51 protein-coding genes and 3 pseudogenes (2 of these 54 cut by a window edge) are annotated in these 57,671 nt (G+C 27.8%); 3 read left to right on the top strand and 51 right to left on the bottom strand.

Features of this window, described 5'->3' with window-relative positions; genetic code table 11:
• The 17 genes and pseudogenes from ANHYDRO_RS03140 to gmk form a co-directional block, all read right to left on the bottom strand.
• Window positions 1–723, bottom strand: the 5' portion of a protein-coding gene (locus ANHYDRO_RS03140; protein ID WP_004813354.1) for a tyrosine recombinase XerC. Its footprint begins 270 nt before the window's first position; 723 of the gene's 993 nt are visible here — the first part of the coding sequence; the start codon lies at window positions 721–723; its stop codon lies beyond the left edge, outside the window.
• Between the two features lie 390 nt (window positions 724–1,113).
• Window positions 1,114–1,542 (bottom strand): peptidoglycan amidohydrolase family protein, encoded by a 429-nt coding sequence (locus ANHYDRO_RS03135; RefSeq protein WP_004813352.1) that lies wholly within the window; start codon window positions 1,540–1,542, stop codon window positions 1,114–1,116.
• A 392-nt stretch (window positions 1,543–1,934) separates the two neighbouring features.
• Window positions 1,935–3,368, bottom strand: coding sequence for a glycoside hydrolase family 73 protein (locus tag ANHYDRO_RS03130; protein WP_004813350.1), 1,434 nt, complete (start codon window positions 3,366–3,368; stop codon window positions 1,935–1,937).
• Window positions 3,369–3,429: 61 nt separating this feature from the next.
• Entirely contained in the window at window positions 3,430–4,536 is a 1,107-nt protein-coding gene (locus tag ANHYDRO_RS03125) for a hypothetical protein (protein ID WP_004813348.1), read from the bottom strand.
• A gap of 156 nt (window positions 4,537–4,692) precedes the next feature.
• A complete protein-coding gene (rny, locus tag ANHYDRO_RS03120; RefSeq protein ID WP_004813346.1) occupies window positions 4,693–6,231 on the bottom strand; it encodes a ribonuclease Y in 1,539 nt (512 codons plus the stop codon).
• 84 nt (window positions 6,232–6,315) lie between these two features.
• Window positions 6,316–8,055: an ABC transporter ATP-binding protein gene (locus ANHYDRO_RS03115; protein WP_004813345.1), complete on the bottom strand. Its 1,740-nt coding sequence runs from the start codon at window positions 8,053–8,055 to the stop codon at window positions 6,316–6,318.
• Window positions 8,042–9,781 carry an ABC transporter ATP-binding protein gene (locus tag ANHYDRO_RS03110; RefSeq protein ID WP_004813344.1) on the bottom strand — a complete coding sequence of 580 codons (1,740 nt, stop codon included), beginning with the start codon at window positions 9,779–9,781 and terminating at the stop codon, window positions 8,042–8,044. Before ANHYDRO_RS03110 ends, ANHYDRO_RS03115 begins: the two co-directional genes overlap by 14 nt.
• 74 nt (window positions 9,782–9,855) lie before the next feature.
• Entirely contained in the window at window positions 9,856–10,383 is a 528-nt protein-coding gene (epsC, locus tag ANHYDRO_RS03105) for a serine O-acetyltransferase EpsC (protein WP_004813343.1), read from the bottom strand.
• A 1-nt stretch (window position 10,384) separates the two neighbouring features.
• Window positions 10,385–11,296, bottom strand: a complete 912-nt coding sequence (gene cysK / locus ANHYDRO_RS03100; protein WP_004813342.1) for a cysteine synthase A — start codon at window positions 11,294–11,296, stop codon at window positions 10,385–10,387.
• Window positions 11,297–11,441: 145 nt separating this feature from the next.
• Window positions 11,442–12,113 (bottom strand): translation elongation factor Ts, encoded by a 672-nt coding sequence (tsf, locus tag ANHYDRO_RS03095; RefSeq protein ID WP_176603249.1) that lies wholly within the window; start codon window positions 12,111–12,113, stop codon window positions 11,442–11,444.
• Between the two features lie 10 nt (window positions 12,114–12,123).
• A complete protein-coding gene (gene rpsB, locus ANHYDRO_RS03090; RefSeq protein WP_004813336.1) occupies window positions 12,124–12,897 on the bottom strand; it encodes a 30S ribosomal protein S2 in 774 nt (257 codons plus the stop codon).
• Between the two features lie 137 nt (window positions 12,898–13,034).
• Window positions 13,035–14,138: a signal recognition particle-docking protein FtsY gene (ftsY, locus tag ANHYDRO_RS03085; RefSeq protein WP_004813335.1), complete on the bottom strand. Its 1,104-nt coding sequence runs from the start codon at window positions 14,136–14,138 to the stop codon at window positions 13,035–13,037.
• A gap of 42 nt (window positions 14,139–14,180) precedes the next feature.
• Window positions 14,181–15,722 (bottom strand): annotated as a pseudogene (priA, locus tag ANHYDRO_RS11325) (replication restart helicase PriA).
• Between the two features lie 80 nt (window positions 15,723–15,802).
• The gene (locus ANHYDRO_RS11320; RefSeq protein WP_004813324.1) at window positions 15,803–16,528 is read right to left on the bottom strand and encodes a primosomal protein N' family DNA-binding protein; all 726 of its coding nucleotides are present in this window, start codon (window positions 16,526–16,528) and stop codon (window positions 15,803–15,805) included.
• Window positions 16,529–16,537: 9 nt separating this feature from the next.
• Window positions 16,538–17,709: pseudogene (coaBC, locus tag ANHYDRO_RS03075) on the bottom strand (bifunctional phosphopantothenoylcysteine decarboxylase/phosphopantothenate--cysteine ligase CoaBC).
• Entirely contained in the window at window positions 17,702–17,890 is a 189-nt protein-coding gene (gene rpoZ, locus ANHYDRO_RS03070) for a DNA-directed RNA polymerase subunit omega (protein WP_004813320.1), read from the bottom strand. The pseudogene coaBC and the gene rpoZ overlap by 8 nt, the downstream one beginning before the upstream one ends.
• A 2-nt stretch (window positions 17,891–17,892) precedes the next feature.
• Entirely contained in the window at window positions 17,893–18,489 is a 597-nt protein-coding gene (gmk, locus tag ANHYDRO_RS03065; protein ID WP_004813319.1) for a guanylate kinase, read from the bottom strand.
• A 100-nt stretch (window positions 18,490–18,589) separates the two neighbouring features.
• On the opposite strand from gmk, the gene ANHYDRO_RS10405 reads away from it, so the two are divergent.
• The gene (locus ANHYDRO_RS10405; protein WP_004813318.1) at window positions 18,590–19,570 is read left to right on the top strand and encodes an Rqc2 family fibronectin-binding protein; all 981 of its coding nucleotides are present in this window, start codon (window positions 18,590–18,592) and stop codon (window positions 19,568–19,570) included.
• Window positions 19,524–20,339, top strand: a complete 816-nt coding sequence (locus tag ANHYDRO_RS10400) for an NFACT RNA binding domain-containing protein (RefSeq protein ID WP_004813316.1) — start codon at window positions 19,524–19,526, stop codon at window positions 20,337–20,339. The genes ANHYDRO_RS10405 and ANHYDRO_RS10400 overlap by 47 nt, the downstream gene beginning before the upstream one ends.
• Before the next feature lie 52 nt (window positions 20,340–20,391).
• Here ANHYDRO_RS10400 and ANHYDRO_RS03055 read toward each other — a convergent pair whose 3' ends face one another.
• The 10 genes and pseudogenes from ANHYDRO_RS03055 to rpiB all read right to left on the bottom strand — a co-directional run bounded on the left by ANHYDRO_RS03055 (window position 20,392) and on the right by rpiB (window position 32,367).
• A complete protein-coding gene (locus ANHYDRO_RS03055) occupies window positions 20,392–20,673 on the bottom strand; it encodes an HU family DNA-binding protein (RefSeq protein ID WP_004813313.1) in 282 nt (93 codons plus the stop codon).
• Between the two features lie 88 nt (window positions 20,674–20,761).
• Window positions 20,762–21,682: a SurA N-terminal domain-containing protein gene (locus ANHYDRO_RS03050; protein WP_004813311.1), complete on the bottom strand. Its 921-nt coding sequence runs from the start codon at window positions 21,680–21,682 to the stop codon at window positions 20,762–20,764.
• Window positions 21,627–22,664 (bottom strand): peptidylprolyl isomerase, encoded by a 1,038-nt coding sequence (locus ANHYDRO_RS03045; RefSeq protein WP_004813310.1) that lies wholly within the window; start codon window positions 22,662–22,664, stop codon window positions 21,627–21,629. The genes ANHYDRO_RS03050 and ANHYDRO_RS03045 overlap by 56 nt, the downstream gene beginning before the upstream one ends.
• Entirely contained in the window at window positions 22,664–26,155 is a 3,492-nt protein-coding gene (gene mfd / locus ANHYDRO_RS03040; protein ID WP_004813309.1) for a transcription-repair coupling factor, read from the bottom strand. Before mfd ends, ANHYDRO_RS03045 begins: the two co-directional genes overlap by 1 nt.
• Window positions 26,148–26,732 (bottom strand): aminoacyl-tRNA hydrolase, encoded by a 585-nt coding sequence (pth, locus tag ANHYDRO_RS03035; protein WP_004813308.1) that lies wholly within the window; start codon window positions 26,730–26,732, stop codon window positions 26,148–26,150. The genes mfd and pth overlap by 8 nt, the downstream gene beginning before the upstream one ends.
• A 3-nt stretch (window positions 26,733–26,735) precedes the next feature.
• Window positions 26,736–27,719, bottom strand: coding sequence for a ribose-phosphate diphosphokinase (locus ANHYDRO_RS10395; RefSeq protein WP_244261629.1), 984 nt, complete (start codon window positions 27,717–27,719; stop codon window positions 26,736–26,738).
• A gap of 93 nt (window positions 27,720–27,812) precedes the next feature.
• Window positions 27,813–29,045, bottom strand: a pseudogene (gene glmU / locus ANHYDRO_RS10390) (bifunctional UDP-N-acetylglucosamine diphosphorylase/glucosamine-1-phosphate N-acetyltransferase GlmU); the annotation flags it as partial.
• Window positions 29,046–29,120: 75 nt separating this feature from the next.
• Window positions 29,121–29,840 (bottom strand): purine-nucleoside phosphorylase, encoded by a 720-nt coding sequence (gene deoD, locus ANHYDRO_RS03025; RefSeq protein WP_004813305.1) that lies wholly within the window; start codon window positions 29,838–29,840, stop codon window positions 29,121–29,123.
• An 89-nt stretch (window positions 29,841–29,929) separates the two neighbouring features.
• On the bottom strand, window positions 29,930–31,924 hold the full coding sequence (gene tkt, locus ANHYDRO_RS03020) for a transketolase (protein WP_004813303.1): 1,995 nt from the start codon (window positions 31,922–31,924) through the stop codon (window positions 29,930–29,932).
• Window positions 31,924–32,367 carry a ribose 5-phosphate isomerase B gene (gene rpiB / locus ANHYDRO_RS03015; RefSeq protein ID WP_004813301.1) on the bottom strand — a complete coding sequence of 148 codons (444 nt, stop codon included), beginning with the start codon at window positions 32,365–32,367 and terminating at the stop codon, window positions 31,924–31,926. Before rpiB ends, tkt begins: the two co-directional genes overlap by 1 nt.
• Before the next feature lie 166 nt (window positions 32,368–32,533).
• Between rpiB and murC the strand changes: the two genes are divergently transcribed.
• Window positions 32,534–33,925 carry a UDP-N-acetylmuramate--L-alanine ligase gene (murC, locus tag ANHYDRO_RS03010; RefSeq protein WP_004813300.1) on the top strand — a complete coding sequence of 464 codons (1,392 nt, stop codon included), beginning with the start codon at window positions 32,534–32,536 and terminating at the stop codon, window positions 33,923–33,925.
• Between the two features lie 29 nt (window positions 33,926–33,954).
• Here murC and ANHYDRO_RS03005 read toward each other — a convergent pair whose 3' ends face one another.
• The 24 genes from ANHYDRO_RS03005 to ANHYDRO_RS02895 all read right to left on the bottom strand — a co-directional run.
• On the bottom strand, window positions 33,955–34,821 hold the full coding sequence (locus ANHYDRO_RS03005; RefSeq protein WP_004813292.1) for a ComEC/Rec2 family competence protein: 867 nt from the start codon (window positions 34,819–34,821) through the stop codon (window positions 33,955–33,957).
• A complete protein-coding gene (locus ANHYDRO_RS03000) occupies window positions 34,821–35,165 on the bottom strand; it encodes a type II toxin-antitoxin system PemK/MazF family toxin (RefSeq protein ID WP_004813290.1) in 345 nt (114 codons plus the stop codon). Before ANHYDRO_RS03000 ends, ANHYDRO_RS03005 begins: the two co-directional genes overlap by 1 nt.
• Entirely contained in the window at window positions 35,155–36,258 is a 1,104-nt protein-coding gene (alr, locus tag ANHYDRO_RS02995) for an alanine racemase (RefSeq protein ID WP_004813288.1), read from the bottom strand. The genes ANHYDRO_RS03000 and alr overlap by 11 nt, the downstream gene beginning before the upstream one ends.
• A 1-nt stretch (window position 36,259) precedes the next feature.
• Entirely contained in the window at window positions 36,260–37,447 is a 1,188-nt protein-coding gene (locus ANHYDRO_RS02990) for an NAD(P)H-hydrate dehydratase (protein ID WP_004813286.1), read from the bottom strand.
• Window positions 37,444–38,724 carry an amidohydrolase gene (locus tag ANHYDRO_RS02985; RefSeq protein WP_004813283.1) on the bottom strand — a complete coding sequence of 427 codons (1,281 nt, stop codon included), beginning with the start codon at window positions 38,722–38,724 and terminating at the stop codon, window positions 37,444–37,446. Before ANHYDRO_RS02985 ends, ANHYDRO_RS02990 begins: the two co-directional genes overlap by 4 nt.
• Window positions 38,725–38,753: 29 nt before the next feature.
• Window positions 38,754–40,175: an Asp-tRNA(Asn)/Glu-tRNA(Gln) amidotransferase subunit GatB gene (gene gatB, locus ANHYDRO_RS02980; RefSeq protein ID WP_004813281.1), complete on the bottom strand. Its 1,422-nt coding sequence runs from the start codon at window positions 40,173–40,175 to the stop codon at window positions 38,754–38,756.
• Window positions 40,165–41,574, bottom strand: coding sequence for an Asp-tRNA(Asn)/Glu-tRNA(Gln) amidotransferase subunit GatA (gene gatA, locus ANHYDRO_RS02975; protein ID WP_004813279.1), 1,410 nt, complete (start codon window positions 41,572–41,574; stop codon window positions 40,165–40,167). Before gatA ends, gatB begins: the two co-directional genes overlap by 11 nt.
• Window positions 41,575–41,583: 9 nt before the next feature.
• Complete coding sequence (gene gatC, locus ANHYDRO_RS02970; RefSeq protein WP_004813276.1) at window positions 41,584–41,862, bottom strand: Asp-tRNA(Asn)/Glu-tRNA(Gln) amidotransferase subunit GatC; 279 nt, start codon at window positions 41,860–41,862, stop codon at window positions 41,584–41,586.
• Entirely contained in the window at window positions 41,863–43,869 is a 2,007-nt protein-coding gene (ligA, locus tag ANHYDRO_RS02965) for an NAD-dependent DNA ligase LigA (protein ID WP_004813273.1), read from the bottom strand.
• 1 nt (window position 43,870) lies between these two features.
• Window positions 43,871–46,060, bottom strand: coding sequence for an ATP-dependent helicase (locus ANHYDRO_RS02960; RefSeq protein WP_039913884.1), 2,190 nt, complete (start codon window positions 46,058–46,060; stop codon window positions 43,871–43,873).
• 152 nt (window positions 46,061–46,212) lie between these two features.
• Entirely contained in the window at window positions 46,213–46,530 is a 318-nt protein-coding gene (locus ANHYDRO_RS02955; protein ID WP_004813271.1) for a YerC/YecD family TrpR-related protein, read from the bottom strand.
• Window positions 46,531–46,539: 9 nt separating this feature from the next.
• Window positions 46,540–48,189, bottom strand: a complete 1,650-nt coding sequence (locus tag ANHYDRO_RS02950) for a formate--tetrahydrofolate ligase (RefSeq protein ID WP_004813270.1) — start codon at window positions 48,187–48,189, stop codon at window positions 46,540–46,542.
• A gap of 102 nt (window positions 48,190–48,291) precedes the next feature.
• Complete coding sequence (locus ANHYDRO_RS02945; RefSeq protein WP_004813269.1) at window positions 48,292–48,942, bottom strand: type 1 glutamine amidotransferase; 651 nt, start codon at window positions 48,940–48,942, stop codon at window positions 48,292–48,294.
• Window positions 48,939–50,270, bottom strand: a complete 1,332-nt coding sequence (locus tag ANHYDRO_RS02940; RefSeq protein WP_004813268.1) for a Mur ligase family protein — start codon at window positions 50,268–50,270, stop codon at window positions 48,939–48,941. The genes ANHYDRO_RS02945 and ANHYDRO_RS02940 overlap by 4 nt, the downstream gene beginning before the upstream one ends.
• 269 nt (window positions 50,271–50,539) lie before the next feature.
• On the bottom strand, window positions 50,540–51,073 hold the full coding sequence (locus ANHYDRO_RS02935; protein ID WP_004813266.1) for a glucosaminidase domain-containing protein: 534 nt from the start codon (window positions 51,071–51,073) through the stop codon (window positions 50,540–50,542).
• 80 nt (window positions 51,074–51,153) lie between these two features.
• A complete protein-coding gene (gene pyrE / locus ANHYDRO_RS02930; RefSeq protein ID WP_004813264.1) occupies window positions 51,154–51,723 on the bottom strand; it encodes an orotate phosphoribosyltransferase in 570 nt (189 codons plus the stop codon).
• A 10-nt stretch (window positions 51,724–51,733) separates the two neighbouring features.
• On the bottom strand, window positions 51,734–52,633 hold the full coding sequence (locus tag ANHYDRO_RS02925) for a dihydroorotate dehydrogenase (RefSeq protein ID WP_004813263.1): 900 nt from the start codon (window positions 52,631–52,633) through the stop codon (window positions 51,734–51,736).
• A complete protein-coding gene (locus ANHYDRO_RS10385) occupies window positions 52,633–52,806 on the bottom strand; it encodes an iron-sulfur cluster-binding protein (protein ID WP_004813262.1) in 174 nt (57 codons plus the stop codon). The genes ANHYDRO_RS02925 and ANHYDRO_RS10385 overlap by 1 nt, the downstream gene beginning before the upstream one ends.
• 44 nt (window positions 52,807–52,850) lie before the next feature.
• On the bottom strand, window positions 52,851–53,240 hold the full coding sequence (locus tag ANHYDRO_RS10380) for a ferredoxin reductase domain-containing protein (protein WP_004813258.1): 390 nt from the start codon (window positions 53,238–53,240) through the stop codon (window positions 52,851–52,853).
• A gap of 93 nt (window positions 53,241–53,333) precedes the next feature.
• Window positions 53,334–54,200 carry an orotidine-5'-phosphate decarboxylase gene (gene pyrF / locus ANHYDRO_RS02915; protein ID WP_004813256.1) on the bottom strand — a complete coding sequence of 289 codons (867 nt, stop codon included), beginning with the start codon at window positions 54,198–54,200 and terminating at the stop codon, window positions 53,334–53,336.
• A 277-nt stretch (window positions 54,201–54,477) separates the two neighbouring features.
• The gene (locus ANHYDRO_RS02910; RefSeq protein WP_004813254.1) at window positions 54,478–55,011 is read right to left on the bottom strand and encodes a CYTH domain-containing protein; all 534 of its coding nucleotides are present in this window, start codon (window positions 55,009–55,011) and stop codon (window positions 54,478–54,480) included.
• Entirely contained in the window at window positions 55,011–55,691 is a 681-nt protein-coding gene (locus ANHYDRO_RS02905; RefSeq protein ID WP_004813252.1) for a metallophosphoesterase, read from the bottom strand. The genes ANHYDRO_RS02910 and ANHYDRO_RS02905 overlap by 1 nt, the downstream gene beginning before the upstream one ends.
• Entirely contained in the window at window positions 55,688–57,595 is a 1,908-nt protein-coding gene (locus tag ANHYDRO_RS02900; RefSeq protein WP_004813249.1) for an ATP-binding protein, read from the bottom strand. Before ANHYDRO_RS02900 ends, ANHYDRO_RS02905 begins: the two co-directional genes overlap by 4 nt.
• Window positions 57,588–57,671 carry the 3' end of a metallophosphoesterase family protein gene (locus ANHYDRO_RS02895; RefSeq protein WP_004813247.1) on the bottom strand. 948 nt of this gene lie beyond the right edge of the window, so only the last 84 of its 1,032 coding nucleotides appear in the window; its start codon lies beyond the right edge, outside the window; it ends in the stop codon at window positions 57,588–57,590. Before ANHYDRO_RS02895 ends, ANHYDRO_RS02900 begins: the two co-directional genes overlap by 8 nt.

The following is a 57,671-nucleotide window of genomic DNA, read 5'->3' as shown; positions in this document are numbered from 1 at the left end:
TGTTGAAATAAATAGGGCATTAATTTTAATATCTTTTAAATAATTTTTTCTAATCATAATGTAATTATCGATTAAATCTATGCAATTTTTGGTTAGATATATGGTTCTTTCTTTATTTCCTTTACCAATTATTGTAAAATGATCATCTTTAATATCATTTAAATCAACACTAACAAGCTCTGATAAACGCATGCCAGTTGTAAGAAAGGTAAAAACAATTGCCATATCTCTATTTCTTAAAAACTCATTTTTTTCCTCATTTATTGTTTCTAGTAAGAGTTCAGTTTCGCTCAAAGTGAGATAAACTGGTTGTCTTTTTTGAATTTTTGGATTTCTCAATTTTTCTGTTATATTATTATCAATCATTTCAATCTCTTGGTGCAAATACTTATAAAATGACCTTAAAGCAGAAATTTTTCTAGATCTTGTAGAAGCATTATCATTTAATTCGTTATCTAAATATGATATGTAAGAATACATATCTTGAATATTAATATCACTTATAAAAGATTTATTAAATATTTTATTGATGTTGATATTTTCATCTTCAATATCCTTATTTAAATTTTGCTTATCATTATAATATACTTTTCTTAAAATCTGATAATAAATAAAGTTGATAAGATCGTATCGATACTCGCTGATAGTTTTTTCCGATAAGGCTCTGATTGATTTTAAATAAGATAAGTAATCATCTAAAATTAATGGTGTTGAAATATTCATAAAATCTCCTAACTAACTTAACTACGATTAATTTTAACATAAAAAGAAAAAATATCAATTATTGCACAAAATTATTATTTTGTGCAATAATTCTTCCGTTAATATATCACTCCCCAAGACTATATTCTTATCCTAGCTTTAATTTTATAAAATAAGTAACATTAAGTCTTTTTGTAAATTTAAATAAGAAAACTGATAAAATTTGTAAAACTCTACTCCATTATTAATCGAATCTCAAAAATCAATAATTTTATAAGGCTCTAATTTGCGATTTAAGCGATTTTATATTTTCACTAATGCAATTGTATTAATCAAAATTATTTAATTTTTTATATTAATTTATAATAAAAAAATCGCATGCTATATTTCACGCATACGATTTATAAAGTCTTATCTTGCTCCAACTAACCTATAATATCTAACAGGATATTTAGTATCTCCCATTCTACCTTTTCTTTGAGTTATTGAAACTCCATAATCTGCATAGTTACAGTGAATGATTCTATTTCTATCTAGGATGAATCCTGTATGGCCGCCTGCACCAAGTGATTTTCCAGGTACTCCAGCTACAAATATATCACCATATCTAATTTCATTTTCAGATATTTGTTTTAAAATTTGTCCTCTTCTACCTAATTCAAATAATGTTTCAGTATTTCCATTAGGAGTATTTTTAGAAATAAAACCACCATGTTTCATAGCTCTATAAACAGCAGAAGAACAGTCAGCATAGCCTATTTGATTTCTCTTTTGCCAATCCATACTATATTTATAGTGGAAGTTCATAGCTTGTTTCATCCATCCAATAGCTACATCCAAATCTCTTACTGGAGTATAATTACTAGATACTAAGTATCCTTTACCAGTATTATCGAAAGAATATAGTTGTTTGTTTACATAAACTTTGTAGCCTTTTGAAATTCCATTATAGGTAAGGTGGTAATAATGGTTACCAATTTTGTGAATACCATATAATACACTACCGTTTGAATTTGTTCTAAAATCTTTACCGGCAACATTTACCCATGCATTTCTAGCTAATTGAACTGTATTATTACTAAATTTATTATAAGCTTTACCATTACTTAAATATGAAGTTAAAATTTTAACTTCAGGTTTTCTCGTTAAATCTAAAGATTTAACTATTTTACCATTTGAATCAGTTGAATATTCATAATTTCCTATAACTGTTCTAGTATTAGATCTTTTATTTATTGCTCCGCTACTGTCAGAGGCATAAATATAATTATTTTCCTTAAAAATTTTGTTTTTTCTAATTTTCCTAGTACAGAATCAAATGAATAACATTTATTTTCAATTACAAATATTCCTTTATTAAGCTTACCTTGGCTATCGGTATGATAGTCATCACTATTAGCTCTTATCCATCTATTTATAATAGGTGACATAATTCCATTTGATTTAATAATATAAGCGCCAATATTTGTGATGATTTTTGTATTTGTTTTTAATTTTCCACCATTTGTAAAATAATATTTATTGGATCCAATTTTATATATTCCATCACCAATAAAGTTTCCATTTGGATCGGTATAATATCTGTCATTACCTTTGTTTACCCAGGAATTTTTAGGATATGATTTTTTTGCTAGTCTAGAATAAGTGGAAGCAGAGGTTTGGCTTTGCTTATATTTAGGTAAAACATTTTTATCTATAACATTTAGTACAGAGCTAACATAATTATGTGCTGTAGCATATCCTGCATTTTTTATTCTTTGTACTTGTTCTTTATAGTCTTTTGCACTACTTACTCCGTATCTTGAATAATAAGGACCACTTAATAATTGTAAGTATTGTCTAATACTTTCTTCATAGGTGTTAAATCTTCTAAACTCGGCCTTAACTTTTACATATTTACCATTTATATATTCATAAGTATCGTAAAGATCACCTTTTCCTTGACCTTTTTCATTATTAGGTACTTTTACTCCAAAAATATTCTTACTTTGTTTAGAAAGTTTTGATTGTCCCCAGCCTGACTCAAGTATAGCTTGTCCCATCATTACTTCTGGGTAAATGTTATATTGTTTTGCTAATTCAGCATGGCTTTGTAGCATTGTCAAAAATTCATCTTTTGTATTATAAGTATTTATATAATTGTTTGCTGAGCGATAAGATCTAGATTGATAACTAGAGACACTTCTAAAACTTGCAGGATTTACTTCAGGAGAAAGATCAAGTTCATTCTCATCGTTATTTTCTTTTTGATTAGAATTATCGTCTTCAACTTTATCAATATTTGTTGATTCAACCTCATTGGAGATATTATTACTATTTATTTCTGAGGTTTTATTATCTAGATTAGAATCCTTTTTATAACTATCATCTTCTTCAGTTTTATTAATAGAATTTTCACTAAGATTAGAATTAACACTTTCTTGAGTATTTTCGTTATTCAAATCCTCATTTGTTTTAGAATTACTTTCTTCAGCTTCTTCTAATTTTTGATCCTTACTATTATTACCCTTATTAACTTGTTCTTTATTTTCTGAATACTTTTCATATACTTCATAAACCTTATCTTGGTATTCTGAATCATCAGCCAAAGAAATACTACTAGTGGCAATAGTAGTTGTTAAGGCTATGAAAGATGAAAGTATAAATTTAGATTTTTTTATTGTCATATATATCCTTTCAAAATAAAAATATTAGCTAATAAATTAAATTATTAGCTAAATGATTTTATTATTTTCTTTTTTTACCTGCAAATAAAGCTAAACTTGAAGAACCTAATGTAAGAAGTACAGATGATAATGAACCTACTCCTGTTTGAACGTTATCTGTGTTTGATTTGATAACTGTTTTTTGAGATAGCTTATTAGATTTTTCATTAGAAACTACTTTTTTATCATCATTTTTTACTACATTTGTTTCTTTTACTATTTTTTTCTTTAATACATTTATTTGTATATCATTTAAAGCAGATTTAACTTCAGCTAGGTCTTTATCTTTTAAATCACCTTTAAGTAAAAATGCTTCTAAGTTTGTTATTTTTGCCTTTGCAGCCTTTACAGATTCATCACTCCAAGTTCCATCATTAACTAAAGCTTTGATATTATTTATTTCACCAGCTATTTCACTTTTTAATTTTTTAGAATTTTGATCGTCACCTTGTCCTGGAACAGTTTGAACTTCTGTTTTATTTTGAATGCTTTTAGAAGTATTGTTTGTTTGTGAGTTAGTATTTTTATTCTCATCTTTAGTTTTAGGATTATTTTCTGGTTTTTTATTTTCGTTTTGTTTATCTTCTTCCTTATCAGATTGTGAAGGTTTAATCACAGTATTACCTTGATTATTATCTTCAGATTTAGAATTATCTTCTGTTTTCTCAGCCTCTTTTTGTTTTTCTTCTTTTTGATCCGTTTTAGAAGCTTGAGACTCAGAGTTTTCAGCTTGGTTTTCTTTATTATTACCTTTATTTATATTATTTTGTTTTTCTTCATCTTTATTATTAGAATCCTCATGAGGATCTATAGGTTCTACGTTAGTTGTTTCTTCTGCTTGTTTTTCAGCTATATTTTTATTAGAAGTATTTAACTCAGAATTACTTTTATTTGTTTCTTGAGTATTTTCTATACCTTTATTATTTGCACCTAAATTTTCTAATGCCTTAGTAATTGAATTATGTTCTTCTGATTTTGTTTCTGATGGATCGACAATAGCATTTTTTACTTCATTTATATTTTTTTCGGAATCAGCATTTGAATTACCAATATAGCATCCACTCGCTAAAAGTAAAACCAAGGCCCCGCTTGTAATTTTTGTAATGTTCTTGTTTTTATTTTGTTTCATATTTTCACTCCTCAGTATCGTTATTATTGCTTATATATGTTAATTATATAAATTAAATCTGATAATGTCAAGGCTTTGATTAGTATTTTCATTTATAATAAACAGAAATAAATTTGACACTTTTTTGTAACAAAAAAGAGAGGTCAACCCCCTCTTCTATTTTGCATATTCAATTGCTTTTGACTCTCTTATTACATTAACTTTTATTTGACCAGGATATTCTAATTCATTTTCAATTTTTTGTGCAATTTCTCTAGCAATTACAACCATTTGATCATCTGATATCTTTTCAGGTTTTATCATCACCCTTAATTCCCTTCCTGCTTGTACAGCAAAAGTTTTTTCGATTCCATCAAATGAATTAGCTATCTCTTCTAGGTTTTCCAACCTTTTAATGTAATTTTCTAAGCTTTCTCTTCTTGCCCCAGGTCTTGCTGCTGATATAGCATCTGATGCTTGTACTAAAATTGCAGCTATGCAATTTGCTTCCACATCTCCGTGATGAGATTGTATACAGTTTATTACGTTTTTATTCTCACCATATTTTTTTGCAGCCTCAACTCCAATTGATATATGAGTACCTTCAACCTCATGGTCAATGGCTTTTCCTATATCATGGAGTAATCCACCTCTTTTAGCATCTTTTTCATCAAGACCTAATTCTTGAGCAAGCATTCCTGCAATTTTTGCAACTTCTATAGAATGTTTTAAAACATTTTGTCCATAAGAAGTTCTAAATTTAAGTTTTCCTACAAGTCTTACAAGTTGAGGATGAAGGTTGTGTATTCCTAACTCCTCAATAGCGCTTTGTCCATCTTCAATTATTCTTTGTTCAACTTCATCTTCTGCCTTCATTAACATTTCTTCGATTCTTGAAGGATTAATTCTTCCATCAAGTATCAATCTTTCCAATGCAACTTTAGCAATTTCTCTTCTGATTGGTTCGAATGCAGATATTACTACAGCCTCTGGTGTATCATCAATGATTAAATCTGTTCCTGATAACTGTTCAAAGGCTCTTATATTTCTACCTTCTCTTCCAATAATACGACCTTTCATTTCATCACTTGGTAATGATACTACAGTAACAGTACTTTCTGCTACCTCATCGGCCGCGTATCTTTGAATTGTTGTTGCTATGATTTCTGAAGCTAATTTTTTGCTTTCATTTTTTGTTTTTTCTTCAAATTCTTTGATAATCTTAGCTTGTTCATGAACAACATCATTCTTTAAGCTTTGAAGTAAAATATCTTTGGCCTCATTTGTTGTAAGACCTGCAATATCTTGTAACTTCAATTCTTGTTCTTCGATAAGTTTCTCAATTCTGTCTTCTTTTTGTTTTAACTTTTTTTGGTCACTAGAGATTTCGTCAGATTTCTTATCTAATAATAAGGATCTTTTATCTAGACTTTCTTCTTTCTTTAAAAGATGACCTTCCTTAGTAGCAAGTTCATTATTTTTTTTATTTATTTCTTGCTCACTTTCTAGTTTTCGTTTAGAAATTTCATCTTTTGCACTTATGAGTGCATCTTTTTTTAGGGATTCAGCATCCCTATTCGCTTCATCAATAATTCTTGCAGATAAGTCTTCTGCAGAAGAGATTTTTGATTCACCTATTTTCTTTCTACAAAGATAGCCTATAAAAAAAGCTAATATTATGAAGGCGACAGATAGAATAATTTGATTTAAATTCATAGTATCACCTCCTATTTTTTGGATTTACATCCTGTAATTAATTATATCATAAATCTATAATTATACGAAAAAGTTTTTCTAAATTTATTTCTCCTTAATTTGCTTTAGATACATTTTTTTATAAAGACCATTTTTATCCATCAATTCTTGATGATTTCCGCTTTCTAAAATTTCTCCATGGGACAATACCAATATTTTATCAACATTTTTAATAGTAGAAAGTCTATGAGCTACAATAAATGTTGTCCTATCTTTTTTTAGTTCATTAATTCCTCTTTGGATTATATTTTCTGTTTCTGTATCTATATTAGAAGTAGCTTCATCTAATATTAAAATCTTTGGATTTCTAATATAAGCTCTTGCAAAAGATATAAGTTGTTTTTCACCTTGACTTAAATTTGATCCATTTTCTAATATTTGACTATCAATCCCTCTTTGTAAAAGTTTTTCTCCTCCCACTTTTTTCAATGAATCTATAACTTCTTTATCAGTAAAATTCTCACCCATACTTATATTTTCTTTGATTGTATCTTTAAATAAGAAAGCATCTTGCAAAACTACTGCCATATCTTTCCTCAAGTCGTTTCTGTCTATTTTATTAATATCTATATCACCAATGCTTATTTTTCCTTTTCTAGGAGAATAGAAATTTAATAAAAGATTTATTAAGGTTGATTTACCAGAACCTGTTTGCCCAACAAAGGCTATAGACGATCCACTTTTTACATTAAAAGATAATCCCTTTATTACATCATCATTTGCATACGAGAAATATATATCTTCAAATTTAATATCTTGACTTAAATCTACTTCTCTCTTTTCTAATTTTTCTAAAGAATCCATATCCATAAGTTCGAATATATGGTTAGCTGATGATAGAGCATCTTCAACATCACCAAATCTCATTATTATTGTGTTAATATTGTTAAATATTTTTGTAGTATAATCTATAGCCATATACAAAGATCCGATTGTTACAAAATATATGTTTGTAATTGATCCTACGCCAAAATATATCAAGACAATAATTATGGCTAAAAATTGAATGATATCCATAGCCCTATAGCCCGAGTAGGACCTTAACTTGGATAGATTTAAATTTATATTATAAATTTTCTTATTTATCCTATCAAACTTTTTAAATATAAAACTTTCCCTATTAAAAACTTGGATTATTTCCATGTTTTGTATATATTCATTAATTTTAGCATTTATATCTGCTGTATAGATTTTTATATCTTTAGTGTAAGTATAAGTCTTATTCAAATAGGTTTTAAATATTATAAAAACTATTGGCATAAGGATTAAAAGCATTATAGCTGCAATAAAATCCGTAATTAACAAGGTAATATATAGACCAACTATTAATATTATTGCGTTTACTATATCAGAAAAAAGTAGTTGAAACATAGTCTTTAATTTATTGGTATCATTAGTAATTCTAGATGCAATTTTTCCAGAGGGAAGATTGTCAAAGTATGAAATTGGAAATGTAGATACTTTATCGTAAACATCCTTTTGTACTTTTGAAGCAATATTATTTGCAGAAATTTGAAAGTATACCCTGGATCTATTTAAAAGAATACCTGAACATACAAATACAATAAAATATAAAAATAATAATAAGGTAATAATTTTAAAATCTTTGTTAGTCATCTTATTTTTTAAAACTTTATTAATAAGATAGGCTATAATCATAGGTCCGATTATTTCTAAAATTGTACGCAAAAAAGAAAATATAAAACCTATAAATAAATATTTTTTTTCATTTAAAGCATAATTTCTTAATCTAGTATAACTTTCTTTTTTCTTATAACTGTTCATTATTATCACCTAAAATCTGATCTTCATATTGTTTCTTATACCATTTTCCATTTTTCATAAGTTCATCATGATTCCCCATTTCTGAAATTTCACCTTCATCAAGAACAATTATATTATCGCAGTTTTGAACTTGGCTAATTCTGTGAGCTATGATAATTGTAGTTTTATCTTTTCTATATTTAGTTAAATTATTTAATATATTTTTTTCAGTGTTAGCATCAACTGCACTCATAGCATCATCTAAAATAAGAATTTCTGGATTGTCTAGAACAGCTCTCGCAATAGATAATCGTTGTTTTTGACCACCAGAAAGGGAAACACCTTTTTCCCCAGTTACTGTTTCTAATCCAAGTTCAAACCCATCAATATCTTTTTTAAAGTCAGCTATTTCTATAGCTCTTAAAAGTTCTTGTTCACTTGCATTTTCGTTAGAAAATAAAATATTATTCCTTAAAGTATCTGAAAAAATCATATGCTGTTGTGGCACATATCCAATTTTTTCTTTAAAAGATTTAAAGGAAATATCAGATGAAACATCATCATTAAAATAAATACTGGACTTATCAACCTTATATATATCTAATAATTGCTTTATTAGAGTGGTTTTACCTGAAGAAGTTTTCCCCAAAACACCAAGCGAAGTTGGAGCTTTTATTTTTAAAGAAATTTCATTTAAAATATTATTTTTTGAACTTGGGTATTTAAAGCTATGCTTATCAAATTCTATACTTACTGGAGAATCTAAACTTTTTTTATTACTTGAATTTATAATATCTTCTTTATATTCTAATGTTTCATTAATTCTATCCATGGATGCACTTGCCTGTTGTTTTAAATTTATAAAATCGCCCAAGGCATACATTGGCCAAACTAGCATATTTAGGTAATAAGTGAAGGAAACTATTTGGCCTATACTAATTTGTCCTAAATTCATAAGGAATGCTCCGAATCCTATTGCAATAATAAAAGTTAATGAAGTAATAATTCTTTCAACAGGTGCAAGCAAAGCCTGATATTTGGCTAAAATTATGTTATTTTCAGCTAGCTTGTCTGCATTTTCATAAAATAATTTTCTTCTATTTTCTACAATATTAAAAACCCTAATTATTCTAATTCCTTCTGCATCTTCTAAAACAGTATCATTTAATTTGTCAAAAGCTTGGTTTACTTTCTTTGATTTATCATATATCTTATCACCTATTTTAAAATAAATTAAAGCAATAAAAGGTAAGGGCAAAATTGATAATAGGGTGAGTCTTAAATCAATGGTAAAAATCATAACCAAAATTATACTTAAAGGAAGAACTGTAGCATCAATCAAAGATAACGTACCATATCCTGCCATTATTGATATTTGTGTTATATCATTGGTAGACTTTCCCATTAAAGATCCAGTAGAATTATTTTCAAAAAATTCTTGTGATTGACCAAGAAATTTTTTCATCAACTTATTTCTAGTAAGATATTCTATACTACCGCTAGCCTTAAATACATTATAAGACCAGCCCATGGCTAGAAAATATTTTAAAATGATAATTATAATCGTAAATATTATTATTTTTGTAAAATAATATATATCAATTGAGCCTTGATAAATCAAATCAATCAATTTTCCGATTATATATGGTAAAAATAGAGAAACTACATCGCTAAGCAATAGAAATATAATCCCAATTATATAATTTTTTTTATAATAGTCTATAAACCATTTAAATTTTTTATACATATTAACCCCTTAAAATAAAAGGGCTGTTAATTAAACTTATTTTTAAAATTCGTCTAAAACAGTCCCTTTATAATTTAATTATGTTTATGTTTAATAATTTTTGCTGGCGCACCTACAGCTGTGCAATCATCTGGAACATCAGCAAGTACAACAGAATTAGCGCCTATCTTACAATCATTACCAATTGTAATATTTCCCAACAAAATAGCTCCAGCACCGATTAAAACATTATTACCTACTGTTGGGTGCCTTTTTACCCTTTCATTTTTAACTCCACCCAAAGTAACTCCATGATACATTAAAACATCATCGCCTACTTCAGCAGTCTCTCCTATTACAACACCCATTCCATGATCTATGTAACATCTTCTACCAATTTTTGCACCAGGATGAATTTCTATACCGGTTTCTTTCCTAGCGTTTAAACTAATTTCGTTAGCTTTTGAAAATTCACCTTCTAAATATAATTTATGGGCCTTGTAATGGGCTAACAAAGCCTTAATACCTGGAGAAAATTTAATTGCTTCTTCAGCCTTAGTTAAGGCAGGGTCTTTTAAAAGAGCCGCCTCAACTAATTCTTTTTTATATTCTTCATATGTCATATTAATCTAAGTCATACAATTGTGTAGACAAATATCTCTCACCTGTATCTGGTAAGACTGTCACAACTGCTTTTCCTTCTCCTAATTTATCTGCTATTTCTATAGCACCAAATACATTTGCGCCTGATGAAATTCCAACAGCTAAAGCTTCATTTTTAGCAAGTTCTCTGGACATTTTAATAGCATCATCACTTTTTACATCAACTATTCCTTCCACTACATCAAAATCTAAATTTTTAGGAATGAAGTTTCCACCAATTCCTTGAATTTTATGACCTGAAGCTTTACCTCCAGATAAAAGTGGACTTTCTGCAGGTTCGATAGCATAAATTTTAACATTTTCATTATTTTCTTTTAATCTTTTACCAACACCTGTTACAGTTCCACCTGTTCCAACTCCAGCAATAAATGCATCAGGAGAAATTTCATTCAAAATCTCTACACCTGTTGTTTCGTAGTGAGCTTTGATATTTGCTGGGTTTGAAAATTGATCAGGCATAAAGTATCCATCTTTTTTTGATAATTCTACCGCCTTATCTACAGCACCTTGCAAGGCATTTTCTGTAGTTCTTATTACTTCAGCACCATATGCTTCTGCAAGTTTAGATCTTTCTATACTCATAGAACTTGGCATAGTTAAAATGCATTTATATCCTTTTGCTGCAGCAAGTGCTGCCAAAGCTACACCTGTATTTCCGCTTGTTGGTTCAACAATTGTATCGCCTTTTTTTAATTTTCCGGATTTTTCAGCTTCTTCAATCATGTAAAGTGCAATTCTATCTTTTATAGAACCTGCAAGATTGTTTTTTTCAACTTTTACATAGATATCAGCTCTACCTTCTTTTTTTAAGGAATTTAATTTTAATAAGGGTGTGTTTCCAATTAACTCTTTTGAATTTGTATTTATTGTCATTTTAACTCCTTTAAAATGCTAATTTAAAATTTCATTTTTATCTTATTCATTATATTAGAAAAAATAAATCTTTCAATTAATTCATAGTAAAACGCTAAGAATTTCACATAAAAAAAGAAAGCCCCTGGGGCTTTCTTAAAAATTACTAAGCGTTCATTTGGCTTTGAACTTCTTTAGCGAAATCTTCTTCTTTTTTCTCTAATCCTTCACCAACTTCGAATCTAGCGAATCTTCTGATTTTGATATTTTCTCCTACACTATTTGCAGTATCTCTTAGATATTGTTCAATTGTAAGATCAGGATTTTTAATATATTGTTGATCTAATAAGCATACATCTTTGAAATATTTTTTAAGTCTACCTTCAACTTTTTTATGAGCTATCATTTCTTTTTTGTCTTCAGGCATATTATCATTAGCTTCGTTCATAGCTTGTTTTATTAATATTTCTCTTTGTTCTGCTACATCTTTTTCATCAGCATCTTCTTCAGAGATGTATAGTGGATTTAAAGCAGCTATATGCATAGCTATATTCCTAGCAAATTCTCTTACTGCATCTGTATTTGCTGAGAAATCTGTTTCAGTGTTGATTTCAACAATAACACCAATTTTATCATTATGAATGTATGAACCAATAACTCCTTCAGCTGCAATTCTATCAGCTTTTTTATCAAGAGTAGCTTGTCCTTTTTCCTTTAGTAATTTGACTGCTTGATCAATATCACCATCAGTTTCTGTCAAAGCTTTTTTACAATCCATCATTCCAGCGCCAGTTTTTTCTCTTAATTCTTTTACTAATTTTGCAGTTACTGCCATAATATCCTCCTAATTATTCTTCAATAGATTCTTCTTGTTCTTCTACTGAGTCTACAGATTCTTCTTCAACTTCTTCAAAGTCATCTTCATTTACAGCAAACTCACTACCTTGGTTACCTTCTATAACAGCATCAGCCATTACTGATGTAATAAGTTTTACAGCCCTAATAGCATCGTCATTTCCTGGAATAGCAATATCTACAACATCTGGATCACAGTTAGTATCTACAATTGAAATAACTGGGATTCCTAAAATTTTAGCTTCATGAACAGCAATTTGTTCATTAGATGGATCTACTACAAATAAAGCATCTGGTAGTTCTTCCATTTCTTTGATACCACCAAGATTTTTTTCTAGTTTATCCATTTCTTTGTTGTATTGAAGAACTTCCTTTTTAGGTAAAAGATCAAATGTTCCATCTTCTTCCATTGTTTCATATTTTTTAAGTTTATTTACAGAATTTCTTATTGTGTTGAAGTTTGTCAACATTCCACCTAACCATCTGTTAGATACATAATATTGACCACATCTTTTAGCTTCTTGTTCAATTGAATCTTGAGCTTGTTTTTTAGTTCCAACAAATAAAATGCTTCCGCCTTCACTTGCAATATCTTTTATTACTTCATAGGCTTTGTCAATTTGATTTGATGTTTTTGCTAAATCTATAATATAGATTCCATTTCTCTCTGTGAAGATGAACTTACTCATCTTAGGGTTCCATCTTCTTGTTTGGTGTCCAAAGTGTACACCAGCTTCTAATAATTTTTTCATTGATACTACTGACATTATTATCTACCTCCGTTTAATTTCTTCCATCTTTTTCTACTAAATTTTAAACTAATTAATATTAGCAACGTAAAAATCTATCCAAAGATGTGCATAGTACTAAAATAATATACCATAAATGATATTTAATTACAAGTTTATTCTATCATGGCTTTGACAAATGATTTTGAATCGAATTTTTCCAAATTATCTATGCCTTCACCAACTCCAATATACTTAACAGGCACTTCAAGTTCTACTTGTAGTGGGAAAATCACTCCACCTTTTGCAGTTCCATCTAATTTTGTCAAAATTAAGCCGGTTATTTCGCAAACATTTTTAAACTCTCTTAATTGACTTATTGCATTTTGTCCTGTAGTTGCATCTAAAACTAATAGATTTTCTCTATTTGCATTATTAGCATGAGTTGAAATTGTCCTATTAATTTTTTCTAACTCGTTCATTAGATTTTTTTTGTTATGAAGTCTTCCTGCTGTATCGCAAATCAAAACATCTGAACCATTGGCTTTTGCTGCTTGTATAGCATCAAAAATTACTGCGGATGGGTCAGATCCCTCTTTGTGAGCTATCATTTGTGTGTTTGATTCTTTAGCCCATGAATCTAATTGTTCAATCGCTGCAGCCCTAAATGTATCAGCAGCTGCTAAGGTTACTTTATGTCCTTCTTTTTTTAAATTATGTGCAAGTTTTCCTATAGTTGTAGTTTTTCCTACCCCATTTACTCCTATAACAAGTATAACTGATAACTTATCATTTGAAATTAAAAGCTCGTTATCAAGATTTTTTTCATCTAGTTTATCTTCCATTATTTCTTTTAATAGGGGAAAAATTTGATCAGCATTCTTTATGGATCTTTCTTTTATTTTATCTTTAAGCTCATCTACAATTTCTATAGTTGATTGCATTCCTATATCTGCTGATATAAGAATTTCTTCTAATTCATCATACAAATCATCATCTATTTTTACATTTGCTGTAAATAAATTCTTTAATTTTGATGAGAATTGTTCACGAGTTTTTGTAAGACCCTTAGATAGTTTTTCAAAAAAGCCTAATTCTTCTTCGTTCTCTTCACTTATTATTTCTTTTTCTTCATCTTCTTTATTTTGTGTATTGTTTATATCTTCACTTATATTTTCATCTTCATTTTCTTCTAATGGATTTTCTTTCTCAACTTCTTCTATTATTTCACTCTCTACTTGCTTTTCATTTTCATTCTTTTTTCTTTTAAAAAAAATCAAACATTTTTTCTCCTTAATTTATATCACTCGGATTTAAAGCTATTATAATACTTGTATCTTTGTTCTTATTAATAAAATATTTTCTAAGTCTTGTTAAAAAACTAGAAACATCTTCTAATTGTGAGTCTTTTAATTTTATAATAATATTATATCTGTATTTATTGTTTATACGAGATATTTTACATGGGTTTGGGCCTATAATTTTCAGCCTAAAATTTTTTTTATATTCTAAATCTAGATAATATTTTATTTTTTTTGAAATATCTATACATTTAATCCTAGATTTATCTAAAATTTTTATAGTAATTAAATTTACAAAAGGTGGGTATTCAAAGGCTTTTCTAGCCTGTATCTCATAATTATAAAATGACTGGTAATCATTTTTGCTTGCTGCATTTATTACAAAGTTATCAGGTTTATAAGTTTGAATAATAACTTGACCTTGTTTTTTGGACCTTCCTGCCCTACCAGAAACTTGTGTTATAAGCTCAAAACTTGTTTCATAGGCAGTATAATCATCAATATTTAAAGATAAATCTGCACTTATAATTCCAACTAAGGTGACATTTTCAAAATCAAGCCCTTTAGCAATCATTTGGGTTCCTATTAATATATCCACCTTTTTTTCTTTCATCAACTTATACATATTGTCATAAGATGATTTGTCTTTTGCAGTCATAGAATCCATTCTTATAATGTTTGCTTCAGGAAATAAATTTTTAACTTCTTCTTCTAGCTTTTCAGTACCTGCTCCAAATTCTTTAATTTTACTTGATCCACATACAGGACAAACTCTTGGCTGATTTTTAGTTCTTCCACAATAATGACAAACTAATTTCGAAACATTTTTGTGGAAGGTCATAGCTACGTCACAAGCTTCACATTTTACAACATAGCCACAATTTCTGCAAAATGTAAAAGAATTATGACCAATTTTATTTAAAAATAAGATTATTTGTTCTTTATTTTTAATTTTTCTAAAATTTTATCATATAATGAAGAGCTAATCATAGAATAGTTTGATTTCTTTAATTCCTCTCTCATATCAACTATTTCTACCTTAGGCATTTTCCCATTTACTCTATTTTTTAATTCAACTAAGTTATTTTGTCCATTTAAAGCTTTGGTCATAGTTTTTATTGATGGTGTTGCTGATGCAAAAATTAAAGTAGCTTTATTATATTTTTGTCTAAATAAAGCTAGCTCATCTGTATGAAATTTCGGATCTTGTGATGAGATATAACTTTTATCATGCTCCTCGTCAATAATAATAGCACCAAGATTTTTAAAGGGTGCAAAAATAGCGCTCCTTGCTCCTACAACAATTTTAACATCACCATTTTTTATCATTCTCCATTGTTGAAACTTCTCTTTTTGAGTAAGTCTTGAATGTAGTATGGCTATTTTTTGGTTAAACCTACCTTGAAACCTCTCAATAGTCTGTGGAGTTAGGGAAATTTCTGGAACTAAAATTATTGAATCTTTGCCATTTTTTAAATTTTCTTCTACAATTTGCAAAAACACTTCGGTTTTACCACTTCCTGTAACGCCCTTTAGCAAATAAGATTTATTAGGTTGATCCATTATTTTTTTTATAATCTTATTTTGTTCATCAGTTAATACAGGTTTTTTATAGTATTTAACCTTACCTATAATTTGTTTATCTATTTCAATTTTTTTATTTCTAATAAGTCTTTTTCTATTAAGGAATCCAAAGAATTTTTACTAGACTTAGTGTTTTTTAGTAGTTCTTTGTATTCAACATCCTTGTGATACTTCAAATAATCTAATATCTCTTTTTGTTTTTTGGCATTTGATGGTAATTTTTTATCATCATAATCTTTTTTTAAATTGAAAATATAGGTATAATTAATTTTTTGATTTGAATTTATATCAAAAGATGTTTTTATGAGTCCATTCTTCTTATATTGATTTAATAAATCTTCATCTATATTATATTTATTAAGAATTTTTTTCTTTGTAATTTTATTTTTGAAAACTTCATAAAATTCATCATCTTTTTTTAAATTTTTACTTGGATAATAATATTCTTTTATCTTGTCAATTTTTCCAGGCGGAAGTATCTGCCTAACACAAGACCTAAGTGGAGAAAGATAGCGCCTATTCATATAAAAAGCCAAATCTATAAGCTCTTCATCGACAAGAGCTTTTGAATCTACAATTTCTAAAATATCCTTAGTTTTAAATTCTGTTGTTAAATTTTCCACCAAATCATAAACAAAGGCAATAGTATTCTTATTGCCTTTGCCAAATGGGACTATAACCCTCATCCCTTTTTGTATTTTATTTTCAAATTTTTCTGGCACATGATAAGTGAAAGATTGATCTAAAAATCTACTTTTATTATCAAGTATTACAAAACAATACAAGTTATCACCTTATACCAAAAGATCTAAAATTTTATTTGCTAGTTCTTTTTTTGACATTAAGTCTAACTTATCTACCTTATCTTTTGACAAAATAGATGCTATATTGGTATCAACATCAAATCCTGCACCTTTTTTCTTCAAATCATTAGCTATAATATAATCTGCTTTTTTAGACTCTAGTTTTATTTTTGCATTCTTTATTAAATCATCAGTTTCTGCAGCAAAGCCTATCAAAATTTGTTTATTTTTTTTATTTCCAAAGTATTTTAAAATATCAATATTTTCTATTAATTCTAAATTTAAATTATTGCCATCTTTTTTTATTTTCTTATCACTAGCATTTCTTACCTTATAATCAGTTGGTGCTGCTGACATTATTAAGGCATGGCAATCATCAAATTCTTTTTCAATAGCATCTTTAAGCTCTTCATTTGTTCTAATATTTATCTTATCAATCCCATCCGTATCTATAGGATTTACAGGACCTGAAATTAATTTTACATCTGCCCCTCTTTTAAAAGCTTCGATTGCTATATTATATCCCATTTTTCCACTAGATTTGTTAGAGATAAATCTAACATAATCAATAGGCTCTACTGTTGGACCTGCTGAAACTACAATTTTTTTACCACTCAAATCTTTTTTGTAAAATAATAATCTAGATATTTAACAATATTAACAGGCTCTTCCATTCTTCCATCTCCTCTTGTATCACAAGCTAGAAGACCTGAATTAGGATTTATAATATGTATACCTCTTTCTTTAATTTTTTTAAGGTTTTCTTGAGTAGCCTTGTTGTTTAACATATTTGTATTCATAGTAGGTGCAACAATTATATCCTTATCGCAAGCCAAAAGAGATGCGCTTAGCATATTATCTGCTATTCCATAAGTCATTTTTGCAAGTGTATTTGCACTTAATGGAGCTACCAAAAATACATCTGCCCATTTTGGTAAATCAATATGATAAACTCTATCATGGTGGCCTTCAAACATATCAGAATAAACAATGCATTTACCCATAGTTTCAAATGACAAAGGACTTACAAATTCACAAGCCCCCTTAGTCATAATAATTTTTAGGTTTGCACCTTCTTTTTTTAAGCTTGAACAAAGTTCTAAGACTTTATAAGCGGCAATTCCCCCACTAACACCTAGGAGAATATTTTTACCCTTAATCATTTTTCTTTACTTTTCCTTCCATTATCTCATGTAAAGCTTGAGTAACAGGCTTATCTTCGTGATCTTTAGTTAAAAAATCTGAACCATTAACAATTCTTCTTGCTCTTTTTGCCGCCATCATGCAAATCTCATACCTACTTGAACTTATTTCTGCTAAATCTTTAAAAGATGGATTATTCATAATTACTCCTTATCAAAATTTATATTTTCTCTAAAAACTCTATGTTTTTCTGCATTTATTATCTCATTAACCAAATTAATTGCTGAATTCAAATGATCATTTACAACCAAGTAGTCATAATTTTTAATATAAGATAATTCTTTTTTCGCATTTGACATTCTCAAATTTATGTCGCTTTCTGTTTCAGTTCCTCTATTGACAATTCTATTTTTCAACTCACTAAGGCTAGGAGGCGCTAGAAAAATATATACTCCATTGTCAATATTTTTCTTAACATTCAATGCTCCTTGAACATCTATTTCCAAAATTACTATCTTACCTTCATTGATTTTTTCTTCAACAAATTCTTTTGGAGTTCCATAATAATTATCATGTACTTTAGCAAACTCCAAAAATTTATCTTCTTCAATCATTTTTTCAAATTCTTCATGACTCTTAAAAAAATAGCTTACTCCTTCTATTTCACCAGGTCTTTGTTTCCTAGTCGTAACAGATACCGAATAAACTAAGTTTTTTTGCGTATTCATAAGGTCATGCAATACTGTTCCCTTTCCTACACCGGAAGGACCAGATATTACTAATAAAAATCCTTTTTTCATCGCGCCTCCTTATTAGTTCTATTTTACTTTATGGAAAAATTTAGTTCAAGTATATTCTTCTGATATAATAGTTTTATATACAAAATAAAGAGGTGATTAAATGAGTTATGATGGTTTAGTAACCAGAGCCGTAACTTTCGAGATAAAAAAATTATTATTGGGTGCGAAAATTCAAAAGATAAGCCAGCCATCAAAAAATGATATTATATTAAATATTTATTCTTTTGGTAAAACTTATAAATTATTACTAAGTGCTAATAATAATGAGGCAAGAGTTCATATAACAGAAAAGAAATATGAAAATCCTGAAGTACCACCGAATTTTTGCATGGTTTTAAGAAAACATCTAAGCCAAAGCAAAATTATAGGTATAGATCAGTATAAATTAGATAGGGTAATTGTTTTTAAAATTTCTTCAGTTGATGAAATGGGATTTGATGTTTCAAATAAATTAATTGTTGAGATAATGGGAAAGTATTCAAATATAATTTTAACTGATGATAAATATAAAATAATAGACTCAATTAAAAGGGTGAATTTTAAAATGTCATCAGTTAGAGAGATTCTTCCCGGACTTGAGTACAAATTTATCGAAAGTGATAAGATAAATATTTTAGACAAAGATTTTTCAAAAGATATCTTACGTCTAGATAAAAATTTACCTGATAGCCAAATACCGCAAAAAATTTTCTACGAGAATTATCTAGGATTTTCCCCTACTGTAGCAAAGGAATTGCTATTTAGATCAAACATTGATCCTAGAATAAACTGGGGACTTGTAAGCGAAGATGAAAAAAGACTTTTAAATGAAAATCTTTATAAGTTAAGAGATGACTTAATTAATAATTCCTATAATCCTTGCCTTTATAAAGACAATAGAAAATATAAGGAGTTTTATTCTTTTGAATTAAAATCTTTAGCATTTGAAGAAACTAAGTGTAAGTCTTTAAGCCAAGCTATAGAGAATTTCTATGAATTTAATAGGTCAAACGATAGGCTAAGACAAATAAAAAATAATATAGAAAGAAAAATAAATGGTCAAAAAAAAATCAGTAAAAAAGAAAATTCAAATCTTAAATAAAAATATATCAAAAGAAAAATCTATGGACTCCTATAGGAAAAAAGGTGATATATTAGCAGCGAATATAAATAAAATAAAAAAGGGTGATAAAGAAATAAATTTAAGTAATTTCTATGATGACAATAGAAATATAAAGATAAGCTTAGATGATAGAAAAAATCCTTGGGAAAATGTAGATAGTTATTATAAAAGATATAAAAAGATAAAAAATTCTATCGACTTTGCAAAAATTGACCTACCTAAACAAAATGAATACTTAGACTATCTAAATCAAATGTCAGATTTTGTAGAAAGAAGTGAAAGCATTAAAGATTTAGATGAAATAAGAGATGAGTTAATCGAAAATAAAATAATAAAAAGAACAAGTAAGAATAAAAATAATAAGAAAACAAAATCTAAGCCTATGCAATTTAAAACTATAGATAATAGTGATATTTTTGTAGGAAAAAATTCTAGGCAAAATGATTATATAACTTTAAAATTAGCAGGAAAAAATGATTATTTCTTCCATGTAAGAAATGCGCCAGGAAGTCACGTTATTTTAAAAACTAATGAATTAAATAAAAATGATATAAAAGCTGCATCTTATCTTGCAGCGATTAACTCTTCCCAAGCAAATTCTTTAAAGGTAGATGTTGATTATACAGAGAAAAAAAATGTAAATAAAGCAAAAGGTGCAAAGCTTGGTATGGTTTATTATGAAAACTTTAATACTATTACTGTTGATATGGATGAAAAGCCAGATAAACTATACAAAAAAATAAAATAAGACATCAAAAAAGCCCAGCCAAGCTGGGCTTTTAAAATTTATAAGTAAATAATTATTTATTATTAACAGCTTCTTTAAGAGTTTTACCTGCCTTAAATACTGGAGCTTTTGATGCTGGTATTTTAATAACTTCATCAGGTTTTCTAGGATTTCTTCCTTCTCTAGCTTTTCTGTCTCTTGTTTCAAATGTTCCAAATCCAACAAGTTGAACTTTTTCTTCTTTTTGTAGAGATTCTGTTACTGTTTCAATAAATGCATTTAAAGCTCTTTCAGCTTCAACTTTTTTAAGTCCACTTTTTTCTGAGATATTAACTAATAATTCTGATTTATTCATATATCCTCCTTATAAATCAATCTTAATCTTATTCTGCTTAACTCTAAGTTAGATTATACATATAAAATTTATATATTTCAAGCAAAAATCAAATAAAAAGCTTGATATTTGAGTTTTTTATAAGATTTTTTAAATATTTATCATATTCATTTTTTAAATAAATTTTCTTTGCGTCAATTAACAAATCATTTTCATTTTGATTAACAGAATTTATCATCAAAATGATGTATGAATCTTTATATTTAAAAATTTTGCTAATTTGATCAGCTTTTTTTAATGATGATTCTTTTAATAAAAAATCATCATTATAAACAAAGTCTGACCTGTATATATCATAATTTCTAACTTTAGAATTTAGATATTTTTTAAAATCTTGTGAGTTTTTTATATTGGCTCTTATTTTTATTGCCTCTGATTCGTTATCAAAAATTAAACAATCATACTTATATTTTTTCTGTAAAAATTTATTTTCTTTAAAATAATCAACTATTTCAGAGTCCTTAGTATCATCATTAGAAAAATAATAATCCATATGCTTTTTTCTAATTGAATCCATGTATGATATTTCATCAAACTCATCTTCATCAGCCCCAAATGATTTCACATTTTCAATTAGTGAATCTTTGGACATAGATTTTTTTGACAAATCTTCTATTACTTCCAAACTATCATTTTTGGTTATCTTAACCTTATTCTTTCTTAAATCATTTATCATTATTTGATCTTGAATAAGAGAGTCTAAAAGTTCAGATTCTAATCTTTCATAATTAGTAAGGCCATTTTTAGTCTTCTTATCAAGATAGTCATTACCGTATTTTTTTAAATAAAATTTTTGATAATAACTTAATTCTTTCTCATAAAGATTTTTTGAAATTGCCTGTCCATCAACATAAGCTACATTATTTTTTTTATCAATTTTAGATGAACAAGATACTAAGATTAAACAAAACAGACTAATTATTGCTATTATTGTTTTCTTTTGTATTAGAACTTTCTGTATTCTTTTCATCTTTATTTAAATCAGATGTTTTTGCGTCCTTTTTTGCATCTTTCTTTTGAGGACCATCTTCTGTAACTACATTGGCTTTATTAAATAAATCTGTTAAGTAATCAGCATATTTTTTATCGTTTAAAGCTTTTGAAATTTCTTCTTTTAACGCATCAGGATTATCTTTTTTATCTTCAACCTTAATTATATGATAGCCATATGATGTTTTTACAGGATCTGAAATCTCACCTTTTTTCATAGCAAAGGCTTTATCAGCAAATTCTTTTACCATTTTATCTTTAGTGAAGTATCCTAAATCCCCACCTTTAGCAGAATTTGCTGTGTCTTTTGAATATTCTTTTGCAAGTTTTGCAAAGTCTTCACCATCATCTAATTTTTTCTTAACTTCTTTAGCTGTATTTTCATCTTCAACTAAGATATGGCTAGCTTTTACTTGAGATAAAGTATCCTTATGCTCATCATAATATTTCTTAATATCTTTATCGCTTACTGGGTTTTTCTTTTCAAACCATTCTCTATGTTTTTGATAAATCTGATCTTTTTTTATAGTTTCCTTAAATTTATCACTGCTCATATTATAATCTTCAAGCATTTTATCAAATTTTTCTTGACCACCAAATTGTTGAATATATTGTAAAAATTTATCATTTAGCTCTTTATCATCAACTTTTACGTCATTTTTTTTCATATCATCTGCTATAAGCTTATCTTGAATAAGCATTTGAACAATAGAAGGTTTTAATTGTTGTTGACTAGCAAGCATAGCAGAATAAAAACTCATTTCATCTTTATAAGATTCTTTAGAAATCTTTTCTCCACCAACAACTGCAACTGCATCTTTAGGTAAATCTTCCTTCTTAGCAGATTCTGATGTTTGAGTTTCATTTGATCCCTTGTCATTTTTATCCTTAGCATTATCGTTAGCACAAGCACTAAACAAAAAGCTTGTAGCTAAAACTAAGGCTATAATTTTTTTATTCATTATTTCTCCTTAATATTTTTAATAACTTTTAATAATTCGTAGCAATCTATCAATTTTGTATTCTTATTAGGCAACTTAAAGGCAGGATTCTCCGATAAATCAAAGGCTAATTCACCTTTATAATCTTCATTTATTTGAGATAATTCTTCAAAAGAAAACTTATTTCTATCATTAAATGAAATTCTTATCTCGCCGTTAACTTCTCGTATTTGATCAAATCCCAATTTATCAGCCATAGATTTAATTAATGATACATACATAATATTATCAACCATTACCGGAATATCCCCATACCTATCAATTAAATCTTCAACTAATAAACTATAATCTTCCAAATCTTCAATACTTGATATTCTCTTATACATTTGAATTTTTTGGCTAGGATCTTCGATATAAGATTCTGGTATAAATGCATCAATTTTTATATCTATATAAACATCATTAAATTTAATTGAGTCAATATCTTTTCCACTAGCCTTATCAATAGCTTGTTGCAAAAATTTTACATATAAATCATATCCAATGGCCTCAACTTGACCACTTTGACTTTCACCTAATATATTTCCAGCACCTCTAAGCTCTAAATCTCTCATAGCAATTTTATATCCACTACCAAAGTCAGAGAAATCTTTAATAGATTTAAGTCTTTTCTCACCTATTTCAGTCAAAACTTTTCCTTTAGCATATGTAAAATATGCGTAAGAGGATCTGGATGATCGGCCTATTCTACCTTTTAATTGATAAAGTTGACTTAGTCCCATCATGTCAGAATCATAAACTATAATTGTGTTTACATTTTGTATATCCATTCCTGTTTCTATTATCGTAGTTGCAAGCAAAATATCAATTTCACCACTAACAAAATCTTCCATAATTTTTTCTAGACTTTTCGCAGACATTTGTCCATGAGCTATCTCTATTTTTGCATCTGGAACTAATAATTTTAAATGATTATAAATTTTATCAATATTATAAACCCTATTGTATACAAAATAAACCTGACCATCCCTATCAAGCTCTTTTTCAATAGCCCTTTTAATAATAGAAAAATCATACTCCAAAACGTAAGTATTTACAGGTTGTCTTCTTTCTGGAGGTTCATCCAAAGTTGACATATCCCTAATTCCTGTAAGTGACATTTGCAAAGTTCTTGGGATTGGAGTTGCAGATAAGGTTAAAACATCTATATTTTCTTTTAATTTTTTTAATTTATCTTTGTGCCTAACTCCAAATCTTTGCTCTTCATCAATAATTAAAAGACCTAATTTTTTAAATTTAATATCCTTTGACAGTAATCTATGAGTACCAACTATAATATCAATTTTTCCCGATTTTAAATTGTGAATATATTTTTCTTGATCTTTTTTACTTACAAATCTTGATAACATAGCACAATCTATAGGAAAGTATTTAAATCTTTCTTGCATAGTTTTAAAATGTTGACGTGCAAGTATAGTAGTAGGTACTAAAAAACAAACTTGGTATCCATCCATAACAGCTTTAAAGGCAGCTCTCAAGGCGACTTCTGTTTTACCATAACCTACATCCCCACAAAGTAACCTATCCATGGGTTTAATATCTTCCATATCATTTTTTATTTCATCTATAGACCTTAATTGACTATCAGTTTCTTCATAAATAAAAGAATCTTCAAATTCCTTTTGCCAAGGTGTATCTTTTGCAAAAGCATGGCCTCTTGCTTTAGATCTTTTAGCATATAATTCAACTAAATCATCAGCTATCTCATCTACAGCTTTTTTGGCCCTTTGCTTAGCCTTTTTCCATTGATTACTGCCTAAAGATGAAATTTTAGGTTTATCACCCTTATTCCCAATATATTTACTAACCAAATCCATTTGGTCAACAGGTACAAATACCTTATCATTACCTTGATATTCTATTACAAAATAATCCTTTTTAGTATTATTGACCTCAATCTGGCTAATTCCCTTGTAGATACCAATACCATTATTTTCATGAACAACATAATCGTCTATTTCTATATCAGAATAATTTATTATATCTCTAGCACCTAGGGCTTTATTTTTTCTCTTCTTATTTTTATGTTTTTCTTTTCCAAAAATATCCCTATGTGTGTAGGTATTTATTCTGTAATTAGTAAATATATATCCTCTAGAAAGACTCTTATCGCTTAAATATACATTATTTTTATCATCTTCAATATCAAAATCTAAGCTATAATTAACTATTTCATTTTCATCAAAAATTTCTTTAATATTTTCTAAAGATTTTTTGTCTGATGCAAATATATATGCTTTCTCATTATTTTTTATAAGAGTTTTTATATTATCTACAAAATTACTTATGTTCCTATTAAAATTTTCTTGTTCTATGGATTTTAATTCAATAATTTTCTTTGCCCTAATAAAATTATTATTTTTCAATAGGCTTGCGGAATTTATAATGGGATAAGATTTAATATTTTTATAAACTTCATCTATATTAATTTTAATGTTTTTAAAAGTAGAAAAAACCTCTCCGTTGTCCATCTGATTTGCTAAATCTAGATTAAACTTATCCATAATGTCATTAAAATTATCAATAGACCTATTTAAATCTTCAAATACAAAAATAGAATCTTTCTTTATATAATCAAAAAAATCATCAAAATTATCAGCTCTATAGGGACTTATTAAATCATCATTAGATATATATAAACTATCCTTTAAGTAAGATACAATTTGACTATACTTGTCCTTTAACTTAGACATTCCTAGATTATCTGACAAACTATCTATATCTTTATTAATTAATTTAATTGATTTTTCATAATCCGATTTTTCGTAAATAAGTTCCTTAGTTGGTCTTACCAAAATCTCATCAATATTTTCTAAAGATCTTTGACTATCTTTATCAAAAAATCTAATAGAGTCAATTTCTGTATCAAATAATTCTATTCTAATCGGATTTTCATACTCTATTGGCCAAAAATCAATTATTGACCCTCTTATAGAAAATTCTCCCTTAGATTCAACTAATTTTGTAAAATCATAATTTAATTCTATGAAGGAATTTTTAATTTCTTTAATATCAATTTCATTATCAATATCTATTTTAAAAGATTTCTCTTCAAATATTTTTTTTTGTGTTAGTTTATTTCTTAGTGCATCTAAACTTGTCGTAATTATAAAATTATCATCTCCTATAATTCTACTTAACACTTCAAGTCGTAAAATCTGATTATTTTTTTCTAGGTTTTTAATGTTATAGTAATTTATTTCTGTTGAAGGAAAATACATACACTTATCTTCTACTATAGAATTAATATCCTCACACATTACTTGTGCTTTTTTTTCGTTTTCACAAATAATAACTATAGTTTTATTTGTGTATTTAAAAATTGTAGAAAATATATGTGCTTTGCTTTGATCAGTTAATCCATGTAAAAAAACAGGTGAAATTTTAGTATAATTATCTATTATTTCCCTAACCTGGCTGATGTTATAAATTTCTTTCAAAAGATTAGTCATTATCTTCAACTAACCTTTTTGCATTATATATACTCATTGTTTTATCAATGCCTTCTTCAAGAATCATTTCAATGGCATCACTTAAAAGCATAACTTCCTCTTCTATTATTTTTGCTTCTTTTTTTGAAAATCCACTTAGGACAAAATTTGCTAAATCCATATACTCTGGCTTTTTGCCAACAGCAACTTTTATCCTAGGAAAATCATCAAATTGAAGATTATAAATAATTGATTTCATTCCATTATGAGTACCAGCTGAACCTTTTTTTCTTATCCTAATTGAGCCAAAGTCTATGTCTATATCGTCATATATAACAATTAATTTATCGTGGTCAAAATCATAATAATTAAATATTTCTCTTATGGCTTCACCTGAATTGTTCATATAAGTTTGAGGCTTTACAAGCATAACTTTATGGCCAGAAATTACTCCCTGGCCAATTAAAGATTTAAATTTAATTTTTCTTACATCAATATTATATTTTCTAGCTAAATAATCTATACTTATAAAGCCAGCGTTATGTCTTGTATTCTCATACTGCATTCCAGGATTGCCCAAGCCTACAATATAATACATATCCTAAATCTCGTCATCAAACAAACCACTGATTGATTCGTTCGTATTTATTCTGTGTATAGCCTCAGCTAATAAAGGAGCAATTGACATTTGTTTTATTTTTCCAATTTTTTTATTTTCAGGAATTTTAATGGTATCTGTAATTACAACTTCTTTTACGCATGCATTTTCTAATTTTTTACATGCATCCCCACTTAATACTCCATGAGTTGCAGCTATTGATACATCTTTTGCACCATGATCTTTTAAATAATTTGCTGCATTGCATATAGTTCCAGCGGTATCAATCATGTCATCTACTAGTATGCAGTGTTTACCTTCAAAGTCCCCAATAACATTCATTACTTCTGATACATTTGGTCTTGGACGTCTTTTTTCAATTATTGCTATTGTTAATTTTAAAGAATCTGCAAATTTTCTTGCTCTTGTAACCCCTCCTAAATCAGGACTTACAACAACATACTCATCCGGATTGTTATAGGCTTCTTTAAAATGAGAAGATAGTAATTTAACAGCTGAAAAATGATCTACTGGTATATCAAAATATCCTTGGATTTGTCCAGCGTGAAGGTCCATTGTTATTACCCTATCAGCCCCAGATACTGTAATTAAATTAGCTACAAGTTTTGCACTAATTGGTTCTCTTCCTCTTGTTTTTCTATCTTGTCTTGCATATCCATAATAAGGAACTATAACATTGACATATTTTGCAGAAGCTCTTCTACAAGCATCTGTCATTATAAGTAATTCCATAAGATTATCATTTGTAGGATAAGAAGTAGGTTGAATTATATAGACATCCTTACCTCTAACAGCTTCATTTATTTTAATATTTATTTCGCTATCAGCAAATTTTTTTACTTCAACTTTACCTAATTCAAGACCTAAGGATTTAGCAACTGCTTTTGCTAAATCTGGATTTGAATTTCCTGCAAATAATATCATTTCTCCCCTATTAATATGTGCTGAACTTGTAGATTCACTCATTTTTATTTTTGCTCCTTTAATTTTTCTAAATCTCTTTTTTCTTTTTTCAACGTATCCAGGTATATTTTTTTGCTCTGCTCTTTCTATTGAAAGTACACCTTCATCAACATCTTTAGTTATAGTTGATCCTGCAGCAATATACCCTTCTTTTTTTACATGAACTGGTGCTACTATATTAGAATTAGATCCTATAAAAGCACCATCTTCTATTTTTGACCTATGCTTAAATTTACCATCATAATTTACAAAAATTACTCCACATCCTATATTTATATCTTTTCCAAGATCACAATCTCCAATATATGCAAGATGCCCAGCTTTTGTTCCTTCGTCAACATTGGCATTTTTAACCTCTACAAAATTTCCAATATGAACATTTTTTCCTAATTTAGCCTTAGGTCTTAAATGTGAAAATGGTCCTATGTCAGTTCCTTGATCAACAAAAGATTTTTCAATTACAGAATTATCGATTTTTACATTGTCCCTTATAATAGAATCTTCAATTCTAGATGATCCCTCTATAATACAATTTTCTCCAATCTCTGTATCTCCTAAAATTTTACAAGGTCCTGAGATTATTGTATCTTTTCCAATCTTTACACCTTTTTCAATATTTACTATACTAGGATTTTCGATAATTACACCATTTAGCATATGATAATCGTTAATTCTTTCTCTTAATAATTTAGCAGCATTAGCTAATTCTTTTTTATTATTAATACCATAAAATTGATCTGGATTATCAGCTACAAAAGATTCAACTTTTTTGCCTTCATTGTTTAAAATCTCGATACAATCTGTTAGGTAATATTCATTAGAATTATTATTTGTATCTATTTTTTTCAAGGATTCTTTTAAATCTTTTCCTTTAAAAGCATAGATGCCAACATTGATTTCATTAACTTTTTTCTCATCTATACTTGCATCTTTTTCTTCTACAATTTTTTGGAATTTATTATCTTTTCTAATAATTCTTCCATATCCAGTTGGATTATCAATTTTTGTAGACATAACAGTAAGATTATTATTATTTTCTTTATGAAAATTTATAAAATCCTCTAAAGACTTTTTTGTTATAAGTGGAATATCACCATTTAAAATAAGACAATCATCATTTTCATCAATTAAATCAACCGCCATACTAACAGCATAAGCTGTACCATAAGGAAAATCATCCCCTATTTTTTGTTCCTTTATTTCAAGGTTAGGATATTTTTCTTCTAGTAATTTCTTGTTTTTTCCACCTATAATGATTGTTTTAGAATTTTCAAATGAGCAAGCATCAACTATATAAGTTATAAGCTCCCTATTTAAAATTTTAGTCATAACTTTAGAGGTATTAGATTTCATTCTAGTACCTTCTCCAGCTGCAAGTATTATATTTTTTAACATTTATACTCCTTATTCTGGTGCAACTTCTAAAGCAAGTGTCATCATTTGTGTATAAGCACTTTGCCTATTTTCTGCACTATCTGACTCATTAGAAACTAAGGAATCAGAAATTGTAAATACTCCCAAAGCCTTCTTTCCATATTTTCTTGCTACAGTAAAAAGACCATATGATTCCATTTCTACACATAAAACTCCATATTTTTGTAAGTTTTCAAATACTTTTGGATCCATATCATTATAAAATTGGTCTGAAGAATGTACTTGACCACAATGAGTAGTATATCCTAAATCTTGACTTTTTTTGTAAGCCTCTAATAGTAGATTAAAATCAGGTGTAGGTGAAAAATGAATATTGCCAAATAAATTATCATTAATTGAAGATTCACTACATGCACTAGTTGCAAGAACTATATCGTGTAATTTAATATTTTCTTGCATACTTCCAGCACTTCCAATTCTTATTATTGTATCAACATCATAGAAATTAAATAATTCATTGAAATATATCATTGATGATGGAATTCCCATCCCACTACCCATAACTGAAACTCTTTTTCCTTTATAATATCCAGTATATCCATACATTCCCCTAGTTTGTGTAAATTGTTTTACATCTTCAAGAAAATTTTCTGCTATATATTTAGCTCTAAGAGGATCTCCTGGCATTAAAACAGTGTTTGCTATTTCTTCTTTGCTCTTTGCTGAAATATGTGGTGTTGGTATTGTCATAATCACTCCTTATTAAATATTTCTAATAATATGATATCACTTTTTAAATTTTTTAAAAATAAAAAGGCAAGTTAAACTCGCCTTTAAATTTAATTAAATTTTTGTATATATTTTTTAGAAATTTCTTCTTTTGTAAAACCTAATTCTTCCTTCACATCTTTAAAGTTTCCAGATATACCAAACCTATCAATTGAAATATTTAAGCCCTTATCTCCAGTAAATTCACTCCATCCAAAAGATGTAGCCATTTCAATAGAAACTCTGTTTTCAACTTCTTTTGGTAGAACTTTTTGTTTGTAATCATTATCTTGACTTCTAAATAATTCCATTGATGGCATAGATACAACTCTTACATCTATATTGGATTTTTTCAATTCTTCTTTTGTTTCTAAAGCTAATTCTACCTCGCTACCTGTTGCTATTAAGATACCATCTGGAATTTCTTTATCAGTATCAGAGATTATATATGCTCCTTTGGAAATATCTTCTAAATCTTTTGTTCCTTCAAGATTTTTAACATTTTGACGTGTAAGTGCAATAACAACTGGTGAATCTTTGCTTTCTAATGCAATTTTCCAAGCAAGTCTAACTTCATTAGCATCTGCTGGCCTTAGCATAATTGTATTTGGAATGGATCTAATCATAGCTAATTGTTCTATTGGTTGATGTGTTGGTCCATCTTCTCCAACTGCAACTGAATCATGTGTTAATACATATGTTACAGGTATATGTGAAAGAGCAGAAATTCTAAGGCCTGCCTTCAAATAATCAGAAAATACAAAAAATGTTGATACATGATGGAATGTACCACCGTGAGCTACAATACCATTTGCAATAACACTCATTGCAAACTCTCTAACTCCATACCAAATATTTCTTCCTTCAGGATTTTTATCTGAAAATCTTTCACTATCTTTTATATTTGTCTTATTTGATGAGAATAAATCAGCACTACCACCCCAGAAATTTTTAGTAACTTTTGCTAGGTCTTGAATTATTTCTCCACCAGATGCACGAGTTGCTAAACTATCATCTTCTGGAGAATATTTTTTAACTTGGTCTAACCAATTTTCTGGCAATTTTCTTTCAAATCCATTTATATACTCTTTATAATCTTCTGGATATTTTTCTTTATATTCATTTAATAAATTTTCCCAATCAGAATAGGCTTTTTCTCCATTTTTGATTATATTTTCTTTGAAAATATCGTAAACATCATCTGAAATATGGAAATCATCATCTGTCCAATTATATGCTTTTTTTGCCTCTGCAAAATCCTCTTGACCTATTGGAGCACCATGGACCTTATTTGTTCCTTGGTTTTTAGATCCAAATCCTATAATTGTTTTTACTTCAATAAAAGTTGGTCCATTTTTATTCTCTTTTGCTGTTTTAATAGCCTTATAAATTTCATCCAAATCATTTCCATCAGAAACTTTTATATAATTCCAATTTTGAGCTTTAACTCTTTGTTCAATATTTTCAGAAAATGATGTATTTAAATTTCCGTCAAGACAAATATCGTTTGAGTCGTGTAAGATAATTAATTTATTTAAATTTAAGTGGCCAGCAAGCGACATAGCTTCATATGAAATACCTTCCATAAGATCTCCATCACCACAAATTGCATAAGTGTAATGGTCTACAATTTTGAAATCTTTTTTGTTATATAATGAAGCAAGGTGTTTTTCAGCTATTGCAAAACCTACTGCATTTGCAATTCCTTGTCCTAAAGGTCCTGTTGTTACTTCAATGCCATCAGTATGTTTTCTTTCAGGATGGCCTGGAGTTTTTGATCCAATTTGTCTGAATTTTTTTAAATCTTCAATACTCAAATCATATCCAGATAAGTGTAATAAGGAATATAGCATGGAAGAACCATGACCTGCAGATAGAACAAACCTATCTCTATTATGCCAATCGCTTTTTTTAGGATTTACATTCATTACCTTATTCCATAAAACATAAGCCATAGGACTTACTCCCATAGGAAGACCTGGGTGACCACTATTTGCTTTTTCAATTTGTGCTATTGATAAGCATCTAAGGGCATTTACTGCCTTTTTATCTATTTCATTAAACATTAATTTTTCTCCTCTATTTCTGTAATTTTTTCTACTCTATTGCTGTGTCTTCCGCCTTCAAACTTTGTATTTGCAAAAACTTCCACAATCATTTTAGCTACTTCAGATCCTATAACCCTAGATCCAAAACATAAAACATTACAATTATTGTGGGCTCTAGACATTTTTGCTGAAAATACATCAGATACACAAGCTGCTCTTATTCCCTTAAATTTATTTGCAGCAAGGCTCATTCCAATCCCTGTACCACAAATTAAAATAGCAAAATCCGCTTGATTGGATAAAACTTTTTCACAAGCTTCTTTGGCAAAATCTGGATAATCACAAGAATCCTTTGTGTATGTTCCAATTTTTTCTACTTCGTGCCCAAGCTCTAAAAGCTTTTCTTCAACGCTATCAACAAGATCAATTCCACCATGATCATTACCTATTATATATTTCATTAATAACCTCTCTAACTATTGTTTATAAATAAAGATTATCATTTTATAACTCCTGTGTCAATTTATGAAATTTTCAAAATTCTTAAATAAATTTATAAATGGTTATCAAACTTTAATTATGGTATAATATTTTAATGATATAAGCTTATTTTAAAAAGGAGAATCAATGTTTGAATTTAATATAAATGATCATAAATATAAAAATATACACATGATTGGAATTGGTGGAATATCAATGAGTGGTATTGCTATCTTATTAAAAAATAATGGATATAATGTGACTGGTTCTGATCTATCTATTTCTGAAACAAGTAGACACTTGGATAAAAATGGTATAGATTATGTAATTGGTCAAAAAAAAGAAAATATTAAAAACCCTGATTTGGTAATCTATACCGATGCTATCTCTGATAATAATGAAGAATTAATTGCGGCAAGGTCTCTTGGAGTTCCTGTTGTAACTAGAGGAGTATTTTTGGGCGGCTTAATGAAAAATTACAAAAACTCTATTGCTGTTTCAGGCTCTCATGGAAAAAGTACAACAACAAGTATGATTTCAAAAATTCTTATGAATTCAACAAAAAATCCTACAATTTTATTAGGAGGAGACTTAGATGAGATTGAAGGAAATGTTCATGTTGGTGATGAAGAAATTCTTGTAACCGAGGCTTGTGAATACAAAGGAAATATTAGATACTATTATCCTTCTATAGGAATTATTTTAAATATAGATGAAGACCACCTTGATTATTATAAGGATTTAAATGATATTATTGAAACTTTTAAAAGTTATTTAAAAAATCAAGATGAAAATTCTAAAACTATTTTAAATTTAAATGAAGAAAATAATAAGCTAGTTATTGATTCTGTTCAAGGAGAATTGATTACTTATGGTCAAGAAAATCCAGATGCTGATTATAATGCGACTAACATTACTTTTGATGAGGATGGAAAACCTAGATTTGATTTAATTATGAAAGACGGAAGTACTGAGCATTTTGAACTATCCATCTTAGGTAGACATAATATTAATAATGCGTGTGCTGCAATAATTTCTACCTTAGAAAGTGGAGTTGATATTGAAACAATAAAAAATAGCATTCAATCTTACAAAGGACTTGAAAGAAGAATGCAGTTATTAGGAAATATTGATGGTTGCAAAATTATATTAGATTATGGTCATCACCCTTCAGAGATTCAAGTAAATTTAAGTGCCTTAGCAGAACATACCAAGGGTCGATTAATATGCGTTTGGCAACCACACACTTATACAAGAACAAAAAGGTTATTTAATGAATTTGTAAATTGTTTTGATGATGCTGATGAGGTAATCATTACTGATATTTTTGCAGCTAGAGAGCCGTTTGATCCATCAATATCAAGTAAGGATATTGTTGATGCCTTAGTAGAAAAAGGAAAAAGTGCAAAATATCTTCCAACTTTTGACCAAGTTAAAGAATATGTACTTTCAGATATAAAAGAAAATGATCAAGTTATTGTAACTGGTAGTGGAGATTCAGATTATTTAGCTAAAATGATAGCTGGTATTTCTGAATAAAAAAATAGCAAGATAATTATTTTATCTTGCTATTTTTTGTTTGATTTTTTTGTAGTTATTTTAATTTTATTACCATCACATTTTATACTTATATCTCCATCCTTATCTGTTCTAAGAATTTTAATATTTTTATCATTTAAAATTTTTAAAACCCTACTTGATGGGTGGCCATATCTATTATTTTTTCCTACAGAAATAACTGCTAACTTAGGGTCAACTTCTTTTAAAAATTGCTTAGAAGTTGAGTATTTACTACCGTGATGACCTAGCATTAGCACATCACTTTTTAGGTTAAATCCACTATATATTAATTGGTCTTCAACATTTATGCTGGCATCTGCTGGAAATAAGAAAGACATATTACCATATCTTAACTTTACAACAATAGAATTATCATTATCTACGCCTTGTTTATATTCATTTGGCCATAATATTTGTATTTTAGCATCTGAAATATTAAATTTATCTCCTTTTTTTGGATAAATTATATTAGCATTGGATTTTTTCAAACTTTTTTTAAAAGACTTATATATTTTTGTATCTTTTTTATAATTAGGACATAAAACATTTGAAACTTCATAATTTTCAAGAATTGATATTAGGCCTGCAATATGATCTTCGTCATAATGGCTAGCTATCATATAGTCAATTTTCTTTACATTTTTATTTTTTATAAAATTATAATAATATGAACTATTTGACCTGTTTCCCCCATCTATTAAAAGAGTCTTATCATTTGACTGTATTAAAACTGCATTTCCCTGACCTACGTCTATGTAATTAATTTCTAGTTCTTGTAAATTTTTATGTCCTTTATCCTCTTTAGTATTTATTAAAAGAAATATAAATATAAGTGATAGAAATATAATTAGAATATTTTTTATTTTTGCTCTCATCACTCTATCCCTACAGAAATAGCTATGGCTGCATCTATTTTTAACATTATGGACTTATCAAAAGATCCTATTTTATCCCTAAGTCTTCTTTTATCAATTGTTCTTAATTGTTCTAATAATGCTACGCTATTTTTAGGAAGACCAAATTTATTTCCACTTAAGGTAACGTGAGTTGGCAATTTAGATTTTTTTAGTTGACTAGTTACTGGAACTATAATAATAGTAGGAGAGTATTTATTTCCCATATCATTTTGAACAACAATAACAGGCCTAACTCCTCCTTGCTCACTTCCTACAACTGGAGAAAGGTCAGCATAAAATAAATCTCCTCTTTTAACTTTCATTTCTATCTCCTATAATTTTATTGTTAGCCTTATAAATTCTAGGAACTCTATTTGAAATTGATGTCATTAACTCATAAGCTATAGTATGTATTTTATTTGCTTCTTTATATATATCTGGATATAAGGTAATATAATCACCAATTTTACAATCTATTCCACTTACATCTATCATTATCTGATCCATACAAACTCTTCCCACAACTTTTGCTATTTTTCCATTAACCAAAACTTCTCCTATATTGGAGAATGATCTTTTAAAACCATCAGCATAACCAATAGAAACAGTTGCAACTTTTATGTCTTTTGGAGCAATATAAGTTCTACCATAAGATATGCTTGTGCCCTTTCTAACATCTTTTATAAAAGAAATTTGAGCTTTAAATTCAAAAACTTGACATAATTTTATCTTAGATATTTCTCTTATATAATCCGAAGGATAAATTCCATATATTCCAATACCAAGTCTTAATAAATCGGATTTAAAATTATACTCCATAGAAGCTGCTGTATTTGATATATGCACTAACTTTAAATCAAAATCATCTTTTATTTTTTCTATTATGTATGTAAATTTTTGGTATTGAATTTTAGTGTATGTTAAATCTTTTTCATCTGCAGTGGCAAAATGAGAAAATGCTCCTATAAAATTCAGCTTTTTAAATTTTTTTAATTCTTTTATTTTCTCTATTTCAAAATCTCTAAAGCCTAGTCTAGTATGACCAGTATCTAGAAGTATATGGCAATTTATTGTATCAAGTATGCTTTCATTTATTTTTCTTGCATAATCTAAGTCATATATTCCAACGTCTATATTAAGGCTAGAACATACCTTGTATTTATCTATAGGCAAATATCCAAGAATCAATATTGGTTTATCTATCCCATTTTCTCTTAAATATTTTGCCTCTTTAAATTGAGCTACCGCTATGTAATCTATTTGATCATTAATGTATTTGGCAATTTCTAAAGCTCCTAGACCATATCCATCTGCCTTTAAAACTGCACAAATTTTTGAATTTATTGATTTTTCTTTTATTAATTTAATATTATTTAATATTTTATCTAAATCTACTAACAAATAATTTTCTTGCATTCTAACACCTCATTAACCTGTAGGCTTTTGGTAAATTTTCTATAATATCACTAGCAATTAAAGAATCTTCACAATTATTTTTTGCGTAAATATCTCCAGCTAAACCATGGATATAAACTGAAAAAACAGCAGCCTCAAAGGTATCCATAAGACAAAGATTAGAAAGTAATATCCCAGTAAGCACATCACCGCTACCAGCTGTCGCCATACCAGAGTTTCCTGAACTATTTATGTATAATCTATTTCCATCTGTTACGATTGTATTTTTTCCCTTCAAAACCAAAATAACTTTATGTTTTTTTGCAAAATCAACTGCTACTTTTTCCCTATTTTTTTTAATATATGATAATGGAAGTCTTGAAATTCTTGAAAATTCCATTTCGTGTGGTGTTAAGACTATATTTTCTTTTCCATCAATTATATGTATATTGTTATTTAGGCAGTTAAGCCCATCAGCATCTATTACAATTTTTTTATGGTAATTATCTAAAATTGCTTTAACTAATTGATTTAAATCTTTTCCTTCGCCCATACCTGGTCCAATGGCTATCGCATCTTTTCCTTTGCTTAAATCTAAAATTTTATCTACTATATTTATTTCATTATAAAAATAATCACAATCTACTTCTTCTATTATACTTTCTGTTGACTTTATTTGTAAAATATCTGAAATTGATGAAGGACATATTATATATGAAAGTCCAGCGCCTGATCTTAGAGAAGCGAGTGATGACATATAAACGGAACCTGCCATTCCTTTTTGTCCACCAATTACAGCAACCTTTCCAAAATCACCCTTATGACCAAACTCTGGCCTTTTTTTTATTAAATTTTTTATGTCATTATCTATTTTAAAAATTTCATCATTTTTTGTACAAACAGCTACAGCGTAATTTCCATCATGACTTATGCTAATAGATGCTTTTGATTTTTTACCATTTATATATATTTCTGGCTTATTATTTATGTGTCTAATTTCAATTTTTTTTCTTAATATGTAGGCTAAATTAAGGTTAAAAGCCTTAATTATAGCTTCTTTTGCTGCAAATATACCAGCAAAAGTTTGAATAGAATTTTCTTTTTTTCTAGAATAATGAATTTCATTATCAGTAAATATTTTACTATCAAAATTATTTTTTTCTAATTTATTTTTTAATTTTTCTATATTTACTATATCTATTCCTATCATTTCCTTTTCCTTAAATTATCGAAGGCTAGTTTTGAATTTTTCATTATTTCTTCTATATCTAAATTAACAAATTTTTTATTATCATATACCAATTCGCCATTTATTATTACATATGAAACATCAGTATCAAATGTTGAATATGATAGTGATGATATAAGGTTATTTTGTGGAGTATGGTTTGGATTATTTAAATCAATCAAAATAATATCAGCTAACTTTCCTTCTTCTAAACTACCAGTTTCTTTATCTATACCTAGAGCCTTTGCCCCATTGATTGTTGCCATTTTTAAAACCTCAAATGCTCTTAAGTTTTTAGGATTTTCATATTTAGAAACAAGGGATGCTATTGAAATTTCTTTTAGCATGGATAGATTATTGTTACTAGCTGAAGAATCTGTTCCCATAGCTAAGTTTATTCCTTTATTAATAACTCTTGTGCAATCTAAAAATCCTGATGACAGTTTTAAATTGCTTGAAGGATTATGGACTACAGAAACATCATATTTTGACAAGATTTCTAAATCCCTATCAGATAAGTGGACCCCATGAGCTGCAATTGTTTTATTTTCAAATATACCACATTCTTCAAAAACTTCTGTTGGACTTTGGCCAAATCTTTTTATACAATCATCGTTTTCAATTTTTGTTTCAGATAGGTGGATATGAATTGGCATATTATATTTTTTAGAAACTTTGGATATTTCTTTCAAATAGTTTTTATCTGTTGTATAAACAGCATGAGGACCTAAAGCAATATTTACTCTTCCATCTTGACTATTTTCATATTTTTTATAAAGATCAATATTTTCTTTTATTTTTGAAAAATTCTCATCCTCAAGAGTTAATCCTCTTGAAATTTGTGCTCTCATTTTAGATTTCTCTAAAGTTTTTATAGTTTGATCTTCATAGTAATACATATCTGCAAAAGTGGTAGTCCCTGTCATTATCATTTCAGATTGTGATAATAAAGAAGCCCAGTAAACATCTTTTTCAGTTAACTTATCCTCTAGTGGCCATATTTTATTATTTAGCCAATCCATAAGTTCAACATCATCACTATAGTTTCTAAATAAACTCATCCCAACGTGGGTATGGGCATTTATAAAGCCTGGCATAGCAAGAAAATTTTCTCCATCGATTTTTTTATCATATGAAAATCCAATTTTCTCCTTACTTATTTTTTTTATTTTTCTATCTTCTATATAAATATTTCCATTTTTTATTACTTCCCCATCTGCCATTGTGAGGATTTTAACATTTTCAATTAATATATTCATAATAAATAAGAGCAGCACAAGGCCTGCTCTTAAATTTCTCCTATTCTTTCTTTCAACAATGCATTTACTTGTTGTGGATTGGCTTTTCCTTTGGTTTTTTTCATACATTGACCCACCAAAAATCCAAAGGCCCTATCTTTACCATTTTTAATATCTTCAACAGATTGTTGGTTTTCTTCTAAGACTTCTTTGACAATATCTTCTAAGAAATTTTCATCAGAAATTTGAAGTAAGTTTCTTTCTTTTGAAAGCTTTTCAGGATCTTCATTTGATTCAAAGATTTCTCTTAATAGTTTCTTACCAACATTATTATTTATTTTATTATCTAAAACTAAATTAATTAACTTAGCAAAATTTTCAATAGATAAATTCATTTGATCTGCTTCAATTTCACTTTCATTAAGTCTTCTAGATAATTCTGTTAGTATCCAATTTGAAACTTCTTTAGGATTTTTTACTATTTCATTTGTTTTTTCAAATAAATCAGCTAATTTCCTATCATTTGACAAAAGACCTGCATCATAATCTGAAAGTTTGTATTCTTTAATATACCTTTTTGCTTTTGCTTCTGGTAATTCTGGTAAATTATTCTTTATTTCATCAATAAATTCTTTGCTTAGTTCAATCCTTGGAATATCTGCTTCTATAGAAAATCTATAGTCATTTGCAGTTTCTTTTGTTCTCATAGAAATTGTAGATTGAGAATCATCGTCCCATCTTCTTGTTTCCTTTACAGATTTTTCTCCATTTTCTAGCATTTTTTTGTGCCTATCAGTTTCAAATAATAAGGCATCTTCGATGGCTTTTATAGAGTTTAAGTTCTTAATCTCTGAAATTGCAGTTCTTTCGCCTGTTTCAAGATTTTCCAAGTTTATATTTACATCACAACGCATTTGACCTTCTGCCATTATACAATCTGACACGTCTAAAAATCTTAGAGTTTGGGCTAATTTTTCTACAAATTCTTTAGCTTGTTTGGCTGATTTCATATCTGGCTCAGTTACAATTTCTATTAGTGGAAGACCTGCCCTATTATAGTCCATTAGGGTGTTGTTATTCTCATCGTGATTTGACTTTGCTGTATCTTCTTCCATATGAATTGAATTTAACCTTATTTCATCTCCATCACTTAAAATAATATGGCCACCGATAGCATAAGGTTCATCTTGTTGAGTTATTTGATATCCCTTTACAAGATCTGGGTAGAAATATTTTTTTCTATCCATTTTCATACTTTGTCTAATTTCACAATCTAAAGCTAGACCTGCTTTTATTGCATATCTTACAGCTTCCTTATTTATTAAAGGTAAAGTTCCTGGATGACCTAAACAAATTGGACATGTGTTTGTATTTGGTACAGCACCGAATTCATTTTTACAGGAACAAAACATTTTTGTTTTTGTAGATAATTCTACGTGAATTTCTAATCCTATAATAGTTCTAGTCTTCATTTATTTTCCTTTCGAAAGTTTCACAAGCATTTATAATATCATTATCTTTAAACCTATCTCCAATAATTTGAATACTTCCAGATATTCCCTTTCTAACTGGAATAGACACTCCACAAGATCCAGTTAGATTGACACAAACATTAAAAATATCTGAAGTAAAGTCCTTCAAAGGATCATCAACATATATTCCTAATTTAGATGGTAAATCTACAGTAGTTGGTGTTATCAAAAGATCATAGTTTTTGAATATTTCTTTAAATTCTTCAACTATTAATGTCCTTAACTTTAATCCTTGTTTATAAATTCTTTGATCATCTTCGCTTGAAAGATACATTGTTCCAAGAGCTATTCTTCTTTGAACATTTTCTCCAAATCCTTCTGACCTATTTTTAATAAATAATTCTTCAACATTTTTGTATTCATCAGTTTGATGACCAAATCTTATACCATCAAATCTTGATAGGTTGCTTGAAACTTCTGAACTCATTACTACATTATAAACTTCATTTGCATATTTAGAATATTTTAAATCAATAGGAATAATTTCAGCTCCCAATTCTTTTAAAATTTCTATTGCGTGTTTATAATCATCTTCAACTTCTTTATCTAAATTATAAATATTATTTTCATTTTTGATAACTGCAATTTTCTTTCCTGAAAAATCAAAATTTTCTTCCTTATATTCATATTTTTCAAGACAGGATGTCATATCAAATTTATCTGGAGATTGACATGTGTTAGCTATTGTTCTTAAATCTTTTACGTTTTTAGCAAACAATGATACTTGGTCCAAACTATTAGCCATTGAAACAACTCCAGACCTGCTCATTAAAGAATATGTTGGTTTATATCCTATAATATTGCAATAACTTGCAGGTTGTCTTACTGATCCACCAGTATCTGTTCCAAGTGATACTAGTACATCTCCTTTTGCAACACTTACTGCTGAGCCTGAAGAAGATCCACCCGGAATTAAATTTTCGTCTAAGGGATTTTTTATTGGACCAAAGTATGATGTTTCTCCTGATCCTCCCATTGCAAATTCATCCATATTTGTTTTTGCAATAATAATCGCATCTTCTTTTAATAGATTTTCAACTACTTTTGCATTAAAAACAGGATTAAAATCTTCTAGTATTTTTGAAGCACAGGTCATTTTCATATTCTTATAAGAAATGTTGTCTTTGACACTAACTGCTATTCCAAATAAGGAACCTAATTCTTCTTTATTTTTTAATTTTTCATCTAAGTACTTTGCCCTTTCTAAACTATCTTTCTCATTTATAGAAATATAGGCATTATATTGGTCATTTTTTATCTTTTCTAAGACATTTTTTGTATTATCATATACTGAAATTTCATTATTTTTAAATTTATTAATTGTTTCTTTAATATCCATACTTGCTCCTTAAAGTCTCCAATCCAACCTAAAATAACCATACTCAGTATCTTTAGCATTTTTAAGAGCATCTTTTCTATCTAGAGATTTTCCTGGAATATCTTCTCTTAAAATTGCCTCATGATTGTCCAACATTTCAGTCATTTTTACATCTTTACAATCAACATCAAAAATATGGTCAATAAAATCTAAAATCTTATTATATTTATTAGAAATTAATTCTACATCTTGGTTAGATAAATCAAGATTTGCTAGTTTATAAATTCTAAAAACTTCATTTTTATCCATTTAATCCTCCTCTAATTTTCTTATAAATTCAAATAATTCTTCATTTTCTAAAACTTTTATACCTAACTGGTCTGCTTTTTCTTTTTTACTTCCTGGTTTTTCTCCACATAATACAAGATCAGTATTTTTAGAAACAGAAGAAGTAACATCTCCATTATGGTCTAATATAAGTTTTTTTATATCATTTCTTTTGTAATTTTCAATACTACCTGTAATTACAATTTTCATACCTTCTAAGGAATTAGATACTTCACTTTCTTCGATTTTTTTAATTTTAATACCTTTTTCAAGTAATTTATCTATTGACTCTTTTATATTTTTATCATTAAAAAATTCAACTATATCATGAGATGTTTTTTCGCCTATATCTTCTACTTCAACTAAGTCATCTTCTTTAGCATTTCTTAAATTTTCTAATGATTTATATTTCTCAGCTAAGTCTCTTGCCGTTTTGACACCAACATTTGGTATGCCAATGGCATAAATAAAGTGATTTAAGTCGCATTTCTTACTATTTTCTATAGCCTGCAATAAGTTATTTGTCTTTTTTTCTTTAAATGATTCCAAATTTATTAAATCTTCATATTTTAAATCATATAAATCATAAATCTCTTTAATATCTAGCTCATTGATAAATAATTCAACAGTTTTTTCAGATAAACCTTCTATATCCATTGCATCTCTAGATGCAAAATGTACCATCCTTGCCTTTAATTGAGGGGTACAAGAAATAGAGTTTGGACAATAGATATGAACATTTCCCTCAATCAATTCGCTGTGACAATAAGGGCACTTTGTTGGCTTTTTAATTTCTACAGTATTTTCTTGGTTCTCATCAACAACTCCCAAAATTTCAGGGATTACATCATTAGACCTTCTTATAAATACTTGTGATCCAATCTTTACTTTCTTTCTTAAAATATCATCGTAATTATTTAAGGTTGCTCTTTGTACCGTAACTCCTGAAAAATCTACAGGCTCCAAAATTGCTGATGGGGTAACTTTTCCTGTTCTTCCTACATTCCAAACAACATCTAAAAGTTTTGTTGTGTATTCTTCAGGATCATACTTATAAGCTATTGACCATCTTGGAAATTTATTTGTGTAGCCCAAAACTTCCTGAGTTTTAACATCATTTACCTTTATAACTACCCCATCTGTCAAAACATCAATATGATGTCTTTCTTCTTTTATATAGTCTATCTCTTTAACTATTTCATCAAAATTTTTAATTAATTTTTTGTAAGGGTACACTGGTAATTTTTGTTCTTCTAAAAAATTCAACTTATCTTCTTCAGTTTTAAAATCTAAAGAGTTAGTAGAAATTTGATAAAAATAAGCCTTTAAATTTCTTTTTCTAGTTTGACTAGTATCTAGGTTCCTAATAGCACCTGCAGCTGCATTTCTTGCGTTTTTTAATGGAATTTCATTTTCTTCGTTATATTTTTTAAGGCTTGATAAGGGCATCACAGCCTCTCCTTGAATTTCAAGCAAAGACTTTTCTTTTATCTTTGTTGGAATAGTTGGGATAGTTAAAACTTGTTTTGTAACATCTTCTCCAACAATACCGTTTCCCCTAGTTGATGCTGTTTTTAATAATCCATTCTCATATGTTAAGTTTATAGTTAGACCATCAAATTTATATTCTGTAAGAAATTCTAATTTCTCTAACTTATCATCATGACTATTATTATATTGGTCTCTTAATTTCTTAGTCCTTATAATCCAATCTTTTAACTGATCTATATTTTGAGATTTGTCTTGGGAATATAGTCTTGTAATATGAAAGTGCTTTTCAAACTTATCTAAGATTGTTCCCCCAACTCTTTGAGTTGGAGAAAAAGCATTGATATAGCCAGTAGAATTCTCAAGTTCTCTAAGCTCGTCGTATAACTTATCATATTCACCATCAGAAACTATAGGTTCATCTAAGGTATAATAGTGATAATTTAATTCATTAATCTTATCTATCAATTCATCTATTTTTATTTTATTTTTGCTATCCATCTTATATCCTTTTTATTGGTGCATAATCTTGATTAAGTTTTTTTAAGCCTTTTTTATCAAAGGCTACAACAAGTTCATTACCATCATCAGATTTTTTTATTTGAACTATCATTCCTTCTCCCCATTTAGTGTGGATTATTTTATCACCAATATTAAACTCTTCTTTTGAGGATTCCTTAACAGTGTTTTTCTTCAAAACACTCTCTCTTGCCTTATCTCTCATATAAGCCTCATTACTTCTCATCTTTACATAAGGAGAATAGGCTGGAGTTTTATCCTGGTCAATTTGTTTTATAGATGATTTTATTTCACTTAAAAATCTAGAAGGTTTATAATATACTGCCTGACCAAATTGTCTTCTTATTTCAGCACTAGATAAGTACAATTTTTCCATAGCCCTTGTAATAGCAACATAGCATAGTCTTCTTTCTTCTTCGATGTTTCCCTCATCTATAGATCTTTTTGATGGAAATAAACCATCATCCATTCCAACAACAAAGCACACCTTAAATTCAAGCCCCTTTGCTGAGTGAATTGTCATTAAGGATATTGAATCATCACTTTCTTCTGTTTTATCAAGGTCTGATAAAAGAGATAAATTTTCTAGATAGTCATGTATATTATCTTCAGGATTATTTGATTCGTATTCTGCTGCTGAAGAAATAAATTCATTTAAATTATCAATTCTCGACCTATTTTCAACAGAATAAGATTCCTCTAAAGCCTTAATGTAACCACTCTTATCCAAAACTTCCTCAATCAAGTCAACTATTTTATAATCCTCATAATTATCAAAGATTTCAGATAGGGGGTTATAGAATTTTTCACATGAAGTTTTTAACTTAGTAGGAAGATTAGAAAATAAAGAAGGATCACAAACAAGCTCTGTTAATGAAAAGCCCAGTTTACTTGCTTCTTTTTCTAAATTCTCAATAGTTTTATTTCCAATTCCCTTTTTTGGTTCATTAATAATCCTTTTTAAGCTTATATCATCTTTAGGATTAACTAGAACTTTAAGATAAGAAATTAAATCTTTTATTTCCTTTCTATCATAAAACTTAAGACCACCTACAACCTTATAATCTAAAAGATTTTTCATAAGATATTCTTCAAAAATTCTTGACTGAGCATTCATCCTATATAAAATCGCCATATCTTTTAACTTATATCCATCATTTAGTAAAGAATTAATTTCGTCTATTACAAACTTTCCTTCTTCTGATTCTACTGAGGATTTCTTGTACAAAACTTCAGATCCATCATTTTGAGATGTCCATAAATTTTTATCTTTTCTTTCAGTGTTATTTCTTATAAGTTTATTTGCTACATTTATAATATTAGAAGTTGACCTATAATTTTGTTCAAGTTTTATAGTTTTAGCATTTTTAAAATCCTTCTCGAAATCTAAAATGTTATTAATGTCAGCTCCTCTAAAACTATAAATTGATTGGTCTGCATCCCCAACTACCGTTATGTTATTGTGTAATTTTCCAATTGCCTTTATTAATTCGTATTGGCTCTTGTTGGTATCTTGATACTCATCCACATATACATACTCAAACTTATTTTGATAATATTTTAAAGTATTAGGGTCACTTGCAAATAAATCCAAAGTTTTTAAGATTAAATCATCAAAGTCTAAAGAATTATATTCAAATTTCTTTTTTTCATAATTTTTGTATATCTTATAATATTCTTCTTGTTTGGCATAGAAAGTGTTTATATTTAAAAACTCCTCTGGACTTATAGATTTATTTTTACAAAAGCTAATTACATTTAAAGCTTCTTTCGGACTTATTTCATCCTTGTAATTTAAATCTTTAATTATTTCTTTTACCAAAGTTTTTTGATCATTTGTATCGTATATGGTGAAATTATTGTCATATCCAATTTTGTTAATATTCATCCTAAGTATTCTTGCACAAATGGAGTGAAATGTACCAATCCATAAGTGAGAAACATCTTCATTTAAAAGATTTGATATTCTTTCTTTCATTTCATTTGCAGCCTTATTAGTAAAGGTAATAGCCAATATATTAGTTGGATTTACAAATTTTTCCTTAATCAAATAAGAAATACTAGTTGTTAGAACTCTTGTTTTTCCACTACCAGCTCCTGCAACTACGAGTAAAGGTCCTTTCTCATGTAAAACTGCTTCTTTTTGTTTATCATTTAAATTAGATAAGTCCATCATTCACTTCCTTTCATCCTATTAATTATACCACAAGTGCATAAGTATTCTAAGATTTACGGATAAGACAATATTAAATTACTAATTATTTTAATAAATGAAATATTAAAAAAACGAACTTATCAATAAAGATAAATTCGTTTCTACTACTTTTACTTATTTTTTTCTTCTTTTAGATTATTTGCTATAAGTTTTTCTAAAACTAGATCATATCCATCTGTTCCGTAATGTAGGGACCTATTAACTCTTGAAATTGTCGCTGTTGATGCTCCAGTTTGTTCTTCGATTTCACTATAAGTTTTTCTAATTTTTAATAGTTTTGCAACTTGTAATCTTTGTGAAATTGATTGAAGTTCCCTAGCTGTACAAGCATCTTCAAAAAATTTGTAACATTCGTCTCTATCTTTTAACATCAATATAGCGTCAAAAAATTCGTCTAAATCTTTGCTTTGTAATTTTGAATCTGTCATTATTATCTCCTAAAATAATCCAATGATATTTCCCTGATCATCAATATCTATATCATATGCAGCAGGTCTTTTTGGAAGTCCTGGCATGGTTAAGATATTTTGAGTTAGAGCTACTATAAAGCCTGCTCCCTGATTTAATCTTATATCATTGATTGTAATCTCATATTCGCTATCTGGATTTAAATTTTTAGGATCGTCAGAAAGTGAATATTGAGTTTTAGCAATACATATTGGTAAATTATTTGAATTTAATTTATTAATTCTCTTAATTTCATTTAAGGCTTTTTTAGAATAATTAACCCCACTTGCCCTATAAATTTCTTTTGCAATTATTTCAATTTTATCTTCGATTGGTAAATTTTCGTCATATAATACTTTGAAGTCATTGTCATTTTTGCTATTTTCTATTATATATTCACATATATCTAGACATCCTTGGCTTCCCTTATGATAAACATCACATTCAAAAGCCTTTAATGATAAGCCTTCAACAAGATTTTTTAAGGTATCTAATTCTTCTTGAGTATCTTGATCGAATTTATTGATTGCAACGACAATATTGTTTGAGAATTTTTTTAAATTTTCAAGGTGAGTTTGTAAATTTTTGAAACCTTTTTTTAGATTTTCAATATTTTCTTGGTCGATATTTTTTAAATCTTGACCCCCATGATATTTCAAGGCTCTTATTGTAGCAACGACAACAGTCATATTTGGTTTTAGGTCAGCCTTTCTACATTTTATATCATAGAATTTTTCAGCACCAAGATCAGCTCCAAATCCTGCTTCTGTTACTGCAAAATCTGAAATAGAAAGAGCAGTTTTTGTAGCGATTATAGAATTACAACCATGAGCTATATTTGCAAAAGGACCTCCGTGAATTATAGCTGGTGTATTTTCTAAAGTTTGACATAAATTTGGCTTTAAGGCATCTTTCATCAAAACACAAACTGGGCCTGTTGCCTTAATATCTTCAACTGTAACAGCATTACCTTCATAATCATAAGCAACTATCATTTTTGATACTTTTTTCTTAAAGTCAAATAGGTCATTGCTTAGACAAAATACAGCCATCATTTCAGTTGCAACTGTTATATCAAAACCATCTTGCCTTACTATACCATTAGTTTTTTTACCAAGACCTACTACAACTTCTCTTAGCGCCCTATCATTTAAGTCAACGCACCTTTTCCAGACAATGTTATTCAAATCAATATTTTTTTCATTTCCTTGATAAATGTGATTGTCAATCATAGCAGATACTAAATTTACAGCACTTGTAATTGCATGAAAATCTCCAGTAAAGTGTAGGTTAATATCTTCCATTGGTATAACTTGAGAATAACCTGCTCCACAAGCTCCCCCTTTGATACCAAAAGATGGTCCCAAAGATGGCTCTCTTAAAACAGAAATTGATTTTTTACCTAACTTATTAAGTCCCATTGATAAGGCAATATTCATGGTAGTTTTTCCCTCACCAAAAGGTGTTGGAGATATAGCAGTTACTAAAACAAGTTTTGAATCTGATTTCTTCTCAAAATTTGGTTTAATTTTCGCCTTATATTTTCCGTACTTTTCATAATCATCAATTCCAAGATAAGCAGCTATCTGATCTATATCTTTAATATCAGCTTCTCTTGCAATTTCAATATCTTTTTTCATTTAAACTCCTATAATTTACTATATATTTTGCTTTTCAGATACATTATATCAACTATTTGCATGTAGTGCAATAGTTTATTAAAGTGAATTAAAATTTATTAATTAACTTTTATTATTTTCTATAATATCTAGGAAAGTATTTACCAGATTTTCATTCCTAGCTAGAAGTGGCCCATGTAGGTATGAAGCAAAAGTATTCTTATATCTAAATCCTTCTGTTTTATCTTCTCCATTGTTTCCATTTCCTTCTATTACACTTGAAAAGGCATTTTCCTTCTTCTTTAAAAAAGTTACTCCACCGTGATTTTCAAAGCCACGATAAATTTGACCGTTTTTATTATCTTTAATCTCAATATTTCCTACAAATCTATTTGCATTTTCTTGATTTTTTGTATAATAATCAAAAATTTTAAGTCCCTCAATTTTATTATCATAGGCATCATAATAATATTGACCCATCAATTGGTAGCCCCCACAAATAGCTAGGAAAAGTCCATTATTTTCTATATATTTTACTATATTTTCTTTTTTATCTTCCAAATCTTTTTCAACAATTGATTGTTCATAATCCTGACCTCCACCAAAAAATACAAAGTCATATTTCTTATAGTCAAAATCATCTTTTAAGCTAACTACATCTACATTTACTTGGTGACCTTTTTTTTGGGCAAAATATTTTAAGGCCATTACGTTTCCAACGTCTCCATAAGTATTTAATAAATTTCCATATAAATGACAAATATTTATAATCATTTGAGTTTTAATACCTCTCTTAGTCTAAGCATAGCTGTATATGTTGAAAGAATATATATTTTATCACTTGATTCTTTTTTTATTTTTTCAAAAATTTCATCTTCATAATCAAATTCTTTAATTTCGCCATCAAAAATATCTGCTATTTCAAGTCTTCTTTTCATATCAGCCTTTCTGATTCCCGATACTTTTATAGATTTTATATCTAATATTTTTAATTTCTCATAATATGAATCGTATATCCAAGATACATCTTTACCATCAGCATAATTATCATTTAAAATGCAATATAGACTAATTGGCTTATCCTCAAGAAGCATTAGATTTATAATTTGGTTTAGTCCAGTTGGATTTTTAACTAGGTTAATAACTACTTCCTTACCTTCTATATCAATAACTTCTTGCCTACCAAAAACATGCTCTTGTAATTTCAAACCATTATATATTTTATCATAGGGAATTTCTAATTCATTTGCTAAAGAAATTGCGCTTAGGGCATTATATATATTATAAAATCCACCAATTTGTGTTTCGTACTTCTTACCATTAACTATAAATTTAGAAAAATTCGCCTCCATACTTATTATTTCATTAATCCTATAATCTAATTTAGGAGAATGAAAATCACAAGTTGGACAAGAAAAATCCCCAAGAGAAGAATAATTTACCAAGTCATATTTTAAAACACTATTACATTTTGGGCATAAAATTCCATCACTATTAAATTCTGCATCTAAATTGTAAGAATTAGAAATCTTGTTATCTTCCCTAATTCCATAATAAATAGGTTTATAATTTTTTAATGAATCATAGGAAAAAATCGGAAGATCTCCATTTGCAATTATTTTCACATTTTCCACATCTTCAAGACCACTTAATATTTTCTTATAAACATTATAAATTTCCCCAAACCTATCCATTTGATCTCTAAAAATGTTTGTCAATACCACATAATCTGGTTTTAAAAATTTGCTTACCCTAACTAGATTAGCCTCATCTACCTCCAAGACTGCTACTGTATTTTCATTTTTATCATTATCCAATAAGCTTGTTATTATGCCTTGTACCATATTTGAACCTGAATCATTTGTAAAAACATGATTGTAGTGATTTCTTAAAATATTAGAAATAAAATGTGTCGTCATTGTCTTTCCATTTGTTCCTGTTACAAATATAAATTTGGTATTTTCGCTTAAAGTTTTTAAAATATCCTTATCAAGATTATAAGCAATTTTACCAGGAAGGCTTGTTGCCTTATGGTTTGTAATTTTTAGTAAAAATCTACTAAATTTTGCAACTTTTATAATTAAATTTTCTTTTATACTCATGAAAAAATTATAACAGAAAATCAGTCACTTAGTCTATTGTCTTTTAAAAATAATTTAAAAATATGCAAAAAAAATAGGCTACAACTTATTTGTTGTAGTCTATTTTTCAGAAATTATATTTTTGGAAACTTCTATCATCATATAATCAACCTTATCAGACCATTCTGGATCACTTGCATAAAGTTTTCCTATGGCTTTTGTAGAAATTCCATTATAATATTTTCCTTTTTCACTTAAATAATTTTCTTTTAAAAATTTAGCTACGTGAGCTATTGACTCACCCTTATCTTTAAATTTAGTTGCTGCATTAATTGGATCTTGGTCAATAGCATTAAAACCAAAAAGATTATTTTTTCTTTAGCAAGATATGAATGTCCATTTCCCGTTTCATGTTTTGCCATGGCCATAAGTAAAATAGCATTTATTCCATTTTTTTCTTCAGCTTTTTTAAAATCTTTTCCAAGACCTTGTAAATTTGTATTTTTAAGACCATATTCAAGCTCTTCTGCTGTTAGATTGGTCTTATTTGTTAAATATAACATTGAATTCTTACTAATTTTATCAGAATCATTATTTTTTAATTCTTCTAAATCTTTTTCTAATTTTTCAAATCTTTTTAATCTAGATTGTTTTAAACTTAAAGTTTCATTGCTAATTTCATTTACTCCACCAATCAAATTATCTCTTTTGTCCTTATTTTTTGCAGCAAAAGACGATCCTTCTAGTCCTGTTGATAGAACAAGCACAAGGATTATTGCTAAAAGAGATAAAAATGATATTTTAAGATTTTTATTTTTTATCATTTCTCATCCTTTTTTTGATATGTAAATAGTAACAAAACTGTTACAATTATTATATCATTCCTTGTGCTTTCTTGCAAATCTTATTTTCTAGAGCCAGGTTTTACTGCAGGTGTATCTTTTAAATCCTCTGGAAGTTTATCAGGATCAAAGGTTTCAATTTCTAATTTAGTAGCTGATAGTACTTTAAAACCATTGATTTCATCTACTGAGGACCTATTTACAATAGATGTTAAAGCATTTACTTTTGCCCCGTATTTTTTAACAACATCTACTGTTTCAAACGAAGATTTACCTGTTGTAATAACATCTTCTACAATAATTACATTAGTTCCCTCTTTTATATCAAATCCTCTTCTTAAGGTCATTATATTATCAACTCTTTCTGTAAAAATTGCCTTTACACCTAAGGCTCTTGCTACTTCATAGGCTATAATTATTCCACCCATAGCAGGTCCTACACATAAATCAACTTTTATTCCAGCTTCCTTTACTCTTTGGGCAATTTTTTCGGCAACCTCTTGACAGTAAACAGGATTTTCAATTAATTTTGCACATTGAATATATTTTCTTGTATGTTTACTACTTGATAATAAAAAGTGTCCGTCCAAAAGTGCATCTGATTTTTTTAATAATTCTATAGTTCTATCCATTTTATTCCTCCTAAATAATATTTCTTATTTCTTCTAATGAATTTAATTTTTCTTTTTTCATATAAGTTTCTAAATCTTCAATTATATTTGTCATAGTATTAAAATCGACAAAATTACTAGTTCCAACTTGTACAGCACTTGCTCCTGCCATAATAAATTCCAAACAATCTTTATAATTTGAAATTCCACCCATGCCAATTACTGGTAAGCTTGTTGCTTTACTTGCTTCATATACCATTCTTAAGGCTATTGGTTTTATACATGGGCCAGAAAGTCCTGCTGTTTTATTTTCAAAAACTGCTTTTTTATTATCAACATCTATAGCCATTGCATTAAAGGTATTTACTAAAGAAATACAATCGGCACCAGAGTTTTCAGCAATTTTTACAAATTCTTTTATATCTCCAACATTTGGTGATAGTTTTACCATCAATACTTTTTTTGTTGTCTTTCTTACTTTTTCAATTACTTCACAAGCTTTCATGGGATCTGTTCCAAAAGCCATTCCCCCTTCTTTTACATTAGGACAAGATATGTTAAGTTCAATAATTGGAACACTAGTTTTATCTAAAAGTTCACAGCCTTTAACATAATCTTCAACACTATGTCCACCAAGATTTGCAATTGTAACAGCATCTTTTTTTTCTAAAAATGGTAATTCTTCTTTTATAAAATATTCAATTCCAGGGTTTTGTAAACCGATTGAATTCATAATTCCAGAAGCAGTTTCATAAATTCTAATCCCCTTATTTCCTAAATTTTTATGTAAGGTTAATCCTTTTGAAGAAATTCCTCCAAGTTTATTCAAATCGATAAATTCTGCAAATTCTTTTCCAAAACCAAAAGTTCCACTTGCAGCAATTATTGGATTTTTAAATTCAATCCCACAAATATTTACTTTTAAACTCATTAGAAAATCTCCTTTGAATCAAATACTGGTCCTTCTTTACAAACTCTAATAAATTCACCCTTAGAATTTTCAACCGTACAGCCTAGACAAGCTCCTATCCCACAAGCCATATGAGCTTCCATAGAAATTTGAATTTCAGTATTTTTATTTTTACTTGAAAGAGTTTTTAGCATTGGATTTGGACCACAGGCATAAATAATGTCATATTTTTCTGTATCTATTTTATCAGTAATAAAAATTTTATCTTTTTATCAATTGTTACGGTTTTTTTCTCTACAAAATCTTTAAAATAATCTGTAAAATATTCCTCATCGCTAAAACCTGCATAAAAATCTGCTTTTTGATCTAGGGATTTTGCAAGGTATAAAAGAGGAGCAATTCCAATTCCTCCAGCAACTATAGCTGCTTTTTTCCCTTTTTTTATTTCAAAGCCCTTACCCAAAGGACCTAATAATTTTACTTTAGATCCTTCTTTTAAATCACTTAAAATTTTTGTTCCCACACCCTTAACTTGGTACAAAAAAGACATGGTTTCATCATCTTGATCACATACGCCAAAGGGCCTTGAAAGAAGGGGTGAGTTTCTAAAACTATCACACCTTAACATAAAAAATTGACCAGGTTTTGCATTTAATTTTGTTTTTACTTTACAAAAATAAATATCATCTTTTATTTTTTATTAAATATTAGCTTAGCATCCCTATAAGATTGCATTATCTTGGATTTCCTTTCTTGTTTCTATACATTTTTCTCTTGCATAAAAACCTACCTTATCTTGGCCATCTTCATAATTCATATAATTTTTAAGAATAGCCCTAGATGAATTTACGACTCCTCCATTTAGAGAGTTTAAAAGATTATATACATTTAAAGAATCTGCTTTTTGTGCTCCAAAACCAGGTATTAAGAAAAACATGTTTTTATATCTTTTCCTTATTTTTTCAACTTCTTTTTTATGAGTTGCACCAACTACAAGACCTATTGGACCATACCCAGAATTATCTACAAATTTATCATTTAATTCTTTTAACTTATCGCCTATGGTATAGAATAATTTGCTATCATCTTTTAGTTTTAAACATTCAAAATCATTTGCACCTGGATTTGATGTTCTTAATAGGACAAATACTCCCTTGTCATTATTTTTTATAAATTCTAAATAAGGAGAAATTGAGTCCATTCCCATATATGGATTTAAGGTCATAAAATCAGCTTCAAAGTCTCCTGAAAAATGTGCTTTTGCGTATTGACTTGCGCTTTGTGCAATATCAGATCTTTTTACATCAGCTATTGATAAAAGGTCATTTTCACTTAAATAGGATAGGGTCTTTTTGTAAGCTTTCATACCTTCTATTCCATATGATTCATAATATGCTATTTGTAATTTATATATTGCACAAACATCTTTAGTGTTATCTATTATTTCCTTATTAAAATCAAATAATTGATCACATATGCTTTTATTTTCTTTCATTTTTTCTGGTATGTAGTCAAGTGATGTATCAAGTCCTACACATACAAAACCATTTTTTTCTACTTTCTTATAAAGTCTTTCCATTAATGTCATATTCTAATATTCCTTTCTCATTTTTTAACATAGATGATTTAAAAAATACAATTTATTCTAGTTGAAGGCTCAAAAAAAAAGAGTCCCTAACAACTTCCCATTAAAATAATTGGAAAATTGAAGAGGACTCTTAATTATGTCTTCTGCTAAATTAAATATTTCAATTAAATCATTTTTGTATAAATCTTTTGCACTAGGCGAATTTTTAATCTTTAGCATTTGACACTCCTTTTTTTGTTTTTTCTATTATACCAAAGGAGTTTTTATACGTCAACAACTATTTGTAATTTTCTATTAATTCGTTAATTGATTCTGTTGTAACATTTTCTCTATCTATTTCAAACTCATCTAAAATCTCATCCATCAAGTTTAAGTTGGTAAATTCAATTTCCATGTAGGCTTCTGGATATACATTTTTTGACCAAATATCTATATCAAATTTTTGTCCTTTGTAAGAATATGAAATTCTTTCTTTGTCTCCAACATATTTTTCTACTAAACCAATTTCTTCTAAAATTTTAATCATGTTTGAAGTTGAATCAATTGTTGTTGTATATTCATTATTAACCCTCACCTTATCTTTGCTGTCTACAGATTCTTTAAAGGTTAATTCAGTTCTTTCTCTTTTGTCATTTAAGGTTTTTTCCCTAATTCTCAAATAACCATTTGAAAATTCGCTAGCATTTTTTGGTGCAAATGTATGGTTTTTTTGAATTTCTACTCCAATAAATTCTGCCCCTTTTTCTTCTAATTTCTTTTTCATTTCTTCTACATCAATTTTTAGTACTTTGATTTCTAATTCTCTATCCATTAACTTATCCTTTCTGGCAAAAAATCTATATAGTCTCCTGCCACACATTTTATTTCTATATCGTCTACTATACCTTCAATAATCTGTTTGTGCCCTTGTCCATGTAGATGACCATATATCAAACATTTTACTTGAAAATCCTTGCAAATTCCAAAAAATTCATTTAAAGTCTTATCGCTATTAATGGGTGGATAATGAAGCATCACAATTTTCTTCTTATTTTCTTTGTTATATTCTAAAGAATTTTTTAATCTTTGAAGTTCCCTTTTAAAAATTTTTTCATCGTGATCAGTAAATTCACTGTTATCCCTACTAATCCAACCACGAGTTCCACAAATATCATAACCTTCTATAAAAAAAGAATTATTTTGTAAAAAATCTATTGTTTCTAATTCAAGGTCATTCAATTTCTTTAAGGATTGCCACCAATAATCGTGATTTCCTTTCAGCATTATTTTTCTGCCATTTAGTTGATCAAGCTTTTTAAGGTCAATAAAGGCATTATCAATATCCATAGCCCAGGAAATATCCCCAGAAATTAGTACAGTATCTTCTTTTTTTACAATTTTATTCCAATTATTAAAAATTTTATCTTGATAATTGTCCCAAGCTTTTCCAAATATTTCCATTGACTTTTTTTCGGTATAATCAAGATGCAAATCTGCTATAGCATAAATCATATCTTATCCATATCCTTTACTTCTATTTCTATGCCCTCAGCCTTTAATATTTTTTCTTCCCTATCATGGCAAGTAAAATAAATCATTTGAAATTGATTTGAAAGATCTAATAAATATAACAAGGCAGTCCTTAATCTCTTATTGTCATAATTTATAAAGGCATCATCAAAAATCAAAAAAGAATTTTTTATTATATCCTTTGAAATTGAAAATCTTAAGGAAAAATTAACCTGGTCAAAAAATCCCACAGATAGTTTATCTAAGCTAATTATTTCATTATTTTCATTATAAATAATTGGGTTTAGCTTATCATCTAATCCTATATTTATATATTTTCCCATAGAAATTTGACCAATAATTTCACTTATACGATTAGAAATATTCTTCCTATTATGATCTAATTTATTCTCATTTAATTTTATTAATTCTATAGCCTTCTTAGATGCTTTTATTTTAATTTCTAATTCTTGCTCTTCCCTTTTTAACTTATTTATATCATCAACTAAATCAATTTCTTTAGAAATTTCATCTTCTATTCTTGCTAATTTTTTTTCAAGTTTTAAATTATTATCTAATAAAGTGCTATAGGATTTTTCATATTTTTTTATTTCTTCTTCAATTTTTGAAATGTTAAAATCTTCAATTTCAAATTCACTTATATCTTCACTTATTTCTTGTTTTTCAAGAATTTTTAATATTTCTAAAATTTTATCTCTTTCAATTATAAGTTTTTCATATTCCATATAGTCTTCTTTTGCTTTTTCGTAGAGAGATTTTGTAGAAACTGAAATTTTAGAAAACTCATTACTGATTTTTATATTAAGATTATTAATTTCTTCTTTTTTATTTATATCCTTTGATTTAGTTTTAAAATAATAATATATAAGAATAGGAATAATAAAAAATAAAATGTAATATTTTTTAGTAAATATTGAAACTATTAATAAAAGTGATGAAATTATAAGCAAAGAATAATTATTTTTTTTATTAGATTCTCTATAAAATTCAGCCTTTCTATCTAAAAGATCATCTACTTTTTCGAAGTAAAGTTTATCTATAGTCTCAAATTTTCTGTACTTTTTTAATTTCTCATCTAATAAAGCTAAGGAGTCTTTCCTAGACTTATATTCAATATAATTTGAATTAGCCTTATATTTTCTGTAATTATCCCTATCATTTTTTAACTTTTCTAGGATATTTTTAATATTATTTATATCTTCTCTTTGTTTTTTTAATTTTACAATGTCGCTATTATAGAATCTTCTGATATTTTTAATATTTTCAATCTCTTTATATTTTTCTTCTAATTCTTTTTTATTTTTTGCAAAAGGTTTAGTGTAAGCTCTAGGACTTCCTATTTTATTTAAAATTTCTTCAATATTTTCGACAGCTTTTAATTGAGAAAACACAAGATCTGAAGACGGATTTTTTAAAAAATCAACAAGCTTTTTCTTAGAATCCTTATCAATATTTTGCATTTGATAATTATCTATTATACTTTTATATAAACTATAATTTAAATCCAAAAAATATTCTCCAGGATAGGATAGATTAGACTTTTTGCTTTCAATTTCCTTATTCGTAGATAAATCATGTATCTTATAAGATCCATCTTCAAAATTTCTTTCAATCCTATAATCCTTACCATCAGAAGATAAAATAATATTACCAGCATATTTATAAGATCCTATCGGCTTATATTTTTCTTTCTTATAGGAAAAATTTCTTTTATTATTTCCTACATCAAAGCCATAAAATATACCCTCAATAAAGTCAGATATGGTTGATTTTCCACTTTCATTATTTCCATAAATTAAATTAAAACCCGGTTTTAAAATGATAGTTTTATTTTGGAATTTACCAAAAGATATTAAATTTATTTCTTTGATGAATATTTTATTCATTTTTGCTCCTCAAAATAGCATCAAAACCAATTTCTAAACATCTTTTATTTATCTCATCATCCATATCTAAATCTTT

This window comes from Anaerococcus hydrogenalis DSM 7454, assembly GCF_000173355.1.
Lineage (GTDB): Bacteria > Bacillota > Clostridia > Tissierellales > Peptoniphilaceae > Anaerococcus > Anaerococcus hydrogenalis.
Note: the sequence above shows the minus strand (reverse complement) of the source record. Positions and strands in the feature narration are given on the sequence as shown.

Coding starts and splice junctions, on each gene's coding strand:
- ANHYDRO_RS03130 (WP_004813350.1), bottom strand. CDS start 3,368: ATGACAATAAAAAAATCTAAATTTATACTTTCATCTTTCATAGCCTTA.
- ANHYDRO_RS03125 (WP_004813348.1), bottom strand. CDS start 4,536: ATGAAACAAAATAAAAACAAGAACATTACAAAAATTACAAGCGGGGCC.
- rny (WP_004813346.1), bottom strand. CDS start 6,231: ATGAATTTAAATCAAATTATTCTATCTGTCGCCTTCATAATATTAGCT.
- ANHYDRO_RS03115 (WP_004813345.1), bottom strand. CDS start 8,055: ATGAACAGTTATAAGAAAAAAGAAAGTTATACTAGATTAAGAAATTAT.
- ANHYDRO_RS03110 (WP_004813344.1), bottom strand. CDS start 9,781: ATGTATAAAAAATTTAAATGGTTTATAGACTATTATAAAAAAAATTAT.
- epsC (WP_004813343.1), bottom strand. CDS start 10,383: ATGACATATGAAGAATATAAAAAAGAATTAGTTGAGGCGGCTCTTTTA.
- cysK (WP_004813342.1), bottom strand. CDS start 11,296: ATGACAATAAATACAAATTCAAAAGAGTTAATTGGAAACACACCCTTA.
- rpsB (WP_004813336.1), bottom strand. CDS start 12,897: ATGTCAGTAGTATCAATGAAAAAATTATTAGAAGCTGGTGTACACTTT.
- rpoZ (WP_004813320.1), bottom strand. CDS start 17,890: ATGAATAATCCATCTTTTAAAGATTTAGCAGAAATAAGTTCAAGTAGG.
- gmk (WP_004813319.1), bottom strand. CDS start 18,489: ATGAAAAAAGGATTTTTATTAGTAATATCTGGTCCTTCCGGTGTAGGA.
- ANHYDRO_RS10405 (WP_004813318.1), top strand. CDS start 18,590: ATGAGTTATGATGGTTTAGTAACCAGAGCCGTAACTTTCGAGATAAAA.
- ANHYDRO_RS10400 (WP_004813316.1), top strand. CDS start 19,524: ATGGTCAAAAAAAAATCAGTAAAAAAGAAAATTCAAATCTTAAATAAA.
- ANHYDRO_RS03055 (WP_004813313.1), bottom strand. CDS start 20,673: ATGAATAAATCAGAATTATTAGTTAATATCTCAGAAAAAAGTGGACTT.
- ANHYDRO_RS03050 (WP_004813311.1), bottom strand. CDS start 21,682: ATGAAAAGAATACAGAAAGTTCTAATACAAAAGAAAACAATAATAGCA.
- ANHYDRO_RS03045 (WP_004813310.1), bottom strand. CDS start 22,664: ATGAATAAAAAAATTATAGCCTTAGTTTTAGCTACAAGCTTTTTGTTT.
- mfd (WP_004813309.1), bottom strand. CDS start 26,155: ATGACTAATCTTTTGAAAGAAATTTATAACATCAGCCAGGTTAGGGAA.
- pth (WP_004813308.1), bottom strand. CDS start 26,732: ATGTATTATATTGTAGGCTTGGGCAATCCTGGAATGCAGTATGAGAAT.
- ANHYDRO_RS10395 (WP_244261629.1), bottom strand. CDS start 27,719: ATGAGTGAATCTACAAGTTCAGCACATATTAATAGGGGAGAAATGATA.
- deoD (WP_004813305.1), bottom strand. CDS start 29,840: ATGACAATACCAACACCACATATTTCAGCAAAGAGCAAAGAAGAAATA.
- tkt (WP_004813303.1), bottom strand. CDS start 31,924: ATGTTTAATGAAATAGATAAAAAGGCAGTAAATGCCCTTAGATGCTTA.
- rpiB (WP_004813301.1), bottom strand. CDS start 32,367: ATGAAATATATAATAGGTAATGATCATGGTGGAATTGATCTTGTTGAT.
- murC (WP_004813300.1), top strand. CDS start 32,534: ATGTTTGAATTTAATATAAATGATCATAAATATAAAAATATACACATG.
- ANHYDRO_RS03005 (WP_004813292.1), bottom strand. CDS start 34,821: ATGAGAGCAAAAATAAAAAATATTCTAATTATATTTCTATCACTTATA.
- ANHYDRO_RS03000 (WP_004813290.1), bottom strand. CDS start 35,165: ATGAAAGTTAAAAGAGGAGATTTATTTTATGCTGACCTTTCTCCAGTT.
- alr (WP_004813288.1), bottom strand. CDS start 36,258: ATGCAAGAAAATTATTTGTTAGTAGATTTAGATAAAATATTAAATAAT.
- ANHYDRO_RS02990 (WP_004813286.1), bottom strand. CDS start 37,447: ATGATAGGAATAGATATAGTAAATATAGAAAAATTAAAAAATAAATTA.
- ANHYDRO_RS02985 (WP_004813283.1), bottom strand. CDS start 38,724: ATGAATATATTAATTGAAAATGTTAAAATCCTCACAATGGCAGATGGG.
- gatB (WP_004813281.1), bottom strand. CDS start 40,175: ATGAAGACTAGAACTATTATAGGATTAGAAATTCACGTAGAATTATCT.
- gatA (WP_004813279.1), bottom strand. CDS start 41,574: ATGGATATTAAAGAAACAATTAATAAATTTAAAAATAATGAAATTTCA.
- gatC (WP_004813276.1), bottom strand. CDS start 41,862: ATGGATAAAAATGAAGTTTTTAGAATTTATAAACTAGCAAATCTTGAT.
- ligA (WP_004813273.1), bottom strand. CDS start 43,869: ATGGATAGCAAAAATAAAATAAAAATAGATGAATTGATAGATAAGATT.
- ANHYDRO_RS02960 (WP_039913884.1), bottom strand. CDS start 46,060: ATGGACTTATCTAATTTAAATGATAAACAAAAAGAAGCAGTTTTACAT.
- ANHYDRO_RS02955 (WP_004813271.1), bottom strand. CDS start 46,530: ATGACAGATTCAAAATTACAAAGCAAAGATTTAGACGAATTTTTTGAC.
- ANHYDRO_RS02950 (WP_004813270.1), bottom strand. CDS start 48,189: ATGAAAAAAGATATTGAAATTGCAAGAGAAGCTGATATTAAAGATATA.
- ANHYDRO_RS02945 (WP_004813269.1), bottom strand. CDS start 48,942: ATGATTATAAATATTTGTCATTTATATGGAAATTTATTAAATACTTAT.
- ANHYDRO_RS02940 (WP_004813268.1), bottom strand. CDS start 50,270: ATGAGTATAAAAGAAAATTTAATTATAAAAGTTGCAAAATTTAGTAGA.
- ANHYDRO_RS02935 (WP_004813266.1), bottom strand. CDS start 51,073: ATGATAAAAAATAAAAATCTTAAAATATCATTTTTATCTCTTTTAGCA.
- pyrE (WP_004813264.1), bottom strand. CDS start 51,723: ATGGATAGAACTATAGAATTATTAAAAAAATCAGATGCACTTTTGGAC.
- ANHYDRO_RS02925 (WP_004813263.1), bottom strand. CDS start 52,633: ATGAGTTTAAAAGTAAATATTTGTGGGATTGAATTTAAAAATCCAATA.
- ANHYDRO_RS10385 (WP_004813262.1), bottom strand. CDS start 52,806: ATGCTAAAAACTCTTTCAAGTAAAAATAAAAATACTGAAATTCAAATT.
- ANHYDRO_RS10380 (WP_004813258.1), bottom strand. CDS start 53,240: ATGTTAAGGTGTGATAGTTTTAGAAACTCACCCCTTCTTTCAAGGCCC.
- pyrF (WP_004813256.1), bottom strand. CDS start 54,200: ATGACATTAATGGAAAGACTTTATAAGAAAGTAGAAAAAAATGGTTTT.
- ANHYDRO_RS02910 (WP_004813254.1), bottom strand. CDS start 55,011: ATGGATAGAGAATTAGAAATCAAAGTACTAAAAATTGATGTAGAAGAA.
- ANHYDRO_RS02905 (WP_004813252.1), bottom strand. CDS start 55,691: ATGATTTATGCTATAGCAGATTTGCATCTTGATTATACCGAAAAAAAG.
- ANHYDRO_RS02900 (WP_004813249.1), bottom strand. CDS start 57,595: ATGAATAAAATATTCATCAAAGAAATAAATTTAATATCTTTTGGTAAA.